Source organism: Prevotella multiformis DSM 16608 (genome assembly GCF_000191065.1).
Classification (GTDB): domain Bacteria; phylum Bacteroidota; class Bacteroidia; order Bacteroidales; family Bacteroidaceae; genus Prevotella; species Prevotella multiformis.
This window is the reverse complement of the sequence record NZ_GL872282.1, coordinates 1-42,632: the sequence shown is the minus strand read 5'-3', so window position 1 is coordinate 42,632 and position 42,632 is coordinate 1. Positions and strand designations below refer to the sequence as shown.

Below are 42,632 nucleotides of genomic sequence, written 5' to 3'. Positions count from 1 at the left end.
TTTGGCTATGAAACTTACCGACATTTATAACATCAAGAGCATCAAGGATGCTGCAAGGCTGAAGCTGGCAAAATGGTTTAATGAGGTTGAAGAGCTGGGAGTGGACAATTTCTACACAGTGATTGACACGTTTGAAAATCATTATCAGACCATACTCAATTTCTTTGTAAACAGAGCTACGAATGCAAATGCCGAGTCATTCAATGCTAAAGTTAAGGCATTCAGGGCACAGTTCAGAGGAGTGACAGATATTCCTTTCTTTTTATATAGACTTATGGAATTGTGTGCTTAAGAGGATAGGCTTGCAACTGGGTTTTAGGACTGACCCATTCTTTCGCATTAATGCTATAAGTGGATAGAGTCGTGTTCCAACAAATCCCACACTGACAGACCTGCATCATGAAGTCAGTCGACTCCGTGTTTTCTTTTTGCCATCATGCTGCATCTTCAGCTTCCCTTCTCCCGTCGTATAGTCCTGCCATGTCTTTTCAAGAAGAAAGCTGAAGCAGCTTTTCAAAAGGGAAACTGAAGCAGCTTTTTCAGAGGGAAACCGAATCTCTCATACAGAGGGCGAGAGGCCGTCAAAAGCACATTCAACGTTTTCTTCTTCGCATCCTTTTCAAGGAAAGTTACCCCGACATCCACTTCCTGACAGACGGAAAGACGGGTGACTTCCCGCCTCTCTATGCAGTGTCATGCAGTTTATTCTGATCGTATGACACAGCAGATCTTCCTGATTCCCGGCTGTTCTCAGAGCGTCTGGTATTCATGTGAATACCGAAGCATCTGGCGTACGTATGGTTCAGAGTAATCCACGGTGATGTCCGTAATCTCACCCGACTTGTTGTAAACAGGCGTAAAGACCGGATTGATGAATCCTTTGTAGGGTGCTATATTCAGACGCTTGTATCTGCTGAGAACCTCGGCATGGAGGTCAGTGTCGAGATGAATGGCGTATGTCTCCACCAGCTTCCTGGCGGCATCGAAGTCGCCTTCACTCTTGATGCGCTGTATTTCGGCCAGCTCGTATGCGAAAATACGGCGCAGCGCTTCATAGTCGTTGATGCGTACAAATGTTTTCCGTCCGCACGTCCCGGCCTCTTTCCGTGTGACAAGTTCTACCACATTGGATTCTTTTCCCAGGGACACGGCCCACCGGGCAATCAGTGCACGGTTCTGCATGTGTGCCTCTTCTATCTGTTTTCCCGGATTTATCCGCACCTGCTGGGTCAGCAGGCCATTCATCATGTAGGCATAGTACTGTGCCTTATAGGCATCCGGACTGTCGAGCAGGCCGAGCTCCAGGAGTTTGCGGTCCGCAATGTAATACAGTCCGAAGAGGTCGGCCCGCGCCTCTTCGATGGTATTTCCGTAATTCTTCAGCGCATCACGATCGGTTCCCGGAAGCAGCCGCCCGCTTCCATGACCCAGGCATTCATGGAGATCTGTGTGCAGATTGTCTGTCTGGTCGGCAAACTGATTCATCCATTGAAGTGTTTCCGCATCGATGACAAACTCCTCACGGAAGCCGTTTCCCCTCGCCGCCATATCGTAGGCGTGTGTAAGATTAGAGATGGTAACGCTTTTCGAACCATGCTCCGCCCGGATCCAGTCGGCATTCGGGAGATTGATTCCGATGGCCGAAGCCGGATATTCGTCTCCTCCCAGCATGGCTGCACAGACGGCGTTCGCCGTGACACCTTTTACCTTCGGCTTGCGGAAGCAGGCGTTGACGGGAGAGTGATCTTCAAACCACTGTGCATTGGCCGAGATGGTCTGTGTGCGTCGGGTGGCCTCAACATCCTTATACTCTACGATTCCCTCCCAGGAGCCTTTCAGCCCCATCGGGTCTCCGTAGACTTCAATAAACCCATTGATGAAATCGACATGTCCTTCCTGTTCACGCAGCCATTCTATGGAGTAAGCATCGAAATCACGAAGATCCCCGGTTTCGTAATAGCGTATCAGCAGACCGATCACACGCCTCTGCTGATCATTCTCCGCAAAATCCTTGGCACGGTCCAGCCAGCAGACAATCTTCCGGATGGCAGCTCCGTATCTTCCGTCCGCTTTCCACACGTCTTCGTGAAGCTGTCCATTCTCCTTGACAAGCGTGGAGTTCAGTCCATAGGAAGGGGCTTCATCTGCCGGTCCTTCCTTTTTCTTCATGGCATAGAAAGCTTCCGTTTCCGCTTGTGTCACTCCCTCGTAAAAGTTGCATGCGGAAGCCTGCACGATGTCTCTCCCGTCTGTCTTGTCAACCCGCTTGGGCAGAACATCCGGATCAAAAATGACCGGACACAACTCGTCCAGCAGGGCATTGACCGTCTCTTCTTCTGCAAGAGGCAGCAGCCCGGCATCCACAGTCCTCACTGCACTGCGGAAGAAATCTTCAGAAAACAGGGGGACGAACTTGTCACAAGCGTAATGATGATAAATTCCACTGGCAAACCACACCTGCTTCAGATACAGTTCCAGAGCAAGAAAATTATATTCCGACCGGTTACCTTGGTAGTATTCATAAACAGCCTCCAGCGTCTTGCGGATGCGGAGGTTGTGTTTGCCAAACTGATCGAAAGTGATATCACGTCCGAATAGCGTCGCCTTTGAAAGGCAGTAAATCAATTCTTTCTGCCGGAGATTCAATTTTTCAAATCCCGGAAGCCGATACCGTAACATCTGTATATCGGCAAACTGTTCATCCTGAAAGCTGAAAGTCTCTTCTTCTGATCTAATCATTGATTCATTCTGTCACTCGCCCCTGATGCTAATCCTTTAAGCGTTTCTTTGAATGTGCCTCATCTGCAGGGAACTGTGCCAGATGACGAATCCTGTAGTCACGCGGCGTGACACCGTTGATACGGTAGAAAGACGCATAGAAAGACTGTCTGTTGGAGAAGCCCACCATGTCGCTGATCTCTTCCATGTTCAGTTCTTGGTAGCGTTTGTCCACCAGAAGCGCCATTGCCTCTTCTATACGGAACTTGTTTACAAACGACGTATAGTTCATGTGGAATCGGACATTCACTACAGCCGAGATGTAGCGCGTGTTAGTTCCCAAGTCCTCAGCAAGCTGCTTGGCAGAATAGTTCTTGTCTTTGTAACGTTGCTGAATAAGGATAACATTGAGGATTTTCTCCTTTAACTCATCCATTAGTTGCGGACTGACCAAACTACGGTAGGCGGCTACCTTTTCTTTTTTTTCAGTTAAATTGTACTTAGTCATAACCCGAGGATTTTTAGTTACCATTTCTGTTATTACACTGCAAATATAATATTTTAAATTAAGACTGTCAAGTTTATAGCAGGATTTTTAATATCTGTTAGTTATTAATTTTCTTAAAAAAAAGCATACAGATAGACGCGGCCCGTGCAAAATGTTTACAAATCCGTTCCTGACTTCTTCATGATATAAGGTCTATCCAATTGACAAATTTCTTTTTCTTTTTATACAGGACATGTCTTATACGCCATAAACCGCAACCGTGTTGTTTTGTGTTTTTTTAACTACCCGGTGTCACAAATGTTACCTTTTCACTTTGTTTTAATCGATAACTTTGCATTCGTCATTACATTTTGAAACATAATACAGAATCAAGAAAACATGAAAGAGAACAAGATGTTCTGTTTCCAGTGCCAGGAAACAGCAAAGGGTACGGGCTGTACAATTCAGGGCGTATGCGGTAAGAAAGCGGAGACAAGCCGGTGGCAAGATCTGTTACTTAGCGTCGTGAGGGGTGTCGCCACAATAGCAGACGCACTGCGCGGGGCTGGTGTAGAAACGGGGCAGGAGGTAGGCGACTATCTTGTCGATGCACTTTTCGCAACGATAACCAATGCCAATTTTGATGACCAGGCTATTCTGAACAAGGTGGATAACGGAGTCCGCATCAAGCAGACCCTGATCTCACTCGCCAAAGAAAAGAATGTGGAGCTGCCCGACTTCCAGGAAGTGAAATGGGGCGGTGAAAAAGCCGGCTACGAGGCCGAGGGCGACCGGGAAGGAGTTCTCCGCAATGCAGATGAAGACCTGCGTTCTCTGAAAGAGCTGACCGTACTGGGACTGAAAGGTATGGCGGCCTACTACGAGCATGCCTCCCGCCTCAACGAGCGCAACGGTGAGATCATCGCCTTCATGGAAAAGGCGCTTGCCATCGTCTCAGACCCTTCTGCAGGCATGGACACCCTGCTTTCCACGGTTTTAGAGACAGGCAAGTTCGGCGTGGATGCCATGGCTCTGCTCGACAAGGCGAACACACAGGCATACGGAAATCCGGAGCTTACGAAAGTGAACATCGGAACAGAGAACCGCCCCGGCATCCTCATCTCCGGGCATGACCTGAAGGACCTCGAGCAGCTGTTAGAGCAGACGGAGGGGACCGGCATCGATGTCTACACGCATGGCGAAATGCTTCCGGCCCACTATTATCCACAACTGAAGAAGTACAAGCATCTCGTAGGAAACTACGGAAACGCATGGTGGAAGCAGAAAGAAGAGTTCGAGACCTTCAACGGTCCGATTGTCTTTACGACCAACTGCATCGTTCCTCCATCGCCCAAGGCAAGCTACAAAGACCGTGTCTTCACGACGAATGCGACGGGTTTCCCCGGCTGGAAGCATATCCTGCCTGACGAGAACGGTCACAAGGACTTCTCAGAGGTCATCGAGATCGCCAGGACCTGCAAGGCCCCGACAGCCATCGAGCAGGGAGAGATCATCGGCGGTTTCGCCCATGCACAGGTATTCGCCCTGGCCGACAAGGTCGTCGAGGCGGTCAGGTCCGGCGCTATCCGCAAGTTCATTGTGATGAGCGGCTGCGATGGACGCATGAAGAGCCGCGACTACTATACGGAGTTCGCCGCACACCTGCCGAAGGACACGGTCATCCTGACCAGCGGCTGTGCCAAGTTCAAATACAACAAACTCAACCTCGGTGACATCAACGGCATTCCACGGGTGCTGGATGCAGGTCAGTGCAACGACTCTTACTCATGGGCGGTTGTGGCTCTGAAGCTGAAAGAGATCTTCGGTGCAAATGACATCAACGACCTGCCTATCGAGTTCAATATCGCATGGTACGAGCAGAAAGCCGTCATCGTCCTGCTCGCACTGCTCTACCTGGGCATCAAGAACATCCATATCGGCCCGACGCTGCCGGCCTTCGTCTCCCCGAACGTGCTGAAAGTACTGGTTGAGAACTTCGGGCTCAGCGGTATAACCACCGTAGAGGAAGACCTAAAGAGCATGGCAGGATAAACAAACTGTCTCTAACCGCTAATAAATTCCCAAGCCAGGTCCTCCCTTTATAGGGGGACTTGGCTTTGTTTCTTCCGTAATAGGGAATGATAAAATAAGCCTGCTGCATAATAATAAGGCACACGGAGAAGCTCTAAAAAATATCATGGAGGTGCCGATGGCACAGAAGAGCGACAGAGAGGTAACGCACGGGGTCCTTTTATTTTCGGGATAAACGCCATTCATGATTCTCACAGACAAATGCTCTGACAAAACTATCAAATGCCTCCACGCACCGACGATGCCCCGTTATAGGATTTTCACCTTTCACTCTCTGCCTCTGTGTGGTATTTCATCAAAGCCGTCAACTCACGAGACAAACCTCATCATTCCAAATTCCTGAAGCCACTTTTCTTTTTTCCTCTATTGAAACCTCCGCAGGACGCTTCTTTCCATCCGAATGGAACAACTGTCCGTCAGTCTGTTATACCTTTCCGCCATACTTTCGGGAAGAGTTTGCAGAGGTTTTATGGTTCGTCTGCCACAATAGCTGGCAGGGTGGGGGATTGCAGAGCCGGACACGGTGACACGGACAGGGTCCTGTCCGCTACGGATTGGGAACGGCATTCCCAACGCCCGGTACTCCTGTTCCCAACGGCTGGTACTCCCGTTCCCGGCGGCTGGTACTCCTGTTCCCAATCGGTCGGGAATGTATAGGATTGTCAATAGGGGGCGGGATGCAAAGGGGTTTCCTTTGCCTCCGCATGACGACATCTCACTTCAGGTCAGGCCGATAGTACGCCCCTTTCATTTTCATCAGACAGCAGGAAGAGGACAAATCTGTATCTTGTATAAGAAAGGACTTGATTTATTTTGTTTTGTCTCTGAATTATAGTACTTTTGCAACGGATAAGCAGCATCCGCAGACGGGAAACGACCGCCCGCTGTACCTGCCAGCCTTGTCCCGGTAAAAGATAAGATTGAAGCTATGCAGTTAAAGAAGAAGAGGTGGCACTGCCTTCAGGGGCAGGAACCCACCGAAATGGATCTGAAGATCATGGCCCTTGAAAAGAAAGGCAAACTCGTTCCTACACGTGATCTCATCAAGACACCTGAGCAGATAGAAGGCATCCGCAAGAGCGGAGTAGTGAATACCGGCTGCCTGGATGCCGTCGCAGAGGCGATTCACGTAGGAATGAATACACAGGAGATAGATGATATCTGCATGCAATACTGCAAGGATCACAATGCGATTCCGGCCTGCCTGAATTACGAAGGCTATCCGAAGAGCGTCTGCACGAGCATCAACGAAGTGGTCTGTCACGGTATTCCGAAGGAAGAGGACGTCCTTCAGGAGGGTGACATCGTCAATGTTGACATGACGACGATCGTGGACGGCTATTATGCAGATGCAAGCCGGATGTTCATCGTAGGGGGAAAGACCACGCCGGAAAAGGAACAGCTGGTACGTGTCACCAAGGAGTGTCTCGAATTAGGAGCCGAAGCCGCCAAGCCCTATTCTTATGTCGGCGACATCGGCCATGCCATCCAGAAGCATGCCGAGAAGAACGGTTATGGGGTCGTGCGTGACCTTTGCGGGCATGGCGTGGGACTCGACTTCCACGAACAGCCGGATGTCCTGCACTACGGGCACAAAGGTACGGGAATGTTGCTGGTGCCGGGGATGGTCTTTACCATCGAGCCCATGATCAACATGGGTACATGGAAAGTATTCATAGATGCGGATGACCCGTACGGCTGGGAAGTGATCACCGGTGACGAACTCCCCTCTGCACAGTGGGAACACACGTTCGTAATGACAGAGCACGGTCTGGAGATCCTGACCCATTGATACCGACGTAGCGATGCGGCATTCGGCCGGCGTGTCCTGCCTTGCATCTTGTCAGAACAAGAAGACGATAATGGAAAAGGAAGATATATATATATTAGGTATAGAAAGCAGCTGCGACGATACCAGCGCGGCCGTTCTGAAGAATCACGTCATCCTCAGCAATGTGACGGCATCACAGGATGTACACAAGGCCTATGGCGGTGTCGTCCCGGAGCTTGCTTCGAGGGCGCATCAGCAGAATGTCGTGCCCGTAGTCGACCAGGCGCTGAAACGCGCCGGAATCACGAAGGAGCAGCTTTCGGCAGTAGCCTTCACGCGCGGGCCTGGGCTGATGGGCAGTCTGCTGGTCGGGGTGAACTTTGCAAAAGGCTTCGCACGGTCGTTGAATATCCCGATGATCGAGGTGAACCACCTGCAGGGGCATGTCATGGCGCATTTCATCAAAGAGAACGAGGAGGACAACCACATGCCTCCGTTCCCGTTCATCTGCCTGCTGGTGTCCGGCGGCAACTCGCAGATCGTCAAGGTGAATGCCTATAACGACATGGAGGTGCTCGGTCAGACGATCGACGATGCTGCCGGCGAGGCGATCGACAAGTGTTCGAAGGTAATGGGACTGGGCTATCCCGGAGGACCTGTCATCGACAGACTTGCACGACAGGGCAATCCGCTGGCCTATCAGTTTGCCGAACCGAATGTCGGGGGGTTCGACTACTCCTTCTCAGGACTCAAGACTTCATTCCTCTACAGCATGAGAAAGTGGATACAGGAAGATCCGGACTTCATCGAGCATCATAAGGAGGATATTGCAGCCAGTCTGGAACATGCCATCGTAGACATTCTCATGAAGAAACTGCGGCTGGCGGTCAGGCAGACGGGCATCAGGCAGGTGGCCGTCGCAGGTGGCGTCTCCGCCAACAACGGTCTGCGCAATGCCTTCCATGACCACGCTGAACGCTATGGCTGGACGATTTACATCCCGAAGTTCAGCTACACGACCGACAATGCCGCAATGATTGCCAGCGTAGGCACTTTCAAATATGAGGATAGGGATTTCACCCGGATGGACATTCCGGTCTTCAGCAAAGTGACCTTCGAGTAACAACATAAAACCATCCCTTGTAAAATTAAGATTATGGATTTTGAAAGTAAGATTATATCTCGTCAGATCGGCGATATTCTTTATGCGTCAGGACTGACCATCGGCACGGCCGAAAGTTGTACAGGCGGCCGTATCAGTGAAGCGATTATCGCCATTCCCGGTTCGTCCGATTATTATAAGGGGGGTATCGTCGCCTATACGGATGAGGTGAAAGAGAAGATACTCGGTGTCTCCCATGAAGTGCTGGAGGAAAAGACAGCCGTCTCGGAAGAGGTGGCCCGTGAGATGGTACTGGGAACTATTCAGGCTATCGGCGTGGATTTCGCCATCGCATCGACCGGCTATGCCGGACCCGGCGGTGGAACGAAAGACATTCCAGTGGGGACGATCTGGCTGGCTTATGGCAGTAAAAACGAGGTTCGGGCCTTCAAGCTGACAGAAGATTTCGGGCGTGACATCAACCTCGCCATCGCCACCAACAAAGCCATCCGCCTGATGCTTGATTTCCTGAAAGAAATGGATATAAAGTCCGAATGAACCTGCAAAAAAGTTTAAAACCAGCAATTATCGCAGCAAAAGTTTTGCTCAATTGAAAACTTTTTGTAATTTTGCACCCTGTTTGGAATAGGTATCAATTAACGAATCACAAAACAAAGATAGAAATGTCTAAGATTTGTCAAATCACAGGAAAGAAGGCACAGATAGGTTGCAATGTGTCTCACTCAAAGCATCGTACGAAGAGAAGCTTTGATGTCAACCTCTTCAGCAAGAAATTCTACTATGTAGAAGAAGGCTGCTGGATTGAGCTGAAGGTCAGCGCTGCTGGTCTTCGTCTGATTAATAAGGTAGGTCTTGATGCCGCCCTCAAGCAGGCTGTTTCCAAGGGCTATGTTGACTGGAAAGACATTAAGGTAATAGGAGACTAAATATCATGGCAAAGAAAGCTAAAGGCAACAGAGTCCAGGTTATCTTGGAATGTACAGAGATGAAGAACAGCGGAATGCCTGGTACAAGCCGTTACGTGACGACAAAGAACCGTAAGAATACTCCTGAGCGTCTTGAGCTCATGAAGTACAATCCTGTTCTGAAGAAGATGACTCTTCACAAGGAGATCAAGTAAGCTCGCCTGAAGAGATATAGTTAATAGTTAAAACAGACAAACTATGGCAAAGAAAGCGGTCGCTACCCTCCATGAAGGTTCATCGGACGGTCGCGCATACTCAAAGGTTATCAAGATGGTAAAGAGCCCCAAGACCGGTGCTTATGTCTTCGACGAGCAGATGGTTCCTAATGAGGCTGTCAAGGATTTCTTTAAGAATTAAGTTACATAAAGATATATAGAAAAAGCTGCAGGTTGAGGCCTGCAGCTTTTTTTATGTCTGGATGAAACATCGTCATTGGGGGCTGCGCCCCTCAGGAATGCAGCCTGCTTCTTTTGTAGAAGTATTGTCCTTTATTCTTTGTGCGTTTCCCATACTCAATGGCATGGTGAGGGCAATGGTGATAGCAGGAAAAGCAGGTAAGGCATTTCCCGTTGTGCAACCAGTCAGGCTCATGCCCCAGTCCGCCCTTGATGTCGTTTACAGGACAGACACCGGCACAGATGCCGCATCTGACACAGCGGCTGCTGTCCACACGGAAAGGGGTGTCGGTGATAAGGAAACGTTCAAAGAATCCGCCGACCGGACCGGAGAAGAAAGAGGGTATCGGTCCCCGTTCCAGTCTTTCCCATCCCCATGGTTTCCCTTCCACGCCGCAGAGATGCCCTCTGACAGCCTTGGAAAACCGCTTCAGCTCTTCTTCCGCCGCCATTTTCTTGACGGCTTCCCTTTCTTTTGTATCTACATCCATGCCGGGCAGACCGACATACGACTCGGGCATGACCAGTGAGAATACGGCCTCCAGTTTCAGTAACCGCCCGCACGGAACGGATATGAGCTGCTGCTGGAAACGTTCCATGGCCTTGCCGATGGAGTCGCCGGCTGTAACAAGACAGAAGCAATAGTGCATGGTACCGTCAGTCCCGCCTCCTCCCGGTCCGAATGACAGTCTGCCCAGGAACTCTCTTATGATGCGGGGTACTCTCCAGCCGTGTATCGGAAAGATGAAGCCTACGTGTTCGCCGCTTTTCAATTCAAAGCGACATTCACTGCCGAGCACGTCCGGAATAGAGACCAGCGTATCACCGGTTTCCGAAGCCAGCGTCTCTGCAGCCCATTGGCTGTTGCCTGTACCAGAAAAGTAGAATATCATGCGGCAAAGATACTTATAATCTGCTGTTCCTGCAAGATTAGAAGAGTTATCCTTGCCGTTTCGTTTCTTTTTATTATTTTTGCAGCTGGTACGTGAAAGCATGATGCTATGAAACGAAAAACAGACCTGCTGATGTATCCCGCAGTAAAGCTGCTTGTACCGCTGTCGCTGGGTATTGCCGTGGGCGATGCAGTCGTGGATAAGGTCGGACCGGTGTGGTGGTGGGCGATGGCCGTCGGTATGGTCGTTGCGGCATCTGTCGTGCGGCATCGGAAGTACATCCAAAGTCTGCTGCTGCTCGTTGCAGTCTTTATGACGGGAGCTGCATTGGTAGCAGATCGGGAGCTGTCTATGCAGGTGAAACTGCCGGAACGTATAGCCGGATTCAATGCAGTTCTTCTTTCCGAGCCGGTTATCCATGGAAAGGTTGTCCAGACGGACCTGATGGTTATAAGGGAAAACGGCCTGCTGAAGGCCAAAGCCTCCATCTTTCGTGACACATTGACGAATCGTTACCGGTCCCTGCACACGGGTGACGGCATAGAGGCCATGGCTTATCTGGAGAAGCCTATGAACTTTTCGGATGCGACATTCGATTATGCCCGATGGTTGAGGCTGCACGGTTTTTCTGCGGAAACATTCCTCTGCCCTGACCAATGGCGGAAGAAAAAGGTGAATCTTCATCCAATGAGTTTTTTCCAGAGGTCGCTCCTGACAGCTGCTATATGCAGGCAGAAACTCATGAAGAAGTTGGCTGACAATCTTGAGGGGGACGCCCTGGCTGTTGTGACTGCCATGACGCTGGGTGACAGGCATCTGCTTGGCAAAGAGCTGAAGGAGGATTATTCCATCACCGGCGCAAGTCATGTGCTTGCCTTGTCCGGACTGCATCTGACGGTTGTCTATGGGCTGCTGATGCTTCTGCTGGGGCGGGTCGAACGCCTGCTGCCGGGACTTCGGCGGAAAGGAATCAGTGAGCTAACCGTGCTCTTTGCAGTGTGGAGTTATGTCGTATTGGTCGGAATGTCTTCCTCTGTGGTCCGTTCTGCTATGATGTTGACCATCTATTCGTTTGTCAGTCTTCTGAACAGAGACCGGCTCTCGGTGAATACGCTGGCTCTGACAGCGGTCATTATGCTTTTCTGCAATCCTCTCAGCCTTTTCGACATTGGCTTCCAGCTGTCTTTTGTTTCCGTGTGGTCGATACTGCTGTTCTATCCGCTCCTGTATCAGACTCTGTCTTCCCGGTATCTGAAGCATTGTGCCGCAGGCAGGTGGTTATGGGGGATGACGGCGGTATCGGTTGCCGCACAGTTGGGGACAGCACCGCTGATAGTTTTTTATTTCTGCCGTTTCTCTACGGTTTTCATCCCCGGCAGCCTCATTGCTGTACCAGGGACAATGATGATCATCTGGTCATCCGTCTTCATGCTGATCCTCTCTCCTTTTCCGGCTCTTTCTTCCTTTCTCTGTCAAATGGTAGGACAACTGGTCTACTGTCAGGACACGGCACTTCACTGGCTTGCATCTTTTCCCTGGGCAAGTATCGGAAACCTGCACGTCACTATCCTCCAGCTGGCTGTATATTATGCCATGCTGATGGGTGTGTGGTTGTTATGGAGTTTTCTTGCCGGAAAGACAGATTTCAGGTAATTTTTCGTAAATTTGCACATGATTATGCAACGATACTTTATCACCCTGTCATACGACGGGACGGCGTACCACGGCTGGCAGATCCAGCCGAACGGTATTTCTGTACAGGAAGTCCTTGAACGCTCGTTGTCTATCCTGCTGAAAGAGACAATCACCGTAACAGGCGCCGGCCGTACGGATGCCGGTGTGCATGGACGGATGATGGTGGCACATTTCGATACGGCACAGCCGTTCGACAGCGGACAGCTTGTTTACAAGATGAACCGTCTGCTGCCTCGTGACGTCTCTGTGAGCAGAATCGAGGCCGTCAGTGCGGATCTCCATGCTCGTTTCTCAGCTGTATCAAGAACCTACCACTATTATATCCATACCGGAAAACAACCCTTTTCGCACCGGTACTCATGTGAGATACATTACCCGCTTGACTTCGACAAGATGAATGAGGCTGCCTCTTATCTGATAGGGGAGAAGGACTTCAAATGTTTCTGCAAGGCTGGTGCAGACGTAAAAACCACCTTTTGTAATTTGACGGAAGCACGCTGGATACCTTTCGGGGACGGGCTTTCCTTGTCCTCGGGGAGTACAATCGCCAACTGGTGTTTTGTGATTACTGCCAACCGTTTTCTTCGCAATATGGTGCGTGCGGTTGTCGGAACTCTGGTCGATGTAGGGAGAGGGCGATTGTCTCTGGCTGACTTCAGGCAGATTGTAGACGGAGGAACAAGAAGTGATGCCGGCGAGAGCATGCCCGGAAATGCACTCTTCCTTTGGGATATAAAATACTAAAACAACGCTTTCATGTGGGTTTTACTGGCTTTTGTCTCGGCAGCTCTGCTGGGATTCTATGACACATCGAAGAAGTACTCTCTGCGTGGGAACGATGTCATACCCGTGCTGTTTCTCAACACCCTCTTTTGTTCGGCTATATTTCTGCCGTTGATTCTGCTGTCACAGGACACCTGTGTGCTTGATGGCAGTATCTTCTATGTCGGGTCCGGCGGCTGGGAGATGCACCGTTGGATCTTGCTGAAGAGCATGATTGTTCTGCTGTCATGGGTATTCGGCTATTTCGCCATAGCACATCTCCCCTTGACGATTGTCGGACCCGTGAATGCCACACGTCCGGTGATGACGCTTGTGGGAGCAATGGCCGTATTTGGAGAACGGCTGAACGGCTGGCAGTGGACCGGTGTCGTTCTTGCCGTGGCCTCCCTGTTTCTTCTGGCACGGAGCGGCCGGAAAGAAGGCATTGACTTCAGCCACAACAGGTGGATCTGCTTTCTCGTGCTGGCAGCATTGACGGGAACGTGCAGCGGACTGCTCGACAAGTATCTGATGGCAAGTCCTGAGAACGGCGGAGTAGGACTTGACCGCATGATGGCACAGAGCTGGTACAACATCTATCAATGCCTGATGATGGCAGCGGTATTCATAATATATAAGGTGAGAAGGCATGGCAGCAAGGCGGCGCATACACCTTTCAAGTGGAAATGGTCAGTTCTCCTCATTTCCCTTTTCCTTTCGATGGCAGATTTCGCCTACTTCTATGCACTGTCAATGCCCGGTGCGATGATTTCCATCGTGTCGATGGTACGCCGAGGGTCGGTAATTGTCTCTTTCCTTTGCGGTGCGTTGCTGTTCAGGGAAAAGAACCTGAAGGCAAAGGCTATCGACCTGTGTTTCGTTCTTCTTGGAATGATATGTCTTTGGATAGGGTCATACTAATGTGACAGGCTGTGAGCCTGGTTGGACCGGTTGTCCCCCTGCCCTTGAAGATAAAGTACAAAAGTCTTTGACGATTGGCAATAATTTGCTATATTTGCAACGATATTGACAGACGCTCTCTGGGTGTCAGAATACGAACAGGACTGCGCATTTGCTCCCCGGGGAGTCTTTACTGTGCGTCTTTTAAAGACGATAAATTACTATGCAGAATGTTTTTCACGGATTAGGTATAGCATTGATAACTCCATTCAAGGAAGATGGCAGTATAGATTATGATGCACTTGTAAGACTGGTTGAATATCAGCTGGACAATGGTGCCGATTTCTTCTGTATCCTTGCTACGACAGGTGAAGCTCCCTGCCTGACGCAGGCTGAAAAAAACGAGCTGACTGCCGTGATAAAACGAGTGGTCAAGGGACGTGTGCCGATTCTGAAGTATTGTGGGGGAAACAATACGGCGGCAGTTGTAGATGAAGTCAAGACAACAGACTGGAGCGGCATTGACGGCATTCTCAGCATCTGTCCTTATTACAACAAGCCCAGCCAGGAAGGGCTTTATCAGCATTTCAAGGCAATCGCACAGGCCAGCCCGCTGCCGGTTGTCATGTACAATGTGCCGGGAAGAACGGGGGTGAATATGACTGCCGAGACGGCGGTGCGTATCGCATCTGACTTTGACAACGTCGTCGCCATAAAAGAGGCATCAGGCAATCTGGAACAGGTTGACGAGATCATCAAGAACAAACCCAGACACTTCGAAGTAATCAGTGGTGACGACGCACTGACTTTCCCGATGATTGCAAGCGGTGCAGTTGGTGTCATCTCGGTTATCGGCAACGCACTCCCCAAGGAGTTCTCACGTATGATCCGTCTGGAATTCAATGGTGAGTATGAGCCTGCGCGCAAAATACATCATCAGTTTACGGAACTTTATAAACTGCTCTTTGTCGATGGAAACCCGGCAGGCTGCAAGGCTTTGCTGAATGACATGGGGATGATCGAGAATGTTCTGCGTCTTCCTTTAGTGCCGACGCGTATTGAAACGAAGCAGAAAATGAATGATATTCTGAAGAGGATGAGAATCTGAAGCAGGGACAATATGCTGCAAGGCGTATTGCCAAGGGTTTCATGCAGACACATACCTGTTGTTATGAGACCGGCCTTCTTACAGTGTCTTTTTCACTTTACTGCGGTATCAGATTGACAGGAGATAAGCCTCGATGTATGAAGGCATATCTCCTGTCTTTGCATTCTATCGGCTTATCTTTTGTAAAGATAAAATCGTCCCTGATTTCAAGCGGGGCTTATCTGCATCCTTATCAGGCATTAATTGAGATCCAAGTGGTGCTTAGTTGAGGCCTTACTGGTGCTTAGTTGGCCTCCATTCAGGCCTCTTTTCCATTCCGATTTGTAACAGGCTGGAATGCTGTATGTTACAAGTGAGAAGCGACTCCATATAAGTTGGAAATCTAAATTAGAGGGGCTTCTTTTTTGTAAACATATTTTAAAGCTCTCAACTTGAGTCCTCGCTGTTCTGCTAAGGTCTTATGTCTGGGATGCACATCCTCTTCCAGTTCCTCGACTGCATAATTTACCTGACGGATCGATTCAGTTCAACGGCCATTTCTTCCTGCATTTCTCTGGCCTTCCGGGCAGCAGCTTCTGCAAAGTCTGTTCCCTTGCCGGCATAAATGATGCCGCGGGACGAATTGACAAGCAGACCGCAGTCCTTTGTCATCCCGTATTTGCAGACTTCCTGTAGACTTCCTCCCTGTGCCCCGACACCTGGCACCAAGAGAAAATGCTCTGGAGCAATTCGGCGGATATCCTCGAACATCCTGCCCTGTGTGGCACCGACGACATACATCAGATTCTCGGGTGTTCCCCATTCCTGAGAATTCTTCAGCACCTTCTCGAAGAGCCGTTCGCCAGACTTGTCTTCCGTCAGCTGGAAGTCGTGGCTGCCCTTGTTGCTGGTCAGTGCCAGAAGTATTACCCATTTGCCGTTATACTCGAGGAAGGGGTTCACGCTGTCTTCGCCCATGTAGGGAGCGACGGTGACAGAGTCGAGGTCGTATTCCTCGAAGAATGTCCGGGCATACATCTTCGAGGTATTGCCGATGTCGCCACGCTTGGCATCAGCAATGATGAAATGTGTGGGGTAATGGTTTTTCAGATACTGGATGGTCTTTTCAAAGGCCATCATGCCTTTCAGTCCATAGCTTTCATAGAAAGCGAGGTTGGGCTTATAGGCCACGCAATAAGGGGCTGTGGCATCAATGATCGCCTTGTTGAAGGCGAAGATCGGATCAGTCTCATTTTTCAGATGTTCAGGAATCTTGCTGATGTCTGTGTCGAGACCGACGCAAAGAAAGGTTTTCTTCGTGAAGATCTGGTGGATAAGCTGCTGTCTGTTCATATTGAGTGTTTAATGAAATATTATGTGAAAGAATCACGTCAAAGTCCATGTAAGTAATCAATAGGGACAGGCACCCTCGTCTGTCCGCACATTCCAACGTGTGTCGGATAGATGAGGGTGCCTGTCCCTACTGGTCATCTTTCATTTGCCGGTTCGGCATATCCCTGCTGTATAGGTTGAAATCTTATAACTCTGTTTCCTTCAGTTTCTCTGCATTCTCTGCTACCGTTAGAGCATCAATCATCTCCTGGATATCACCGTTCATGAACCCCTGGAGGTCGTGAGTGGTAAAGCCGATGCGGTGGTCGGTAACACGGCCCTGCGGGAAGTTGTAGGTCCGGATTTTTGCACTGCGGTCACCGGTAGAGACAAGCGTCTTGCGGCGGCTGGCAATATCGTCGATATACTTCTGATGCTCGTGATCATAGATATATGTGTACAGACGGCTCAGTGCACGCTCCTTGTTCTTCGGCTGGTCACGGGTCTCGGTACATTCAATGAGGATCTCCTCGACCTCCCCCGTGTTAGGATTCTTCCACGGATAGCGCAGACGGACACCGGACTCCACCTTGTTCACGTTCTGGCCGCCGGCGCCGCTGGAACGGAAAGTGTCCCACTTGATGTCACCCTCGTTGATGTTCACCTCAAACTTGTCGGCCTCCGGCAAAACGGCCACTGTCGCGGCAGAGGTGTGCATACGCCCCTGTGTCTCGGTTGCAGGTACCCGCTGCACACGGTGGACACCGGACTCATACTTCAACGTTCCGTACACGTTCTCGCCTTCAACCGCAAAGTCAATCTCCTTGAAACCGCCTACGGCTCCTTCCGACACGGAAGTGACAGACAGCTTCCAGCCCTTCTTGTCGCAGTAACGCTTGTACATATTGAAAAGGTCGCCGGCAAACAATGCGGCCTCATCACCGCCGGCACCGCCCCGGATTTCCATCTGTACGTTCTTGCCGTCTTCCGGATCTTTCGGAACAAGGAGGAGCTTGATTTCCTCTTCAATCTTCGGCTGCAGCCCCTCATTTTCTGACAGCTCTTCACGAGCCATCTCCTTCATTTCGGCATCGCTCTCGTTGGCGATGATGTCCTTTGCTTCCTTGATGGTCGTAAGACAGTTGACGTAACGGCGCCGGGCATCCATGATGTCGCCGAGATCCTTGTATTCCTTTGTCAGCTTTACGTAACGTTTCTGGTCCGCAATGACGCTCGGGTCGGTAATGAGCGTAGATACTTCCTCGTAACGGGCCTCAAGACCGTCGAGCTTCTGTAATATATTGTTGTTGTCTGTCATCTTGATTTATCCTGTGTTATTATATTTCTTCGTCTGTTGTCGGGATGTTGTGTTCTATGCAATATTGTTGTATTTCTCCGTCACCAAGGAGGAATTTGTCACATATATTACCGAGTGCAGCCTTAGAGGGATTGAAGTGTTTGTCATCGGCCGTCATCGTTGCTTCTACAAGTCTGATGAACTCCTTGAAGTCCGCATTGATTTCGCATAGTTTGTCTATCGTACTGAAGTCCAACTGTCTGTCTACGGCATCAAACCACACCTGACTCTCGTAAGGGTTGGCTTTGAGCAATATGAATCCTATACCGAAAGAATGATTCAGGCGGGCGAGTTCTTCTCTAAGGTCTTCATTTATGTCGAATGCGACAAGATACCCTTTATTGGCCCAGCTTGAGTTCGATACAGCCTGAAAGAAGCATTTCTTCAACTCATAATCATTGTCTATCCTGCGCTTTAATTCATAAGAGTACAGACACAGGGAATCGTTCTTGTTTAATGCTTTGAAGAGCGCGTTGCAGATAGAATTCTTCTGCCCGGTGAATTTTGCTCCGATTATGTCAGGATGTACCCACTTCTGATGATCTTCAGCTTTTGTAGACTTCTCATGAAAGATGGTCTTTGCCATAATCCCTCTGTAATTGAGATAACTGCAGAGAAGAGGATGCAGGTCCCTTTCATGAAAGCCGGCTTTTGTTCTCATGGGAGAAGGCTGTGTCGTAACAGTATTCTCTGAACTGGAAGAATACTTGCAGAGGAGGTAACAATAGACATTTTTATCGTTCTTAAAACGTTTAATGCGGACATCCCCATGTTTCACCATTGTTGTCAATTGTGCACAGGTTGTCGCATCGGGTGTCTTTGCCTCCTTGTTGAATTCAAAGATACGCCTCTGGAGGATATTCTCATATACCTCACGACCTGTTGCACCATTGGGAAAATCTTCCAGGCTCAGTAATATGGCATCCTTTATGGTCATGGCTTTAATAATCGAAGTTCCCGAACTCGCTCTTGATGGTCAGGCTGCGCCTGCCTTCTTCAATGTGTCCGATGACTTGAGCGTCGATGTTGAATGACTTGCTGATGGCAATGACCTGACCGGCCACCTCCGGACGGACATAGATTTCCATGCGATGCCCCATGTTGAATACCTGATACATCTCTTTCCAGTCTGTTCCGCTGCAGTCCTTGATGGCACGGAAGAGCGGAGGGACAGGGAACATATTGTCCTTGACGACGCGGCAGTTGTCGCCAACGAAGTGAAGAACCTTCGTCTGCGCACCGCCTGTGCAGTGTACCATTCCATGCACCTCGGGGCGCAGTTCGTCCAGCAGCCGCCTGATGACCGGTGCATAGGTGCGTGTGGGAGAGAGGACCAGTTCTCCGGCATTGACCGGACAGCCTTCAATGGCATCGGTCAGTCTGTATTTGCCGCTGTAGACCAGTTCTTCAGGAACAGCATGGTCGTAACTCTCCGGGAACTTCTCTGCAAGGTATCTGGCAAAGACATCATGACGTGCGGAGGTCAGTCCGTTGCTGCCCATGCCGCCATTGTATCGGGTCTCGTATGTCGCCTGACCGGTAGATGAAAGGCCGACAATCACATCACCCGGACGGATGTTTGCATTGTCGATTACGTCCTTGCGGCGCATACGGCAAGTGACCGTCGAGTCCACGATAATCGTGCGGACAAGGTCGCCCACATCGGCGGTCTCACCTCCTGTGGGATAGATGCCGATTCCCATCCTGCGCATATCAGCCAGAAGTTCATCGGTACCATTGATGATGGCAGAGATCACTTCGCCCGGCACAAGCAGCTTGTTGCGGCCGATGGTGGAGCTGACCAGGATATTGTCTATCGCCCCCACACAGAGCAGGTCGTCCGTATTCATGACGATGGCGTCCTGTGCGATGCCGCGCCATACGCTGATGTCACCGGTCTCCTTCCAGTACATATAGGCGAGTGACGACTTCGTGCCGGCTCCGTCCGCGTGCATGATGTTGCAATACTCCGGGTCGCCACCGAGGATGTCGGGGATAATCTTGCAGAAAGCCTGCGGGTAGAGACCTTTGTCGATGTTCTTGATGGCGTTGTGCACATCTTCCTTGGCAGCACTTACGCCGCGCATCATATATCTGTTGTTCATATTGAAAAGAAGTTGTTCAAGGAGTGGTTATCCGTAAGGACACAGAATGTAATAAGAGCGGTTGCCCGAATTTCTTCCTCCTTTTCCTGCTGTGAGAAAAGGCACATCCGTTCGTCTCCAGACCATTCGGTCTATCTGAGATTGAAACCGACCGGCAGGCTGAACGCCACGTCTATTTTCTTCCCGTCCGCCTCAGCGGGTTCCCACTTCGGCATCAACCGGATGACACGTGCGGCTTCTTTTGCAAAGCCTTTTGCACAAGCCTTTTTAAGTTTCATCTGTTCATCAGCCGTCAATCTGTTGAAGACCCTTTTGTCATAGTCTGTAATCTTGCAATCTACGGCAGACAGATTCCTGATGCTTCCGTTTCTGCTGACAGTGAACTTCATGACGACTCTTCCCTGTACACCGGATTTCTCGGCTACAACAGGATAATGAAGGTTCAATACGAGGAAGGCTCTCAGCGCCCCTTGTCCACCGGGATACTGCGGCATCTTGTCAATGACATGGTAAACCTTGGCGGTATCGGCAGGAGAACCGGCGGCCTGCGCCTGTACACCTACGGAAATGGAGATCAAGAACAGGAGCGTAAGGATTGATTTCTTCATTGTAAACAGTTTTTTGAAATTCCTTGCAAAGATAGCTAATATTTGTTGATTATCTGCCGGGCGGACCGTATATTTTCTGTCTGCCATCCGACATGCCCGCCTTTCCGCTTTACAAAACAGACAGTTTCCGCTCTGCCCGTTGCAGGTCTTCCGGCGTGTCGATGCCGATGGTCTCCACATCCGTCAGTCCCACTTTGATTTTATAGCCGTTCTGCAGCCATCGCAGCTGTTCGAGACTTTCCGCCAGTTCAAGCGAAGATTGTGGAAGACTGCTTACCTCCCGCAGCACTTCCGTGCGGTAGGCATAAAGCCCGATGTGCTTAAGGAACGGATAGGAGGAAAGCCATTCCGAAGTCTCCTTGCCGCGGACGAAAGGAATGACGGAGCGTGAAAAGTAAAGGGCATAGCCGTCGTTATCGAGGACGATCTTGGGTGAATTGGGATTCCGGGCAGCCTCGAAGGTCTCGAAAGGCTTGCCCAGCGTGGCAATCTGTGTGCGTGGATCATCAAAACAACACATGACCGTCTCGATCTGGCTCTTTTGTATGAAAGGCTCGTCGCCCTGTATGTTGACGACGACTTCGAAGTCACCGCCTATTTTGTCGAGTGCTTCGCAGATTCTGTCTGTACCGCTCTTATGGTCGGAACGGGTCATTACGGCCTTTCCGCCGAACGCCTGAACGGCATCGTGTATGCGAGGGTCGTCCGTAGCCACATAGACATCTTCCAGCACACTGCTTACCTGTCTGTAAACGTGCTCGATAACCTTCTTTCCTCCAAGCATAGCAAGAGGCTTCCCAGGGAAACGTGAAGAACCGTAACGGGCGGGGATTATTCCAATAAATTTCATAGAATCCTTAATCCTTTTAAAATTTGATAAACCATACTTCTCAGAAAGAAGTACGTACAAAAATAGCAAATCTTTTTTAAAAAGGAAACGCATTCCTGATTTATTTCCTTTAAAAGTATTAAATTTGTTGCATGATGAAAGTGACGCTGATAGGTGCCGGTAATCTCGCCACCCAATTGGGCAAGTCGCTGCACAGGGCAGGCGTGGAGATCTGTCAGGTGTTCAGCCGTACGGAGGAATCCGCCAGGACACTGGCCGGACTGCTTGATGCAGACTGGTTGACAGATGTCAGCCGGCTACGCAGCGATGCCGACATATACGTGCTTTCCGTAAAGGACAGCGTGCTGTGCAGGCTGATACCGGAGGTCTGCAAGGGTAGGGGAGACAAGCTGTTTCTCCACACGGCGGGCTCCATGCCCATGCGCTGTTTTGAAGGACAGGCACGGCATTATGGCGTGCTTTACCCGATGCAGACATTTTCCAAAAAACATGAAGTCTGCTTTGCGGATATTCCCGTCTTCATAGAGGGAAACACGCAGGAGACAGAAGAACAGATCCGGAGCTTTGCCCGTCGGCTGTCCCGTCGGATCTTCTCCTTGTCCTCTTCGGACAGGCAGTATCTGCATCTGGCGGCCGTATGGGCATGTAATTTCACGAACTACTGCTATGGCGTGGCTTCCAAGTTGCTCAGTGAGCACGGAATCCCCTTTGACGTGATGCTTCCACTGATTGATGAAACGACACGTAAAATCCACAAGTCAGCTCCGGCAGAAGCACAGACAGGTCCTGCGGTGCGCGGCGACCGGAATGTGATGCGCAGGCAGCTTGCACTGATGGATGGACGAAGTGATCTGCAGGAGCTTTACCGGCTGATCTCGGCCGGGATAGGCGAGGAGGCCTCCGCCACCCATGCCGCCCCGGACGAAGAATCTCATTGACCCGGCAGTCTCCACCCGGTCTGTACCATATTCCACCCCCTTCATAGAACCCCATTACATGAATATTGCATAATGATATGATAAACTACGATTTACAGAAAATCAAGGCAGTCGTCTTTGATGTGGACGGTGTGCTGTCAGCCTGTACCATTCAGATGGATGAAAAGGGCGAGCCGGTCCGCACAATCAACATCAAGGACGGTTATGCCATGCAGCTGGCTGTGAAGCATGGCATCCGACTGGCAATCATGACCGGCGGACATAACGAGAATGTCCGTTTCCGCTATGAGTATCTTGGAGTTAAGGATATTTACATCAACTGTTCCATGAAGATACGCACATGGGAGGAGTTCCTCTCCAGATATGACCTTCGTGAGGAGGAAATCATTTACGTCGGTGATGACATACCAGACTACGAGGTGATGAAACGTGCCGGCTGTCCCTGCTGCCCGAAAGACGCCTGTGCTGAAATCAAGGAAATCGCCGCTTATGTGAGTGATTATGCCGGTGGGCACGGCGTGGCACGTGACATTCTGGAGCAGGTGATGAAGGCGCAGGGAAAATGGGTGTTGAATGAAAAGGCCTTCGGCTGGTAAAGGAAAGGAAGCAGATGAAACACATTATCCTTGCCAGCAACTCCCCCCGCCGGCGCGAACTGCTGGCCGGTCTGGGTCTGGACTTTGAAGTACGTGTCCTGCCCGATATTCCGGAAGAGTACCCGCAGGAGCTTCCCGCAAAAGAGGTGGCGGGCTTCATCGCCCGTGAGAAGGCTGACGCTTATAGAGGGACAATAGGACAGAACGACCTGGTTATCACGGCCGACACGGTTGTCGTTGTCGGCAACGAAATACTCGGCAAGCCCAAGGATGCGGAGGATGCCCGCCGTATGCTCCGTCTTATCAGCGGAAGAACACATCAGGTCGTGACAGGAGTCTGTCTGCTGACGGAAGAGAAGGAACGGAACTTCTCTGTAACGACAGACGTCTCTTTCAGGCAGCTGTCGGAAAAGGAGATCAACTATTATATCGAGAGGTACAAGCCATTTGACAAGGCCGGGGCGTATGGCATCCAGGAATGGATAGGGTATGTGGGCGTCACATCCATTAGCGGGAGCTATTTCAACGTCATGGGATTGCCGGTACAGAGAGTATGGGAAGAAATAAAGAAACTGGGGTATGAAGACGGTCCTTCTTCTTGTCGGAAAGACGCAGAATAAGATTTTCAGGTCGGGAATCGACGACTATGTAAGCCGTATCGGACATTACATGCCGTTCAACGTAACGACTGTTCCGGAACTGAAAAATACGAAAAGCCTTTCAGAAGACCAGCAGAAACGGAAAGAGGGCGAACTGATCCTGAAGGAGATACAGCCTTCTGATACCGTCGTGCTGCTGGATGAACATGGAAAGGAACTCCGTTCCGTAGAATTTGCAGGCTGGCTGCGACAGAAACAGCATACAGTCCGCCGGCTCGTATTTGTCATTGGCGGACCGTACGGCTTTTCACCAGACATCTATGCACGTGCCGATGATTCTGTTTCATTATCCCGCATGACGTTTTCCCATCAGATGGTGCGCCTCATCTTTACCGAACAGCTGTACCGCGCCTGCACAATCATCAAGGGAGAACCTTATCATCACGAATGAACCGCTCTGTTGAACTGACGACAGCCCTGTACCGGCTGACAGAACTTAAGCCTGACGGACGAGAAGAAAGATGTCCGTCGGCCTTTGCCTGTGCACACATGACGGACAGACACTATACTTGTGACGACACGCCTGATTGTTCCCGGCGGCAGTCCCCGCTGTCATCGAACGATTGGGAACACTGTTCCCGGCCGTTGGGAACGGGAGTACCGGCCGCCGGGAATACAGTTCCCAACCGGTTGGGAATCGCATTCCCGGCAATATCCGGTAAGTCCGCATGGACAGTCAGCTCCAAGCAGGACTCCCTGAATGCAATGATGACAATCGAACTTATATAGGACTCTTTGAGTTTACATCCTATATAACTGACAAGAAATCATACCTTTCATTTACCGAGAAGACCATCATCCCTGGACTTGCGGAAAAAGGACAGACAACGTCTGCGTTCCCTCTTGCCGCACGATAAACAAATAATAGGGATTATGATAAATATATACTTTTATATGACCTCTGATTAAATCATAGAGGTCTGCGAAAAAGAAACAAAACACCATCCCTGCAGGCTATAAATAAAAAAGGTAAAAGAGCGTAGACCCTTTTACCTTTCTGCATGACTATGCTGACGCATGGTTTTTGAGAATATTCCCTTTCCGTTTTATCGGCTTAAGCCATTTTGCCAGAACCTGTTTCTATTAATTCCTGATACCACTTTAAAAGCGGTAACCCAATGTAAGGAGCAGCTGGCTCTTGTCGTTCTTGACTTTGGTTCCACTTGCAATATTCGAGACAATCTTGTTCGTCGTCTTTCCCGTAACAGGATCCGTTGTCGGTACAGAGACATTCCGCATGGTGGAGAACGGATAGAAATCTCCTTCCTGTGCACTGTATTGATAAGCCAGATCGATATTGAATTTCTGAATCTGGTAACCGATACCTAATGTGACACGGTTCGTTCCCTTCCAATTCGTATAATCCGTCGTGGATGTATAGGAAGTACCCAGAGACGGAACCGTCGTACCTTTCTGTGCTTCACTTCCATACGCTGCACTGATGAAATTATAGCCTGCACGCAGGGCGAGATTCGTCACGGGTTTGTACTCGACACCTAACTTCAGCGTGCTGACACCTTTCAACGCTCCCTTCGTATGCGTGTTCATCTTCTTGTCGGGAGAAGAAGAGCTGTAATATTCATCATAATAATAATCGTAATATCCGCCGTCGTTGATGCGACTGTTGATATGACTATAATCCTCATACTCATAGCTTGCCCCGAGTGCCAGATAGTTTCCTACGGTATGCCCCAATGAGAAACCGAACTTCCAGGGAGTCCAGATCTTGTAATCATAGCTGTTCCCGATGCTTCCCTGGGTATAGGTCCCGCCGGCACCTGGCTTCAGAGAATAATTGATTGAAGTGCTGTTCTCAGTCGTCAGGTCGTACCAGGTCGGGGTCTTGACATAAGCACCGATCCGGAAAGGAGACTCGGCAACAGGACGGACGATAACTCCGGCTGTAACATCAAATCCTGTTCCGGTGATCTTCTGGTCATTGGTATAGCGTACTCCCCCCAGGTCACCTGTCCACATCTCGGTATACTCGCTGTATGCCTTGTAGTGGACGTCTTTCAAGCCGAACGTCAGACCCAAGTACACCCGATCGTTCAGATTCCCGCTGACACTGAAGTCATAATTTGATATATAACCTGTCTGTTTGCGGTTGAAATCATAGGACTGTCCGTCGTACGCATAGGCTCTGCCGCCCTGGTTGACATCGGGGATGAGCGTATTCCAATAAAGGTAATCGGCCTGGCTCCACGTGTAGGCGGTCTCGTTGCTTGTGCCGTTCACATAACCGATATTCTCATTGTTTCCCTTGGGATTCGGACGTACATTGAATCCGCCGGCACCTTCCTCTCCAAGTGCTCCTTTCAGATAGGACTGCTTGTTCTGTGAACTGCCGTCCAGCAATCCCGACGCATTCAGGATATGATCGAAATTCTTTCCCTTATGGTAGTTAAAGCCGAAGTTCAGGAACGACTTCAGTCCTGTACGGGTTGTGTACACGCCGCCTATCTGGTCAAAACTTGGATTGGTCTTGTTGCCATTGGCAAATTCCTTTCCGCCAGCCTGCATAAGAAGTCCTCCACTGATGCTGACGCTGCTATGCCGGAACAGGCCGAGACCGGCCGGGTTCGTACCGATGGTCGAGATGTCCGCACCCAACGCTTCCATTGCACCGCCCATGCCAACATAGCGTGCAGTACCGTTCAGGTCTTCTCCTGTCAGTTTCGCATTCTCGTAAGTCTCCTGTGCATTCGCCGTCAAGGCTGCGAGCAAGGACACTGCAAAGAAAACATATTTCCTTCTCATAATGTGTATGATTCAATTTTGTTATACGTGTTCCATACTGATTATCTGTGACCGCCGAAGCTGCCGCCACCGCCGCGTGAACCGCCGAAACTGCCGCCTCCGGCACGTGAACCGCCGAAGCTGCCACCACCGAAAGTGCTTCTTGTCGCTCCGCCGAATGAGCTGTTGGAGGGAGCCGAGTAGCTGCTGTTGGGCGTGGAGTAAGAACGTGTGCCTTGATTTCCGTACGTCTGACGCGATCCTCCGAACTGACCGACATTGCTTCTGTCCGGAACAGAACTTCCATTGAACCGGCCGCCCTGTCCAGGGCTCATTGTGCCGGTCTGTCCCCGGTAGCCCGAGAAGTTCCCATAAGCGCCTCCCCTTTCAACACTGCCGCGATATACATTTCCGCTGTTGCGACCCCAGTGGTTGGCCGTTCCTGTATGCCCGTTGTAGGTATAGTAACCGCCTCTTCTGTATCCATAATACGGATAGCCCCAGCCGTAGTAGCCCCGCCAGGGACCATACCATCCATAACCCGCATAGCCGTAATAGTAAGGATAGCCGCGGTAATAAGGATAACCGCCGTAGTAACCATAATAAGGATAGCCGCCGTAGTAACCATAATAAGGATAACCGCCGTAGTAACCATAATACCAAGGATCATCCCATGGGTCGTACCAGCCACCATAATAGGGTGAATGCCATCCCCACCCTATGTAGACGGATGGACGTCCCGCAAACCAAGGGTCGTAATAGCCGCCCCAGAACCCATCAAAACGGCTCATCCTCCTGCTGTAGACGAAATCGTCGTCCCCACGCTGGTAGCTACGCGTGAAGCCGCCATAGACCGTGTCCAGCACCACCGAATCTCCATGCAGCGTGGATATGCGTGACATGAAGATGTCATTGCCCAAAGAATCTACACCGATCTTCTTATAGCTGTACTGCCCGCGACGATTGTATTCATCGCTGGATTTCCCGATACCGCTATAATAGACAGGGCGATCTTCCTCTGTTCTTTTCTGTTGGTAAGCAGACTGCTCCGCTTTTGACGGGGTAAAATAAAGGTCATCCTGTGCCATCGACAGCAATGGCATAGCACCAAGTAAAACCGAAAGTAATACTGCTCTTTTCATATACCCTTTGTTGTTAAGTTCATAATTATTTATTCTTCTATCTCTTTCAGGAACCGTATGTCTACAATTCTGATAATGCAAAAATAAGACATCTTTCATTGCAAATATACGGATTTTCCCTAATCCATGATAGGTTTTTCCCTATTTTTTATAATTTTGCAGTAGAAATTTAACACCAAGATGAAATATATACAAGCAAAGTTCACGGCAGAACCTGACTCACAGGATGTAAGGGACATAATAGCGGCTCTTGCAGGTGAAGTCGGTTTTGAATCCTTCTCGGACGGACCGGAGGGACTTGTGGGATATTGTCAGGAAAATCTTTTCGATGCTGATGCTCTGGGGTATGCCATGAAAAGCCTGCCCATGCCGGGCGTGGACGTGTCGTTCACGGTGAGCAAGGTGGAGGACCGGAACTGGAATGAAAAATGGGAGGAAAGCGGCTTCTCCCCTATTCTCATAGACGACAGGTGTGCCATCGTCTGCAAGGACATGGAAAAAGCGGAGGCCTGTCAGCCGGCTCTGAAGGCAATCCCGATGAAGATCGTCATTGATGCGCAGCAGGCTTTCGGCACAGGCACACATGAAACGACCTACATGATCGTCTCCCTGCTGTTGAATATGGATCTGAAAGGGAAAAGGGTGCTCGACTGCGGATGCGGCACAGGCATTCTGAGCATAGTGGCGGCAAAATGCGGTGCGAAAGAAGCCGTCTGCTATGACATAGATGAATGGAGCGTTCGGAATGCCCAGCATAATGCCGAACTGAATGGAGTGGAGATAGACGTGCTTGAAGGTGACAAGAGCGTACTGTCGCATATAAGCGGCGTTTTCGACATAATCATGGCAAACATCAACCGCAACATCATCCTTGAAGACCTGGAGGCTTTTGCCAGTGTCACCACGACGGACTCGAAGATCATTCTCAGTGGATTCTACGGGCAGGATGCAGACCCTATTCTTCAGAAGGCAGCAGAGCTGGGTCTGAAAGAGAGGCGGCGTCTGTCGAATCACGACTGGTGCTGCCTGCTTCTTGAGCGGGCTTAGCTTCAGGAACAAGCAGCTGCTGCAAATCGTAGAAACTGCCATTGTAGATGTCCAAGTCTACGTATCCGCTGATTCCCGGCAGCTTTCCGGCATCGGTATGCTGCCAGAACTTCCATTTCCCTTTATACTCCATCTGATCCACGTAGTAGTGGGCGATCCAATAGGGGTAATCGTCGAAACGGGAATCAGACAGATAGAGATCCTTGAACTTATAATAAGTATAGATGATGGGTTTCACATGATATCTGTCCTCCACAATATGCAGCCATGTAAGGACATTCTGCTGGAATTCCTCCGTGCTGATGTTCTTGGGTTTGTGTTCTACATCGAGGACGGGAGGCAGGTCGCCCGGCTGCAAGTGGATCATGGCAAGGAAGAAGTAGGCCTGCCGGCGTGCCGGCGAATTGTTGCTCCAGAAGTGATAGACACCTCTTATGAAGCCCGCCTCCTTTGCATTATAGAAATTCTCTCTGAATCTTGCATCAAGATGGCTGTCCCCTTCTGTCGATTTTATGATGATGAAACGGATAGGGGAACGATCGATCATGGCATTCCTGAGCCGGTTCCAGTTGACCGCCCCCTGATAACGGCTGATGTCAATTCCATGGATTGTATAACCCGAGGGGTAGTCCGGATCACCGTAAATCGCCCGCCATCTGAATCCTGTCGGGGCAACGAAGAAGCAATAAAAAAGGAAACTGTAGATTGCCGCAAGACATATCCCTCCCGCCCACTTCATCCAGTCCGGCATGTGCTGCCAGACCTTTCGTGCTGAATGGGACATCTTGGAGACAAACATCTTTCGCCTTGTTGTTAATTTGAAGTTTCAGGATCTTTATATGTGATTATCAAAAAGATTCTTTCTGTTTTCACGCCTTGAAATCACTCTTCTCTGATACGAAGAAGGAGACCGGGTCTCCGGGACGGGACAGAACAGAAAAACTCTCGCTGCCTTGACCATGAGCAGGCGGGAAGTCTGTCTATGGCCTGGTCTGGCGTTGCAAGTGGCATCGACATACATCGCAGGTACAGTGAACAAGCTTCTTTTCGCACGTCTTTCATAATCAACAGCTTTTCTATGTGGGAACAATGATATTCGGAATTGTCTGGCATTTGACATCAGTCACACGGAGGACAGCCCCGGGGACGAACGTTTCATGAATCAAAAAAAGAAACAGAGGGGGGCGCTCCCCCTCCATTCCTTCTTTTTGTTGCTCGGCTATTTAGCCTGCTCCAGTTCAAGTGTCTTGGTGGTCTGGTCGCATACGGAAGACGGCCCCCAGTACTGAATCGGACCCGGATAGATGTAGCAGGTCTCCCTGGCCCATCTGTCTCGCTGAGCGGCGAACTCCTTGAACGGAGCGCCGTCCAGCTCGACAAGCGCCTTGCGGATAACCGGCTTCATCTCGCCATTACGTCTTTCCATATTCATCATCATTGTAATAGGCACACCTCCGGCCTTCCACTGGTCGGCAACGGCAGTCGTATTCTTGACGATTGCCATATAACCGGTTTTTCCATTGGCAATCAGCTGGGCAGCCGACGAACCGAGCGCATAGCAGTAATCTGCATCAAAGTTGGAAGGAGCTGCACAACGGCCTTCATAGCCGAGGAAGTGGTGCTGGGCGGCAAACTTGCCGGTGAACTTGCCCTCCTGTTCCCACTTGCCGAGCTTGGCTGCGACCATGTCTGAAATAAGTTTCTCGGTCTCAATAAGCGAAACCTGAACGTTTCCATGCGGGTCACGGTCAAGGGAAAGCTGCCGTGCGACACCTTCGGGAAGCGTCTCGAAGGTCGCTCTGTTCTCTGCCGACAGATGTGCCAGGATATACTTACGCTGTGCCTCCTCATCAAGGTGCATATAGTCAGCACCGTGAGCTGCCAGCAGGTCGTTCAGTTCCTGGATCAGCCGGCCGATGGCTGGAATGAACTCGATCAGTCCCTCCGGAATCAGCACTACACCGAAGTTGTTACCCTGTGCGGCACGATGGGCAACGACTGTGGCGATATTCTCGATAATGTCATTCAGTGTCAGGTCTTTCGCCTGGATTTCCTCGGAAATCAAGCAGATGTTCGGCTGTGTCTGCAGGGCGCACTCCAGTGCGATGTGCGAAGCGGAGCGCCCCATCAGTTTGATGAAATGCCAGTATTTGCGTGCAGAATTGCAGTCACGCTCAATATTGCCAATCAATTCTGAATAGGTCTTGGTAGCGGTGTCGAAGCCGAAGGATGTCTCGATCTGGTCGTTTTTCAAGTCGCCGTCAATCGTCTTCGGGCAGCCGATGACCTGTACTCCATACTGCTTGGCTGCATAATATTCGGCCAATACGCAGGCGTTGGTATTGGAGTCGTCACCACCGATGATGACAATGGCTTTGATGTCCAGCTTGCGGATGATTTCCAGTCCCTTCTCAAACTGGTCTTCCTTCTCCAGCTTGGTTCTGCCGGAACCGATCATGTCGAATCCGCCCGTATTGCGATAAGCCTGGAGAAATTCCGCTGTAATCTCCATGTAGTTGTGGTCAACGAGACCGCCAGGCCCCATGAGGAAACCATAAAGACGGTTTTCCGGATTCAGTTTCTTGATTTCGTCAAAGAGTCCGGAGATGACGTTATGACCGCCGGGCGCCTGTCCACCGGAGAGGATTACACCCACATTCATCTTGGCATTGTTGGCTGTCTCGGCCGGTTCAAACTCAACGAGAGGCATCCCGTAAGTGTTAGGGAATAACTTCTTGATTTCCTCCTGATTGTCAACACTCTGGGTAGGAGTGCCTTCTTTTACCTTCACTGCACCCTGAAGAGCCTTTGGCAACTTGGGCTGATAGCCTGCTCTTTCCTTTTGTAATGCACTAATTTCCATGTGTTTACTTTAATTGAATTAAATATGATAATTACCTAATGATGTCAACGCTGTCCTGTAAAGAATGCAGACGGAATGTAAGGAAAGCCATATCCGCCGGTTTGCCGAACACGGCTTACTCTTTGCAAAAGTACTTTTTTTATCCGACAATGGAAAGGAAAAGAAGCTAAATTAGAAATTTAACTCTATTTTTATATAAGAACGACAGACGTTTCCGATTTTTTGTTTATCTTTGAACGATAAATATTCAACAAAGCTATTTAGGATCAATATGAGCAACAAAAGAGACTTAAAACGGATCATCAGCAGTATTTGTGGTGACCTTTTCACGGAGGGCATCGCAGCATCTCTCTATGGTGAAAACCGTAACAAAGAAAATGCAGAAGCAATCCTCACTTCCATCCTTATCATGCACAACAACTACATCAGACGGGTGTCTCATGTGGAACCGGGAATGGCAGCCCGCGCCTACTTCAAAGACTTAAAGGATAAGTTTAGCAAAGAAGTGAATGAGATTGTCGACCAACTCAATAATCTGGCATAATGTTTCAGATGTTATCAAAGTGGATTCTCTATCATCTTATGGGGTGGAAGAAAGATGTCAGGTTTGCCTTGCCGGACAAGGCGATCATCTGTCTTGCCCCTCATACAAGCAACTGGGATTTCCTGATTGGACAGCTTTATGCACGTGCAGAGCGGCAGAAAAGCAATTTTCTGATGAAGCGGGAATGGTTCTTCTGGCCGTTCGGAACCGTTTTCCGCAAATTGGGAGGGATTCCCGTCTGGCGCGACAGACATTCGAGCATGACCGACAGACTGGCTGACTATGCCATAAAGGCAGACAAATTCCAGCTCTGTATCACTCCCGAAGGTACACGGAGCCTGAATCCTGACTGGAAAAAGGGATTTTATTACATAGCACTGAAAGCCCGGTTGCCTATCTTTCTCTATGCCGTTGATTACAGCAGGAAGCTGATCCAGTGTACAAAGATCATAACACCATCTGGTGACGTAGAACATGACATGAGGGAAATCAAGCTTTACTTCAAGGACTTTAATGGTAAACATCCTGAATTATTTACCATAGGAGACATCAAGGAACAATGAAAAAGAAAGTGCTGTGCACCGCATTGGCCGTCTTGTCCTTTCCAAGCATCTATGCGCAGACAGGCAAGTCTACATGGGGAAAAACGAATTACGAGGACGCTCCATGGGTGAAGAATGTGTCTCGCCCGAACGAAATCACGGAGGGCCTCCAGAACCGGCATCTTTCCCTCTGGTCGTCGCATGGCAGATACTATGATGCCAGAAAAGGCGGGTGGAGATGGCAACGTCCTATTCTGTTCGGTACGGCGGAGGATCTCTACACACAGACAATCGTCCTCCCCTACCTCATCCCAATGCTCGAGCATGCCGGAGCCGTCGTCTATACCCCGCGCGAAAGAGACTGGCAGAAGAATGAGGTCATCGTCGATAATGACAGTCGCAGCGGCTGCTACAAAGAAGAGAGCCTGAAGAAGAAATGGGCGGACACCTCCTTGCCGGGCTTTGCACAGCATTATGGCAGCTACAATGATGGCGAGAATCCTTTTACTGCCGGTACTGCCAGAAAGGTCAAGACAAGAAAGCGCAACAGCAAAATCAGTTCCGCCGTCTACCAGCCTACGATCCCGGAGAGCGGACGATATGCAGTATATGTCAGTTACCAGACGCAGAAGAAGAGCGTGGATGATGCGGAATATATCGTGTTCCACAAAGGACAGGAAACCCACTTCCGCGTAAACCAGCGCATGGGAGGCGGAACCTGGGTCTACCTCGGGACATTCGACTTTGACAAGGGCAACAGCATCAACAATGCCGTCGTACTGACCAACCACAGTTCGCACAGAGGAATCGTCACGACGGACGCCGTACGCTTTGGAGGCGGAATGGGAAATATTGTCCGAGGCGGATCGGTGAGCGGACTGCCTCGTTTTCTCGAGGGGGCACGATACGCTGTGCAATGGGCAGGCGCACCGTGGAGCGTCGTCAGCAAAAGCAACGGATCGAACGACTATAACGACGATATCAATTCCCGCTCTCTGATGACCAACTGGCTGGCGGGAGGCTCCTGCTATCTCCCTGACAAAAAAGACGGGAAAAAAGTGCCTATTGAACTTGCCCTGGCCATCCACAGCGATGCCGGTGTGAAGACGGACGGAAGTTTCATCGGCACTTTAGGAATCTGTACTACACAACAGGGTAACAGCACTTTGTCTGATGGTCTCTCACGTAAGGCTTCAAGAGTATTCGCAGAGCAGTTGGTTGCAAATGCCAAGAAGGACATAGACCGGGCTTTCTCTGTCAACTGGACGACACGTTCCGTATGGGACCGCAATTACAGCGAGACCCGCATACCGGAAGTCCCGTCGGCGATCATAGAGACCCTCTCCCACCAGAACTTCCCGGATATCAGACTGGGACAGGATCCTAACTTCAAGTTCGTACTGGCCCGTTCTATCTATAAGACAATCCTGAAGTATGAGGCAAGTATGCATGGCAAACGATATACTGTCCAGCCGCTTGCACCCTACAACTTCAAGATGGACTATATATCCCCCCGGAAGATCCGGCTGCAATGGAAAGCCACACCTGACACGGGAGAGCCGACCGCAATGCCTATATCATACAATGTCTATGCAGCAGTGGGGGGAGAGGGATTTGACAATGGGGTGAATGTCCGGAATCCCTATTACGAAACGGAGCTGCAGCCGGGGCTCGTCTACCACTTCAAAGTGACGGCCTGCAACAGCGGCGGAGAGAGCTTTCCTACCGAAACCCTCTCTGCCTTACGCCATGACGGGGCAAGCAAGACCATCCTTATCGTCAATGCCTTCCACCGCCTGTCGTCACCGTCCGTCATCAACACGGACACGGAGCAGGGCTTCGACCTTGAAGCCGACCCGGGTTTGAGCTACGGGCCGGTAGCCGGCTGGGCCGGTCGGCAAGCCAACTTCAACAAGTCCCAGATGGGCAAGGAAGGACCTGACGCACTGGGATTCGGTGGAGAGGAACTTGTAGGAAAGGTGATTGCAGGCAACGACTGCAACTATGTAAAAGAGCATGCGGAAGCCCTGCGCCATGCCGGGAAATACAACATCATCAGCTGCGATAGCAAGGCGGTGGAATACGGAGAAGTTGATCTGTCCAGATACGTGCTGGTAGACTTACTTCTCGGCAACGAAAAAGATGACGGGCACAGCCTGTATTACTATAAGACATTCAGCCCCGCCCTCCGCCAGCAGATAACAAAATACCTGAATGGCCACGGAAAGCTGCTCGTCAGCGGTTCTTACCTCGCCTCGGATATGCAGGGCAGTGACGAACAGGCATGGCTGAAAAACAATCTTCGGATCCTATTTGACGGTTCCAATGCCGACAATTACAATCCTACCGTCAGCGGAATGGGGATGTCGTTCGATGTATACCGTACCATCAATGAGCAGCACTATGGTGCCTACACCCCCGACAACATCCTGCCTGCGGATGGAGCCTTCAGCGTGCTGACCTATGCGGACGGACACACCTCCGCCATAGCTTACAAGGGGACAGACAACTGCGTATTTGCGCTGTCCTTCCCCTTTGAATGTATCAAAGATGCCCCTACACGCAACCGCATGATGAGAGGAATCATCCACTATATGATGAATGAACAATAATCAAAACGGAATAATCTAAAAGCGTAAAGACTATGTACAAAATTCAAGCAAACGCCTCAGGGACAAGAAACATCGAGGTGAGTGACAGACATCTTCGGACAATCCGGAAGTATTCGCTTCTCTCCGGGCTTGTTGATTCCAATGGAATTGTTGATGAAAACATCCTCGACAAGCTGAAGTTCAACATACGCGGTCTCCTTGAGTCCGAGCCGGGAAAAGACAAGGAGCTGCTGGACCTGTGTCTGGATGTCATCTATAACCAGAACATGAAAGCCATTGGATTGGGAAATCTCGTCACACTTTACAAACAATGGAGCGCCGACCATCAGGATGCCGATGACCCAGAGGAGGGCAGTCCCATGGCAGAGTAGTCTGGAGAAGTCTTGGGACAGGTTCCGGACATTCATCTTGGCATGACAGACTTTTCAGACAGGCAGATGGTAACAGAGAAAGACAAACGGATGGGAAGGCTGACAGGATTCATCGACCGGCATACCGGCGTAGATTCTTCTGAAAAATTCCTTTAAGAATATCCAACCACATGGGAACGCAGCTTCCGGGCGTTGGGAATACGATTCCCAGCCGTTGGGAATCCTATTCCCACATGGTCGGGAACAGGGTTCCCGCATAGCCGGGAATGTCCTGCCCGACTTCCGACCGTAGTCCGGGGGCAATGACAGGCCGCAGCTCCCTTGATGTGAAGGATACGGGAAAGGAACCCCTGCAAGCCGGTCGTCTCTCCTTCGTCAGAGGCACGTCATCATACACAAGACAGGGTACTCCCCGACTTAAATAATACAATAAACATAATTTCTATTGAGTCCACAAAAGCAAAATCCAAGAATCACAAGACAGAAAGCGAAACAGGAAGTCCCTGTACGACAGCGGGACAGAGGATATAGAGCTTCTAAAGGGACGGAGAAGACAGGGCCTTCAAGATACCAGCTGACCGATTTCCTGCCCACCACCAAGAAGGAGGTGGAACTCCGTGGATGGGAGCAGCTGGACATCATTCTCTTCTCAGGAGATGCCTATATAGACCATCCCGCCTTCGGCGCAGCAGTCATAGGCAGGACCCTGGAAGCAGCCGGATACAAGGTGGCAATCGTCCCGCAGCCCGACTGGCACGGTGACTTCCGCGACTTCAAGAAGCTGGGACGTCCGCGCCTCTACTTCGGTATTGCGCCCGGTGCCATGGATTCTATGGTAAACAAGTACACGGCCAACCGCCGTCTGCGGTCGGAAGATGCTTATTCGCCTGACGGCAGACACGACCTGCGCCCGGAATACCCGAGCATTGTCTATGCCAACATCCTCAGGCAGCTCTATCCCGACGTGCCCATCATCCTGGGCGGCATAGAGGCTTCGCTGCGCCGTCTCACCCACTATGACTACTGGAAAAACTGCCTCCGCAAGTGCATTCTCTGCGATGCCCATGCCGACATGATTATCTATGGCATGGGCGAGAAGCAGGTCGTCAGCATAGCAAAGGAATTGGAAAACGGCGTGAGCGTCAAAGACCTGAAGTATATCCCGCAGACCGTTTACCTCTGCAAGGAACCGGATATTCCCGGGGGAATCAAGGAGGAAGACATTGTGCTTCATTCGCACGAAGCCTGTCTGCACAACAAAAAGTACCAGGCCGAGAACTTCAGGTATATTGAAGAGGAGTCCAACAAGAAGCATGCACAACGCATCCTGCAGGCTGTTGACAACGTCTATGCCGTCGTGAATCCCCCCTACCCCACGATGACCACGGAAGAGGTAGATGCGGCCTACGACCTGCCTTATACACGTGAACCGCACCCGAAGTACCGCGGGAAGACGATCCCTGCCTACGAGATGATCAAGCACAGTGTGAACATTCACCGCGGCTGCTTCGGCGGCTGTGCGTTCTGCACCATCTCTGCCCACCAGGGGAAATTCATCAGCTGCCGTTCAAAGGAAAGCATCCTGAAGGAGGTGAAGCAGGTGATGGAAATGCCCGATTTCAAAGGCTACCTGTCCGACCTCGGCGGGCCGTCGGCCAACATGTACGGCATGGCAGGCAGGAATCAACGGGCATGCGAGCACTGCAAACGCCCCAGCTGTGTGAATCCGGAAATCTGTCCGAACCTTGAAACAGACCATACCCGACTGCTTGAAATCTACCATGCAGTAGACGAACTTCCAGGCATCAAGAAGAGCTTTATCGGTTCCGGCGTACGGTATGATCTCCTGCTGCATAGAAGCAAAGATGAAAAGAGCAACGAGGCTGCCCGTCAATACACCCGGGAACTCATAACACGCCATGTCAGCGGCCGTCTGAAGGTCGCTCCGGAACATACGTCAGACCGTGTGCTGAAGCTCATGCGCAAGCCTTCTTTCCAGCAGTTCTACGCCTTCAAGAAGATTTTTGACCGCATCAACCGTGAAGAAGGACTGCGCCAGCAGATCATTCCTTACTTCATCTCGTCCCATCCGGGCTGCCAGGAGGAGGACATGGCGGAACTGGCTATACTGACAAAAGACCTTGACTTCCACCTGGAGCAGGTGCAGGATTTCACGCCGACGCCGATGACCGTTTCTACCGAGGCATGGTACACCGGATACGACCCCTACACGCTCGAGCCGGTCTTCTCGGCCAAGACACCGAAAGAGAAACTTGCCCAGCGACAGTTCTTCTTCTGGTACAAGCCCGAAGCGCGTCGTGAAATTGAACGTGAACTTCAGCGGATCGGACGCAGCGACTTGATTCCCAAGCTCTATGATAACACTCCCAGACGTCATCCACACGCCGCCTATGACCCCAAAGCCATAGGCAGCAGCCCGGAGACGGCAGGCCGTCAACGTCAGAGGCGAGAAGTGAGAGAAGGCGGCACTCATAAGAAACCCGCCAGACATGAGAACAGCCGCACCAAGAGCTTCAACCCGAATTTCCCCGCCAACCGGCATCGGAGGCAGAGGTAATCCTTAACAATATTTAAAGAGGTGGAGATTCGTATCTCCGCCTTTTTTAGTAATTTTGCATTTAATTCTATGACAGTGACTTCCCTGTTTATGAAGAAATACGGTGGAAAATCTGTGAAGAATAAGACAAGGAACAACTGAAGCTATAAAATAAGAAAATAAATTCAAGTTATGAGCAAACAGACTGAAAAAATCAAGGCACTTGTGGAGAAACGCGAACTGGCTCGCCTGGGCGGTGGTCAGAAGGCCATCGACAAGCAGCATGAGCGCGGGAAGTACACGGCGCGTGAGCGTATCGAGATGCTGGTTGACAAGGGCAGCTTCGAGGAATATGATATGTTCAAACTTCACCGCTGCCACAACTTCGGCATGGAAAAGAAGCAGTTTCTCGGCGACGGTGTCGTGGCCGGTTCGGCAACTATCGACGGCCGCCTTGTCTACCTCTACGCACAGGACTTCACCGTAAACGGAGGTTCGCTTTCAGAAACGATGGCCCAGAAGATCTGCAAGGTGATGGATATGGCCATGACCAACGGCGCACCGGTCATCTGCATGAACGACTCCGGCGGGGCACGCATCCAGGAGGGTATCTCCGCTCTGGCAGGTTATGGTGAAATCTTCGAACGCAACATCCTTGCCTCCGGTGTCATCCCGCAGATCTCAAGCATCCTCGGTCCTTGTGCCGGTGGTGCGGTTTACTCTCCTGCACTCACCGACTTCATCATCATGAAGGAGCAGACGAGTTACATGTTCCTTACCGGTCCGAAGGTCGTAAAGACCGTGACAGGTGAAGACATTGACGCCGAGCACCTCGGCGGTGCAAGTGTCCATGCTTCAAAGAGCGGTGTGACGAGTTTCACCGCCAAGACCGAAAAGGATGCCATGGAGCTGATCAAGAAGCTTCTCTCTTACATTCCCTCCAACAACCGTGAGGAAGCACCACGTACAGAATGCACTGATCCGATCGACCGCAAGGAAGACCTCCTGAACGAAATCATTCCTGACGACCCAAACCAGGCTTACGATATGTACAAGGTCATCCAGGCCGTAACCGACAACGGAGAGTTCTTCGAGGTCCAGCCGAAGTTCGCCAAGAACATCATCACAGGGTTCGCACGTTTCAACGGGCAGAGCGTCGGTATCGTTGCCAACCAGCCGTCAGCTTATGCCGGTGTGCTGGATGTAAACGCAAGCCGCAAAGGCGCACGCTTCGTCCGTTTCTGCGATGCGTTCAACATTCCCATCGTCTCTCTGGTTGACGTGCCGGGCTTCCTGCCGGGTACCGGACAGGAGTACAATGCGGTCATCCTCCATGGCGCCCAGCTGCTCTACGCTTACGGCGAGGCTACTGTGCCGAAGATTACCATCACGCTGCGCAAGAGCTACGGCGGATCCCATATCGTCATGGGCTGCAAGCAGCTCCGTTCCGACCTCAACTTCGCATGGCCGAGTTCGGAGATTGCCGTCATGGGTGCCTCAGGTGCCGTAGCCGTTCTCTGCGGAAAGGAGGCCAGACAGGTCAAGGAGCAGGGCGGTGATGTCAAGCAGTTCCTGGCCGAAAAGGAGGAAGAATACTCCGAGAAGTTTGCCAATCCGTATCAGGCGGCACAGTTCGGTTATATCGACGATGTCATCGAACCGCGCAACACCCGTTTCCGCATCTGCCGTGGTCTGGCTCAGCTGGCGCATAAGAAGCAGAATCTGCCGGCCAAGAAGCATGGATGTATGCCAATGTAATGAAGGGAGCCGCGACTATGGACAAGAATGTATATGCAGCGATTGCAATGGCACTCTATGAGTTTGCCGGAAACAATGTTCACGACAACGAACCGGGCATCATCACCATTCTGCCGAAGCAGACAATGTGGGATGCCAAGTTCGAGACAATGACAAAGAAACCATAACAGACATCAAATGAAAGAATTCAAATATACGATCGACGGCAAAGAATATAAAGTCGAGATTGGTGAGATCAATGCCGAGAATGTTGCGGAAGTAACAGTCAACGGTGACCGGTACAGTGTGCAGATGGAGAAGGCTGCCGAACCCGAGAAGAAGAAGGTGGAACTTGGCAAGCCGGCAGCAGCAGAGGCTAATGACGAAGCTGCTCCCTCAGCTGCCATCAACAGTTCCGCTGCTGTCAAGGCTCCTCTGCCGGGGACCATTACATCCGTTGAGGTGGCAGTCGGTCAGGAGGTGAAGGCCGGAGACACCGTCGTCGTCCTCGAAGCCATGAAGATGCAGAACAACATCGAGGCAGAGAAAGACGGAAAGGTGACTGCGATCGCCGTAAAAGTAGGTCAGGCCGTGCTTGAGGACGATCCGCTGGTCGTCATCGAGTAGAACCGGCATACATCCGCCGGTCATTGACGACCATCCGACCGTCTTATGGTATCTGCATCCTGTGAGGTCATGCCTCATCTGTCTTATAGGTCATCATGCGGCAGGCCGGCAGTATCAATATGACAGACATCATCTGAAAGATTACGGATATGACAGATAGCATCTGAAAGGTTACAGCCTTGTGTAACCGGACAACAGAAACAGCTATGTAGAAGCATGGACTGCTCCTACATAGCTGTTTCTGTTTATTATAGGACCGGTGGAAGCCCTACAATATAAGCAGTTTTTTTTAATTCACTTCTGCTGCTTTCTGCCTTTCAGACGAGCAGATTCGGCCTCCTTACTGAAAGGACATAGCGAGCCATGCGCCTGAAAGGAAAAAGGGAAGATGCCGTATAAAAGCCAAACACAGAGAACAGAAAAACAGGCCTATCAACGATAGACCAACGTGGAATTTTCAGAACATACCTGTGGTGAAGTACCCTACTCCACGGACGATTTCCACACCCACACTTCACCTATGCTGAAACGCACGAAGAGCTTGCTGCCCGTTTCAAGCTCTCTGATGCCTTTCTCACCTGCTTGCAGAAGGAAGATTTCACCAGCATTCAGCCGCCGGATGATAGAAGAATCCCTCCGTGTTGCTCCGCCGGGGGCAGGCAGCATATCGAGCACCGTACTGTCGCACACTCCAAAGCAAGGCACCGTAACCGTCACCTCTTTCTCTACCTCATTTCTGAAGCCCGCATTGCTCTTGTTGGCATTCTCGACCGTCTTTTCCGTCTGATCCGTTTCCAGAACCTGCACATTCGAATCCTTGTGGGTCTTGGTCTCTTCCGTCACTTTATATCTGCCATTGTGACAGGCCGCTGACAGCAGCAGAACAAGTGCGGGAAGTATCATTCTTTTCTTCATCATGGGAAAACGGCATGTTATATACAGGTACAAAAGTAGAGATTTTCATGTGAAAAATGGAAAGATGGGAAAAGAAATGCAACAAAGCCAGTATTTTTTTGTAGCTTTGCACTCTCATAAAAAATATTCATTCAATCATAACACAGACTACCTCGATGAAACGAAAGACTTGGCATAAATATCATAAGTGGATCGGAATATTCATCAGCTTTTTCCTTCTGATGTTCTGCCTTTCAGGAATTGTACTCAATCACCGCCAGTGCTTCGCAGGCATCAATGTCATCCGCTCCCTGCTGCCGGAGCGATACACCTTCAAGCAGTGGAACAACGGACTCCTGCGTGGTACGCTACGCTGCAAAGATGCCAAAGAGAACAATGCGGTGCTCATCTACGGGGCAGCGGGCATCATCCGTACGGACACGGCCGCCTCGCATTTCTCCGAATACAATCAAGGGCTGCCGGCCGGTGCCGACTACCGGCAGATAAGAGGTGTTGTCCAGATGCCGCAGGGCGACCTGTTCGCTGCCAGCATCATGGGACTGTACCGGCTGGATGCCCGTACCGGCTGGACACCCGTACCGCTCCCCCAGACGGACGGCGACGAACTCCTGACAGACATAACGACACAGGGCGACACACTGGTGGTGCTCGGCAGATCCTATCTGTATTATGCCAAAGCACCTTACAGGCATTTCTTCCGGATGCAGCTGCAGGCTCCCGAAGGCTATGAGGGCAAGACCAACCTCTTCCGACAGGTATGGCTGCTGCACAGCGGTGCGCTCTTCGGCACTGCGGGAAAACTCATTGTAGACGGTATCGGGATCATTCTGATCCTGCTCTGCGTGACCGGCATCTGGTTCTGGCTGCGTCCAAGGAGTGCAAAAGTCCTTCACTGGCACAACAAGATAGGCGTGACCACGCTCGTACTGACGATCTTCATCGCCCTGACAGGCTGGGCACTGCGCCCGCCCCTCATGATCCTGCTTGCCACACACAGCACCCGTCCTCTGCCTTATACGGCCCTGGACGATGACAACCCCTGGCACGACAGGCTGCGTATGGTACGCTATGACGCACAGCAACGTGACTGGATGATTTCGACTTCTGAAGGATTCTTCTCCCTCAAGTCGTTCACCGGTCAGCCCCAGCGCATTGCCTCTACCCCGCCGGTCAGCGTGATGGGACAGAATGTATGGCAGCGCGGACCGCAAGGAGAATGGATTGTCGGTTCTTTCGATGGTCTTTACTACTGGGACAGGTCTACGGGAGATGTGGATGTCTACGACGATGAAATGACTTCCGGACAGGCGGCGTCCGGTACGGCTCCTGCCGGACAGACCATTTCCGGTTACAGTTCCGATTTTACAGGAAAGGACTGCCAGGCAGACTATTTCAACGGAACGTCCTTTGCGCCACAGCCGGAGGAATTCAATAACCGCCCCATGTCATTGTGGAATCTTGCCCTTGAAATCCATACAGGCCGGATTTATCTCGGTTCCATCGGCTCATTCGCATTTATCTTCATTGCAGGACTGCTCGTCATCCTCGTGCTGTGGTCGGGCAAGAAGATATAGACAATCCCTCCCTGCTGTGTAGAATGTGTC

At 50.7% G+C, this 42,632-nt stretch carries 40 protein-coding genes; 26 read left to right on the top strand and 14 right to left on the bottom strand.

The features are described 5' to 3' along the window. Positions 1-292 (top strand): transposase (locus HMPREF9141_RS13760; protein WP_040554101.1); only part of this gene is annotated, 292 nt, incomplete at its 5' end. Positions 293-750: 458 nt separating this feature from the next. On the opposite strand, the gene HMPREF9141_RS00195 is transcribed toward HMPREF9141_RS13760, so the two are convergent. Beyond that, a complete protein-coding gene (locus tag HMPREF9141_RS00195) occupies positions 751-2,739 on the bottom strand; it encodes a dipeptidyl-peptidase 3 family protein (RefSeq protein ID WP_007366330.1) in 1,989 nt (662 codons plus the stop codon). A gap of 28 nt (positions 2,740-2,767) precedes the next feature. Next, positions 2,768-3,226: a helix-turn-helix domain-containing protein gene (locus HMPREF9141_RS00190; protein WP_007366329.1), complete on the bottom strand. Its 459-nt coding sequence runs from the start codon at positions 3,224-3,226 to the stop codon at positions 2,768-2,770. A 378-nt stretch (positions 3,227-3,604) separates the two neighbouring features. Between HMPREF9141_RS00190 and hcp the strand changes: the two genes are divergently transcribed. From hcp to HMPREF9141_RS12510, 7 genes are all read left to right on the top strand, one after another. Further along, complete coding sequence (gene hcp, locus HMPREF9141_RS00185) at positions 3,605-5,257, top strand: hydroxylamine reductase (RefSeq protein ID WP_007366328.1); 1,653 nt, start codon at positions 3,605-3,607, stop codon at positions 5,255-5,257. Between the two features lie 967 nt (positions 5,258-6,224). After that, positions 6,225-7,088: a type I methionyl aminopeptidase gene (gene map, locus HMPREF9141_RS00180; protein ID WP_007366326.1), complete on the top strand. Its 864-nt coding sequence runs from the start codon at positions 6,225-6,227 to the stop codon at positions 7,086-7,088. Positions 7,089-7,158: 70 nt separating this feature from the next. Beyond that, complete coding sequence (tsaD, locus tag HMPREF9141_RS00175) at positions 7,159-8,190, top strand: tRNA (adenosine(37)-N6)-threonylcarbamoyltransferase complex transferase subunit TsaD (RefSeq protein ID WP_040554310.1); 1,032 nt, start codon at positions 7,159-7,161, stop codon at positions 8,188-8,190. 33 nt (positions 8,191-8,223) lie between these two features. After that, positions 8,224-8,727 (top strand): CinA family protein, encoded by a 504-nt coding sequence (locus HMPREF9141_RS00170; RefSeq protein ID WP_007366324.1) that lies wholly within the window; start codon positions 8,224-8,226, stop codon positions 8,725-8,727. 125 nt (positions 8,728-8,852) lie between these two features. Continuing rightward, on the top strand, positions 8,853-9,116 hold the full coding sequence (rpmB, locus tag HMPREF9141_RS00165; RefSeq protein WP_007366323.1) for a 50S ribosomal protein L28: 264 nt from the start codon (positions 8,853-8,855) through the stop codon (positions 9,114-9,116). A 5-nt stretch (positions 9,117-9,121) separates the two neighbouring features. Next, positions 9,122-9,310 carry a 50S ribosomal protein L33 gene (gene rpmG, locus HMPREF9141_RS00160; RefSeq protein WP_007366322.1) on the top strand — a complete coding sequence of 63 codons (189 nt, stop codon included), beginning with the start codon at positions 9,122-9,124 and terminating at the stop codon, positions 9,308-9,310. A gap of 43 nt (positions 9,311-9,353) precedes the next feature. After that, entirely contained in the window at positions 9,354-9,512 is a 159-nt protein-coding gene (locus HMPREF9141_RS12510) for a DUF4295 domain-containing protein (protein WP_007366321.1), read from the top strand. Between the two features lie 91 nt (positions 9,513-9,603). Here HMPREF9141_RS12510 and HMPREF9141_RS00155 read toward each other — a convergent pair whose 3' ends face one another. Continuing rightward, a complete protein-coding gene (locus HMPREF9141_RS00155; protein WP_007366320.1) occupies positions 9,604-10,443 on the bottom strand; it encodes an EFR1 family ferrodoxin in 840 nt (279 codons plus the stop codon). Positions 10,444-10,551: 108 nt separating this feature from the next. Between HMPREF9141_RS00155 and HMPREF9141_RS00150 the strand changes: the two genes are divergently transcribed. From HMPREF9141_RS00150 to dapA, 4 genes are all read left to right on the top strand, one after another. Beyond that, positions 10,552-12,096, top strand: coding sequence for a ComEC/Rec2 family competence protein (locus HMPREF9141_RS00150; RefSeq protein ID WP_007366319.1), 1,545 nt, complete (start codon positions 10,552-10,554; stop codon positions 12,094-12,096). 24 nt (positions 12,097-12,120) lie between these two features. Next, positions 12,121-12,882, top strand: a complete 762-nt coding sequence (truA, locus tag HMPREF9141_RS00145; protein WP_174256057.1) for a tRNA pseudouridine(38-40) synthase TruA — start codon at positions 12,121-12,123, stop codon at positions 12,880-12,882. 12 nt (positions 12,883-12,894) lie between these two features. Continuing rightward, a complete protein-coding gene (locus HMPREF9141_RS00140) occupies positions 12,895-13,821 on the top strand; it encodes an EamA family transporter (RefSeq protein ID WP_007366317.1) in 927 nt (308 codons plus the stop codon). A 202-nt stretch (positions 13,822-14,023) separates the two neighbouring features. Next, complete coding sequence (gene dapA / locus HMPREF9141_RS00135; protein ID WP_007366316.1) at positions 14,024-14,908, top strand: 4-hydroxy-tetrahydrodipicolinate synthase; 885 nt, start codon at positions 14,024-14,026, stop codon at positions 14,906-14,908. A 504-nt stretch (positions 14,909-15,412) separates the two neighbouring features. Here dapA and pyrF read toward each other — a convergent pair. The 6 genes from pyrF to kdsB form a co-directional block, all read right to left on the bottom strand. Continuing rightward, entirely contained in the window at positions 15,413-16,240 is an 828-nt protein-coding gene (gene pyrF / locus HMPREF9141_RS00130) for an orotidine-5'-phosphate decarboxylase (RefSeq protein ID WP_007366315.1), read from the bottom strand. A gap of 184 nt (positions 16,241-16,424) precedes the next feature. Next, a complete protein-coding gene (gene prfA / locus HMPREF9141_RS00125; protein ID WP_007366314.1) occupies positions 16,425-17,537 on the bottom strand; it encodes a peptide chain release factor 1 in 1,113 nt (370 codons plus the stop codon). 19 nt (positions 17,538-17,556) lie between these two features. Further along, positions 17,557-18,513 carry a hypothetical protein gene (locus HMPREF9141_RS13955; protein WP_007366313.1) on the bottom strand — a complete coding sequence of 319 codons (957 nt, stop codon included), beginning with the start codon at positions 18,511-18,513 and terminating at the stop codon, positions 17,557-17,559. A gap of 4 nt (positions 18,514-18,517) precedes the next feature. Then, a complete protein-coding gene (locus HMPREF9141_RS00115; protein ID WP_007366312.1) occupies positions 18,518-19,681 on the bottom strand; it encodes an AIR synthase-related protein in 1,164 nt (387 codons plus the stop codon). A gap of 131 nt (positions 19,682-19,812) precedes the next feature. After that, on the bottom strand, positions 19,813-20,289 hold the full coding sequence (locus HMPREF9141_RS00110; protein ID WP_040554100.1) for an energy transducer TonB: 477 nt from the start codon (positions 20,287-20,289) through the stop codon (positions 19,813-19,815). A 109-nt stretch (positions 20,290-20,398) separates the two neighbouring features. Then, complete coding sequence (gene kdsB, locus HMPREF9141_RS00105) at positions 20,399-21,139, bottom strand: 3-deoxy-manno-octulosonate cytidylyltransferase (RefSeq protein ID WP_040554099.1); 741 nt, start codon at positions 21,137-21,139, stop codon at positions 20,399-20,401. Positions 21,140-21,270: 131 nt separating this feature from the next. Here kdsB and HMPREF9141_RS00100 point away from each other — a divergent pair, with 131 nt between their 5' ends. The 4 genes from HMPREF9141_RS00100 (at position 21,271) to rlmH (ending at position 23,723) form a co-directional block, all read left to right on the top strand. Next, positions 21,271-22,077: a Rossmann-like and DUF2520 domain-containing protein gene (locus HMPREF9141_RS00100; protein WP_007366309.1), complete on the top strand. Its 807-nt coding sequence runs from the start codon at positions 21,271-21,273 to the stop codon at positions 22,075-22,077. Positions 22,078-22,154: 77 nt separating this feature from the next. After that, positions 22,155-22,673, top strand: a complete 519-nt coding sequence (locus tag HMPREF9141_RS00095) for a KdsC family phosphatase (RefSeq protein ID WP_007366308.1) — start codon at positions 22,155-22,157, stop codon at positions 22,671-22,673. 14 nt (positions 22,674-22,687) lie between these two features. Further along, positions 22,688-23,293, top strand: coding sequence for a Maf-like protein (locus HMPREF9141_RS00090; protein ID WP_007366307.1), 606 nt, complete (start codon positions 22,688-22,690; stop codon positions 23,291-23,293). Further along, entirely contained in the window at positions 23,253-23,723 is a 471-nt protein-coding gene (gene rlmH / locus HMPREF9141_RS00085) for a 23S rRNA (pseudouridine(1915)-N(3))-methyltransferase RlmH (protein ID WP_007366306.1), read from the top strand. The genes HMPREF9141_RS00090 and rlmH overlap by 41 nt, the downstream gene beginning before the upstream one ends. A gap of 710 nt (positions 23,724-24,433) precedes the next feature. Here the strand turns inward: rlmH and HMPREF9141_RS00075 are convergent. Together HMPREF9141_RS00075 and HMPREF9141_RS00070 are read right to left on the bottom strand one after the other, a co-directional pair. After that, positions 24,434-26,092, bottom strand: a complete 1,659-nt coding sequence (locus HMPREF9141_RS00075; protein ID WP_007366302.1) for a hypothetical protein — start codon at positions 26,090-26,092, stop codon at positions 24,434-24,436. 41 nt (positions 26,093-26,133) lie between these two features. Further along, positions 26,134-27,213, bottom strand: a complete 1,080-nt coding sequence (locus tag HMPREF9141_RS00070; protein ID WP_040554097.1) for a hypothetical protein — start codon at positions 27,211-27,213, stop codon at positions 26,134-26,136. Between the two features lie 180 nt (positions 27,214-27,393). Here HMPREF9141_RS00070 and prmA point away from each other — a divergent pair, with 180 nt between their 5' ends. Then, on the top strand, positions 27,394-28,260 hold the full coding sequence (gene prmA, locus HMPREF9141_RS00065; RefSeq protein ID WP_007366300.1) for a 50S ribosomal protein L11 methyltransferase: 867 nt from the start codon (positions 27,394-27,396) through the stop codon (positions 28,258-28,260). Here prmA and HMPREF9141_RS00060 read toward each other — a convergent pair. Further along, a complete protein-coding gene (locus HMPREF9141_RS00060; protein ID WP_370991931.1) occupies positions 28,169-29,011 on the bottom strand; it encodes a glycoside hydrolase family 25 protein in 843 nt (280 codons plus the stop codon). The two genes, prmA and HMPREF9141_RS00060, sit on opposite strands and share 92 nt — an antisense overlap. Positions 29,012-29,479: 468 nt before the next feature. After that, entirely contained in the window at positions 29,480-31,123 is a 1,644-nt protein-coding gene (locus tag HMPREF9141_RS00055; protein WP_007366298.1) for a diphosphate--fructose-6-phosphate 1-phosphotransferase, read from the bottom strand. Between the two features lie 271 nt (positions 31,124-31,394). Here HMPREF9141_RS00055 and HMPREF9141_RS00050 point away from each other — a divergent pair, with 271 nt between their 5' ends. The 8 genes from HMPREF9141_RS00050 to HMPREF9141_RS00015 all read left to right on the top strand — a co-directional run bounded on the left by HMPREF9141_RS00050 (position 31,395) and on the right by HMPREF9141_RS00015 (position 40,113). Further along, the gene (locus tag HMPREF9141_RS00050; RefSeq protein ID WP_007366297.1) at positions 31,395-31,667 is read left to right on the top strand and encodes a hypothetical protein; all 273 of its coding nucleotides are present in this window, start codon (positions 31,395-31,397) and stop codon (positions 31,665-31,667) included. Then, positions 31,667-32,230 carry a 1-acyl-sn-glycerol-3-phosphate acyltransferase gene (locus HMPREF9141_RS00045; protein ID WP_007366296.1) on the top strand — a complete coding sequence of 188 codons (564 nt, stop codon included), beginning with the start codon at positions 31,667-31,669 and terminating at the stop codon, positions 32,228-32,230. The genes HMPREF9141_RS00050 and HMPREF9141_RS00045 overlap by 1 nt, the downstream gene beginning before the upstream one ends. Beyond that, positions 32,227-34,821 carry a golvesin C-terminal-like domain-containing protein gene (locus HMPREF9141_RS00040; protein WP_007366295.1) on the top strand — a complete coding sequence of 865 codons (2,595 nt, stop codon included), beginning with the start codon at positions 32,227-32,229 and terminating at the stop codon, positions 34,819-34,821. Before HMPREF9141_RS00045 ends, HMPREF9141_RS00040 begins: the two co-directional genes overlap by 4 nt. A 32-nt stretch (positions 34,822-34,853) precedes the next feature. Beyond that, positions 34,854-35,192 (top strand): DUF8442 family protein, encoded by a 339-nt coding sequence (locus tag HMPREF9141_RS00035; protein ID WP_007366294.1) that lies wholly within the window; start codon positions 34,854-34,856, stop codon positions 35,190-35,192. 574 nt (positions 35,193-35,766) lie between these two features. Beyond that, positions 35,767-37,770 (top strand): YgiQ family radical SAM protein, encoded by a 2,004-nt coding sequence (locus HMPREF9141_RS00030; RefSeq protein ID WP_370991930.1) that lies wholly within the window; start codon positions 35,767-35,769, stop codon positions 37,768-37,770. A 171-nt stretch (positions 37,771-37,941) separates the two neighbouring features. Beyond that, positions 37,942-39,507: an acyl-CoA carboxylase subunit beta gene (locus HMPREF9141_RS00025; RefSeq protein WP_007366289.1), complete on the top strand. Its 1,566-nt coding sequence runs from the start codon at positions 37,942-37,944 to the stop codon at positions 39,505-39,507. A 17-nt stretch (positions 39,508-39,524) separates the two neighbouring features. After that, positions 39,525-39,674, top strand: coding sequence for a hypothetical protein (locus HMPREF9141_RS13495; protein ID WP_169309936.1), 150 nt, complete (start codon positions 39,525-39,527; stop codon positions 39,672-39,674). Between the two features lie 10 nt (positions 39,675-39,684). Beyond that, a complete protein-coding gene (locus HMPREF9141_RS00015; protein WP_007366287.1) occupies positions 39,685-40,113 on the top strand; it encodes a biotin/lipoyl-containing protein in 429 nt (142 codons plus the stop codon). A gap of 483 nt (positions 40,114-40,596) precedes the next feature. Here HMPREF9141_RS00015 and HMPREF9141_RS00010 read toward each other — a convergent pair whose 3' ends face one another. Then, entirely contained in the window at positions 40,597-41,031 is a 435-nt protein-coding gene (locus tag HMPREF9141_RS00010) for a hypothetical protein (protein ID WP_007366286.1), read from the bottom strand. 152 nt (positions 41,032-41,183) lie between these two features. Between HMPREF9141_RS00010 and HMPREF9141_RS00005 the strand changes: the two genes are divergently transcribed. Continuing rightward, complete coding sequence (locus tag HMPREF9141_RS00005; protein ID WP_007366285.1) at positions 41,184-42,602, top strand: PepSY-associated TM helix domain-containing protein; 1,419 nt, start codon at positions 41,184-41,186, stop codon at positions 42,600-42,602. Positions 42,603-42,632 lie beyond the last annotated feature (30 nt).

Bases quoted from the DNA above. Each gene is read 5' to 3' on its own strand.
- HMPREF9141_RS00195 (WP_007366330.1), bottom strand. From the start codon at position 2,739: ATGATTAGATCAGAAGAAGAGACTTTCAGCTTTCAGGATGAACAGTTT.
- HMPREF9141_RS00190 (WP_007366329.1), bottom strand. From the start codon at position 3,226: ATGACTAAGTACAATTTAACTGAAAAAAAAGAAAAGGTAGCCGCCTAC.
- hcp (WP_007366328.1), top strand. From the start codon at position 3,605: ATGAAAGAGAACAAGATGTTCTGTTTCCAGTGCCAGGAAACAGCAAAG.
- map (WP_007366326.1), top strand. From the start codon at position 6,225: ATGCAGTTAAAGAAGAAGAGGTGGCACTGCCTTCAGGGGCAGGAACCC.
- tsaD (WP_040554310.1), top strand. From the start codon at position 7,159: ATGGAAAAGGAAGATATATATATATTAGGTATAGAAAGCAGCTGCGAC.
- HMPREF9141_RS00170 (WP_007366324.1), top strand. From the start codon at position 8,224: ATGGATTTTGAAAGTAAGATTATATCTCGTCAGATCGGCGATATTCTT.
- rpmB (WP_007366323.1), top strand. From the start codon at position 8,853: ATGTCTAAGATTTGTCAAATCACAGGAAAGAAGGCACAGATAGGTTGC.
- rpmG (WP_007366322.1), top strand. From the start codon at position 9,122: ATGGCAAAGAAAGCTAAAGGCAACAGAGTCCAGGTTATCTTGGAATGT.
- HMPREF9141_RS12510 (WP_007366321.1), top strand. From the start codon at position 9,354: ATGGCAAAGAAAGCGGTCGCTACCCTCCATGAAGGTTCATCGGACGGT.
- HMPREF9141_RS00155 (WP_007366320.1), bottom strand. From the start codon at position 10,443: ATGATATTCTACTTTTCTGGTACAGGCAACAGCCAATGGGCTGCAGAG.
- HMPREF9141_RS00150 (WP_007366319.1), top strand. From the start codon at position 10,552: ATGAAACGAAAAACAGACCTGCTGATGTATCCCGCAGTAAAGCTGCTT.
- truA (WP_174256057.1), top strand. From the start codon at position 12,121: ATGCAACGATACTTTATCACCCTGTCATACGACGGGACGGCGTACCAC.
- HMPREF9141_RS00140 (WP_007366317.1), top strand. From the start codon at position 12,895: ATGTGGGTTTTACTGGCTTTTGTCTCGGCAGCTCTGCTGGGATTCTAT.
- dapA (WP_007366316.1), top strand. From the start codon at position 14,024: ATGCAGAATGTTTTTCACGGATTAGGTATAGCATTGATAACTCCATTC.
- pyrF (WP_007366315.1), bottom strand. From the start codon at position 16,240: ATGAACAGACAGCAGCTTATCCACCAGATCTTCACGAAGAAAACCTTT.
- prfA (WP_007366314.1), bottom strand. From the start codon at position 17,537: ATGACAGACAACAACAATATATTACAGAAGCTCGACGGTCTTGAGGCC.
- HMPREF9141_RS13955 (WP_007366313.1), bottom strand. From the start codon at position 18,513: ATGACCATAAAGGATGCCATATTACTGAGCCTGGAAGATTTTCCCAAT.
- HMPREF9141_RS00115 (WP_007366312.1), bottom strand. From the start codon at position 19,681: ATGAACAACAGATATATGATGCGCGGCGTAAGTGCTGCCAAGGAAGAT.
- HMPREF9141_RS00110 (WP_040554100.1), bottom strand. From the start codon at position 20,289: ATGAAGAAATCAATCCTTACGCTCCTGTTCTTGATCTCCATTTCCGTA.
- kdsB (WP_040554099.1), bottom strand. From the start codon at position 21,139: ATGAAATTTATTGGAATAATCCCCGCCCGTTACGGTTCTTCACGTTTC.
- HMPREF9141_RS00100 (WP_007366309.1), top strand. From the start codon at position 21,271: ATGATGAAAGTGACGCTGATAGGTGCCGGTAATCTCGCCACCCAATTG.
- HMPREF9141_RS00095 (WP_007366308.1), top strand. From the start codon at position 22,155: ATGATAAACTACGATTTACAGAAAATCAAGGCAGTCGTCTTTGATGTG.
- HMPREF9141_RS00090 (WP_007366307.1), top strand. From the start codon at position 22,688: ATGAAACACATTATCCTTGCCAGCAACTCCCCCCGCCGGCGCGAACTG.
- rlmH (WP_007366306.1), top strand. From the start codon at position 23,253: ATGAAGACGGTCCTTCTTCTTGTCGGAAAGACGCAGAATAAGATTTTC.
- HMPREF9141_RS00075 (WP_007366302.1), bottom strand. From the start codon at position 26,092: ATGAGAAGGAAATATGTTTTCTTTGCAGTGTCCTTGCTCGCAGCCTTG.
- HMPREF9141_RS00070 (WP_040554097.1), bottom strand. From the start codon at position 27,213: ATGAAAAGAGCAGTATTACTTTCGGTTTTACTTGGTGCTATGCCATTG.
- prmA (WP_007366300.1), top strand. From the start codon at position 27,394: ATGAAATATATACAAGCAAAGTTCACGGCAGAACCTGACTCACAGGAT.
- HMPREF9141_RS00060 (WP_370991931.1), bottom strand. From the start codon at position 29,011: ATGCCGGACTGGATGAAGTGGGCGGGAGGGATATGTCTTGCGGCAATC.
- HMPREF9141_RS00055 (WP_007366298.1), bottom strand. From the start codon at position 31,123: ATGGAAATTAGTGCATTACAAAAGGAAAGAGCAGGCTATCAGCCCAAG.
- HMPREF9141_RS00050 (WP_007366297.1), top strand. From the start codon at position 31,395: ATGAGCAACAAAAGAGACTTAAAACGGATCATCAGCAGTATTTGTGGT.
- HMPREF9141_RS00045 (WP_007366296.1), top strand. From the start codon at position 31,667: ATGTTTCAGATGTTATCAAAGTGGATTCTCTATCATCTTATGGGGTGG.
- HMPREF9141_RS00040 (WP_007366295.1), top strand. From the start codon at position 32,227: ATGAAAAAGAAAGTGCTGTGCACCGCATTGGCCGTCTTGTCCTTTCCA.
- HMPREF9141_RS00035 (WP_007366294.1), top strand. From the start codon at position 34,854: ATGTACAAAATTCAAGCAAACGCCTCAGGGACAAGAAACATCGAGGTG.
- HMPREF9141_RS00025 (WP_007366289.1), top strand. From the start codon at position 37,942: ATGAGCAAACAGACTGAAAAAATCAAGGCACTTGTGGAGAAACGCGAA.
- HMPREF9141_RS13495 (WP_169309936.1), top strand. From the start codon at position 39,525: ATGGACAAGAATGTATATGCAGCGATTGCAATGGCACTCTATGAGTTT.
- HMPREF9141_RS00015 (WP_007366287.1), top strand. From the start codon at position 39,685: ATGAAAGAATTCAAATATACGATCGACGGCAAAGAATATAAAGTCGAG.
- HMPREF9141_RS00010 (WP_007366286.1), bottom strand. From the start codon at position 41,031: ATGATGAAGAAAAGAATGATACTTCCCGCACTTGTTCTGCTGCTGTCA.
- HMPREF9141_RS00005 (WP_007366285.1), top strand. From the start codon at position 41,184: ATGAAACGAAAGACTTGGCATAAATATCATAAGTGGATCGGAATATTC.